At 66.2% G+C, this 43,314-nt stretch carries 44 protein-coding genes and 1 other RNA gene; 17 read left to right on the forward strand and 28 right to left on the reverse strand.

What is annotated here, in order from left to right:
- Positions 1-581, forward strand: a 581-nt coding sequence (locus tag EDC31_RS13125; RefSeq protein WP_243697807.1) for an AAA family ATPase, incomplete at its 5' end; no start/stop codon positions are given.
- 261 nt (positions 582-842) lie between these two features.
- Here EDC31_RS13125 and EDC31_RS13130 read toward each other — a convergent pair.
- The 3 genes from EDC31_RS13130 to EDC31_RS13140 are packed head-to-tail and all read right to left on the reverse strand — an operon-like array spanning position 843 to position 4,192.
- The gene (locus tag EDC31_RS13130; RefSeq protein ID WP_042056631.1) at positions 843-1,877 is read right to left on the reverse strand and encodes a WD40 repeat domain-containing protein; all 1,035 of its coding nucleotides are present in this window, start codon (positions 1,875-1,877) and stop codon (positions 843-845) included.
- The gene (locus tag EDC31_RS13135; protein WP_042056633.1) at positions 1,874-2,860 is read right to left on the reverse strand and encodes a CobW family GTP-binding protein; all 987 of its coding nucleotides are present in this window, start codon (positions 2,858-2,860) and stop codon (positions 1,874-1,876) included. The genes EDC31_RS13130 and EDC31_RS13135 overlap by 4 nt, the downstream gene beginning before the upstream one ends.
- 9 nt (positions 2,861-2,869) lie before the next feature.
- Complete coding sequence (locus EDC31_RS13140; RefSeq protein WP_081797431.1) at positions 2,870-4,192, reverse strand: O-antigen ligase family protein; 1,323 nt, start codon at positions 4,190-4,192, stop codon at positions 2,870-2,872.
- A 112-nt stretch (positions 4,193-4,304) separates the two neighbouring features.
- Here EDC31_RS13140 and EDC31_RS13145 point away from each other — a divergent pair, with 112 nt between their 5' ends.
- Complete coding sequence (locus EDC31_RS13145) at positions 4,305-4,763, forward strand: hypothetical protein (protein WP_239641559.1); 459 nt, start codon at positions 4,305-4,307, stop codon at positions 4,761-4,763.
- Positions 4,764-4,811: 48 nt separating this feature from the next.
- Here the strand turns inward: EDC31_RS13145 and EDC31_RS13150 are convergent, their stop codons facing one another.
- Both EDC31_RS13150 and EDC31_RS13155 read right to left on the reverse strand, forming a co-directional pair.
- Positions 4,812-6,275, reverse strand: a complete 1,464-nt coding sequence (locus tag EDC31_RS13150) for a glucoamylase family protein (protein WP_081797432.1) — start codon at positions 6,273-6,275, stop codon at positions 4,812-4,814.
- Positions 6,276-6,441: 166 nt separating this feature from the next.
- Positions 6,442-7,722 carry an adenosylmethionine--8-amino-7-oxononanoate transaminase gene (locus EDC31_RS13155; RefSeq protein ID WP_042056676.1) on the reverse strand — a complete coding sequence of 427 codons (1,281 nt, stop codon included), beginning with the start codon at positions 7,720-7,722 and terminating at the stop codon, positions 6,442-6,444.
- Between the two features lie 55 nt (positions 7,723-7,777).
- On the opposite strand from EDC31_RS13155, the gene EDC31_RS13160 reads away from it, so the two are divergent.
- From EDC31_RS13160 to bioD, 3 genes are read left to right on the forward strand one after another with little or no spacing between them, the layout of a single operon-like run.
- Positions 7,778-8,959, forward strand: coding sequence for an aminotransferase class I/II-fold pyridoxal phosphate-dependent enzyme (locus tag EDC31_RS13160; protein WP_042056635.1), 1,182 nt, complete (start codon positions 7,778-7,780; stop codon positions 8,957-8,959).
- On the forward strand, positions 8,956-9,591 hold the full coding sequence (locus EDC31_RS13165) for an alpha/beta fold hydrolase (protein ID WP_042056637.1): 636 nt from the start codon (positions 8,956-8,958) through the stop codon (positions 9,589-9,591). Before EDC31_RS13160 ends, EDC31_RS13165 begins: the two co-directional genes overlap by 4 nt.
- Entirely contained in the window at positions 9,588-11,048 is a 1,461-nt protein-coding gene (gene bioD, locus EDC31_RS13170) for a dethiobiotin synthase (protein WP_081797434.1), read from the forward strand. The genes EDC31_RS13165 and bioD overlap by 4 nt, the downstream gene beginning before the upstream one ends.
- A gap of 117 nt (positions 11,049-11,165) precedes the next feature.
- On the opposite strand, the gene EDC31_RS13175 is transcribed toward bioD, so the two are convergent.
- Positions 11,166-12,233 carry a glycosyltransferase family 4 protein gene (locus EDC31_RS13175; protein WP_042056638.1) on the reverse strand — a complete coding sequence of 356 codons (1,068 nt, stop codon included), beginning with the start codon at positions 12,231-12,233 and terminating at the stop codon, positions 11,166-11,168.
- Between the two features lie 6 nt (positions 12,234-12,239).
- Positions 12,240-12,869 carry an NUDIX hydrolase gene (locus tag EDC31_RS13180; RefSeq protein WP_042056639.1) on the reverse strand — a complete coding sequence of 210 codons (630 nt, stop codon included), beginning with the start codon at positions 12,867-12,869 and terminating at the stop codon, positions 12,240-12,242.
- A gap of 154 nt (positions 12,870-13,023) precedes the next feature.
- On the opposite strand from EDC31_RS13180, the gene mtnA reads away from it, so the two are divergent.
- Complete coding sequence (gene mtnA, locus EDC31_RS13185) at positions 13,024-14,148, forward strand: S-methyl-5-thioribose-1-phosphate isomerase (protein ID WP_042056641.1); 1,125 nt, start codon at positions 13,024-13,026, stop codon at positions 14,146-14,148.
- 56 nt (positions 14,149-14,204) lie between these two features.
- Positions 14,205-15,131, forward strand: a complete 927-nt coding sequence (locus tag EDC31_RS13190) for a DUF2272 domain-containing protein (RefSeq protein WP_239641560.1) — start codon at positions 14,205-14,207, stop codon at positions 15,129-15,131.
- Positions 15,132-15,152: 21 nt separating this feature from the next.
- Here the strand turns inward: EDC31_RS13190 and EDC31_RS13195 are convergent, their stop codons facing one another.
- Positions 15,153-15,560 (reverse strand): rhodanese-like domain-containing protein, encoded by a 408-nt coding sequence (locus tag EDC31_RS13195; RefSeq protein WP_081797435.1) that lies wholly within the window; start codon positions 15,558-15,560, stop codon positions 15,153-15,155.
- Positions 15,561-15,708: 148 nt separating this feature from the next.
- Here EDC31_RS13195 and EDC31_RS13200 point away from each other — a divergent pair, with 148 nt between their 5' ends.
- The 4 genes from EDC31_RS13200 to EDC31_RS13215 all read left to right on the forward strand — a co-directional run bounded on the left by EDC31_RS13200 (position 15,709) and on the right by EDC31_RS13215 (position 19,721).
- Positions 15,709-16,701 carry a cysteine synthase A gene (locus tag EDC31_RS13200; RefSeq protein ID WP_239641561.1) on the forward strand — a complete coding sequence of 331 codons (993 nt, stop codon included), beginning with the start codon at positions 15,709-15,711 and terminating at the stop codon, positions 16,699-16,701.
- Between the two features lie 79 nt (positions 16,702-16,780).
- On the forward strand, positions 16,781-17,500 hold the full coding sequence (locus EDC31_RS13205; RefSeq protein WP_042056645.1) for a response regulator: 720 nt from the start codon (positions 16,781-16,783) through the stop codon (positions 17,498-17,500).
- A gap of 10 nt (positions 17,501-17,510) precedes the next feature.
- Entirely contained in the window at positions 17,511-18,992 is a 1,482-nt protein-coding gene (locus EDC31_RS13210) for an ATP-binding protein (RefSeq protein WP_042056647.1), read from the forward strand.
- A 150-nt stretch (positions 18,993-19,142) separates the two neighbouring features.
- A complete protein-coding gene (locus EDC31_RS13215; protein ID WP_132127093.1) occupies positions 19,143-19,721 on the forward strand; it encodes a YqaA family protein in 579 nt (192 codons plus the stop codon).
- Positions 19,722-19,766: 45 nt separating this feature from the next.
- On the opposite strand, the gene EDC31_RS13220 is transcribed toward EDC31_RS13215, so the two are convergent.
- The 5 genes from EDC31_RS13220 to ykgO form a co-directional block, all read right to left on the reverse strand.
- Positions 19,767-20,981: a pyridoxal phosphate-dependent aminotransferase gene (locus tag EDC31_RS13220; RefSeq protein ID WP_042056649.1), complete on the reverse strand. Its 1,215-nt coding sequence runs from the start codon at positions 20,979-20,981 to the stop codon at positions 19,767-19,769.
- 5 nt (positions 20,982-20,986) lie between these two features.
- Positions 20,987-22,189 (reverse strand): pyridoxal phosphate-dependent aminotransferase, encoded by a 1,203-nt coding sequence (locus EDC31_RS13225; protein ID WP_042056651.1) that lies wholly within the window; start codon positions 22,187-22,189, stop codon positions 20,987-20,989.
- A 164-nt stretch (positions 22,190-22,353) separates the two neighbouring features.
- Complete coding sequence (locus EDC31_RS13230) at positions 22,354-22,617, reverse strand: hypothetical protein (protein ID WP_042056652.1); 264 nt, start codon at positions 22,615-22,617, stop codon at positions 22,354-22,356.
- A gap of 57 nt (positions 22,618-22,674) precedes the next feature.
- The gene (locus tag EDC31_RS13235; protein WP_052511677.1) at positions 22,675-23,163 is read right to left on the reverse strand and encodes a tetratricopeptide repeat protein; all 489 of its coding nucleotides are present in this window, start codon (positions 23,161-23,163) and stop codon (positions 22,675-22,677) included.
- Between the two features lie 197 nt (positions 23,164-23,360).
- Complete coding sequence (gene ykgO / locus EDC31_RS13240; RefSeq protein ID WP_042056655.1) at positions 23,361-23,486, reverse strand: type B 50S ribosomal protein L36; 126 nt, start codon at positions 23,484-23,486, stop codon at positions 23,361-23,363.
- 241 nt (positions 23,487-23,727) lie between these two features.
- Between ykgO and EDC31_RS13245 the strand changes: the two genes are divergently transcribed.
- Entirely contained in the window at positions 23,728-24,159 is a 432-nt protein-coding gene (locus EDC31_RS13245) for a hypothetical protein (protein WP_052511679.1), read from the forward strand.
- 49 nt (positions 24,160-24,208) lie between these two features.
- Here the strand turns inward: EDC31_RS13245 and EDC31_RS13250 are convergent, their stop codons facing one another.
- From EDC31_RS13250 to EDC31_RS13270, 5 genes are all read right to left on the reverse strand, one after another.
- Positions 24,209-26,302 (reverse strand): S9 family peptidase, encoded by a 2,094-nt coding sequence (locus tag EDC31_RS13250; protein WP_042056657.1) that lies wholly within the window; start codon positions 26,300-26,302, stop codon positions 24,209-24,211.
- 89 nt (positions 26,303-26,391) lie between these two features.
- A complete protein-coding gene (gene mdoH / locus EDC31_RS13255) occupies positions 26,392-28,536 on the reverse strand; it encodes a glucans biosynthesis glucosyltransferase MdoH (protein WP_408735053.1) in 2,145 nt (714 codons plus the stop codon).
- Positions 28,537-28,541: 5 nt separating this feature from the next.
- Positions 28,542-30,029 carry a glucan biosynthesis protein gene (locus EDC31_RS13260; protein ID WP_042056659.1) on the reverse strand — a complete coding sequence of 496 codons (1,488 nt, stop codon included), beginning with the start codon at positions 30,027-30,029 and terminating at the stop codon, positions 28,542-28,544.
- Between the two features lie 192 nt (positions 30,030-30,221).
- Positions 30,222-31,778, reverse strand: a complete 1,557-nt coding sequence (locus EDC31_RS13265) for a DegQ family serine endoprotease (RefSeq protein ID WP_052511681.1) — start codon at positions 31,776-31,778, stop codon at positions 30,222-30,224.
- Between the two features lie 32 nt (positions 31,779-31,810).
- A complete protein-coding gene (locus EDC31_RS13270) occupies positions 31,811-33,016 on the reverse strand; it encodes an OpgC family protein (protein WP_042056660.1) in 1,206 nt (401 codons plus the stop codon).
- Positions 33,017-33,168: 152 nt separating this feature from the next.
- Here EDC31_RS13270 and EDC31_RS13275 point away from each other — a divergent pair, with 152 nt between their 5' ends.
- Complete coding sequence (locus EDC31_RS13275; protein ID WP_042056661.1) at positions 33,169-34,323, forward strand: Mrp/NBP35 family ATP-binding protein; 1,155 nt, start codon at positions 33,169-33,171, stop codon at positions 34,321-34,323.
- The gene (locus EDC31_RS13280) at positions 34,320-34,514 is read left to right on the forward strand and encodes a hypothetical protein (protein ID WP_042056662.1); all 195 of its coding nucleotides are present in this window, start codon (positions 34,320-34,322) and stop codon (positions 34,512-34,514) included. The genes EDC31_RS13275 and EDC31_RS13280 overlap by 4 nt, the downstream gene beginning before the upstream one ends.
- A 103-nt stretch (positions 34,515-34,617) precedes the next feature.
- On the opposite strand, the gene EDC31_RS17755 is transcribed toward EDC31_RS13280, so the two are convergent.
- Positions 34,618-34,794 carry a hypothetical protein gene (locus tag EDC31_RS17755; protein WP_158310300.1) on the reverse strand — a complete coding sequence of 59 codons (177 nt, stop codon included), beginning with the start codon at positions 34,792-34,794 and terminating at the stop codon, positions 34,618-34,620.
- On the reverse strand, positions 34,791-35,930 hold the full coding sequence (locus tag EDC31_RS13285) for a PepSY-associated TM helix domain-containing protein (protein WP_042056663.1): 1,140 nt from the start codon (positions 35,928-35,930) through the stop codon (positions 34,791-34,793). The genes EDC31_RS17755 and EDC31_RS13285 overlap by 4 nt, the downstream gene beginning before the upstream one ends.
- 145 nt (positions 35,931-36,075) lie before the next feature.
- On the opposite strand from EDC31_RS13285, the gene EDC31_RS13290 reads away from it, so the two are divergent.
- Positions 36,076-38,283 carry a TonB-dependent siderophore receptor gene (locus EDC31_RS13290; RefSeq protein ID WP_158310301.1) on the forward strand — a complete coding sequence of 736 codons (2,208 nt, stop codon included), beginning with the start codon at positions 36,076-36,078 and terminating at the stop codon, positions 38,281-38,283.
- Between the two features lie 78 nt (positions 38,284-38,361).
- On the opposite strand, the gene EDC31_RS13295 is transcribed toward EDC31_RS13290, so the two are convergent.
- The 6 genes from EDC31_RS13295 to EDC31_RS13320 all read right to left on the reverse strand — a co-directional run bounded on the left by EDC31_RS13295 (position 38,362) and on the right by EDC31_RS13320 (position 40,950).
- Positions 38,362-38,787, reverse strand: coding sequence for a flagellar biosynthesis repressor FlbT (locus tag EDC31_RS13295; RefSeq protein WP_042056665.1), 426 nt, complete (start codon positions 38,785-38,787; stop codon positions 38,362-38,364).
- A 67-nt stretch (positions 38,788-38,854) separates the two neighbouring features.
- Complete coding sequence (locus EDC31_RS13300; RefSeq protein ID WP_042056666.1) at positions 38,855-39,670, reverse strand: TIGR00282 family metallophosphoesterase; 816 nt, start codon at positions 39,668-39,670, stop codon at positions 38,855-38,857.
- Between the two features lie 6 nt (positions 39,671-39,676).
- Positions 39,677-40,252 carry a 5-formyltetrahydrofolate cyclo-ligase gene (locus tag EDC31_RS13305; RefSeq protein ID WP_042056667.1) on the reverse strand — a complete coding sequence of 192 codons (576 nt, stop codon included), beginning with the start codon at positions 40,250-40,252 and terminating at the stop codon, positions 39,677-39,679.
- Positions 40,239-40,394, reverse strand: a non-coding RNA gene (gene ssrS, locus EDC31_RS13310) — 6S RNA. The genes EDC31_RS13305 and ssrS overlap by 14 nt, the downstream gene beginning before the upstream one ends.
- A gap of 10 nt (positions 40,395-40,404) precedes the next feature.
- Positions 40,405-40,746, reverse strand: a complete 342-nt coding sequence (locus EDC31_RS13315) for a cell division protein ZapA (RefSeq protein WP_042056668.1) — start codon at positions 40,744-40,746, stop codon at positions 40,405-40,407.
- A gap of 12 nt (positions 40,747-40,758) precedes the next feature.
- The gene (locus EDC31_RS13320; protein WP_042056670.1) at positions 40,759-40,950 is read right to left on the reverse strand and encodes a hypothetical protein; all 192 of its coding nucleotides are present in this window, start codon (positions 40,948-40,950) and stop codon (positions 40,759-40,761) included.
- 100 nt (positions 40,951-41,050) lie between these two features.
- On the opposite strand from EDC31_RS13320, the gene EDC31_RS13325 reads away from it, so the two are divergent.
- Positions 41,051-41,440 (forward strand): hypothetical protein, encoded by a 390-nt coding sequence (locus tag EDC31_RS13325; RefSeq protein WP_052511685.1) that lies wholly within the window; start codon positions 41,051-41,053, stop codon positions 41,438-41,440.
- A gap of 4 nt (positions 41,441-41,444) precedes the next feature.
- On the forward strand, positions 41,445-42,047 hold the full coding sequence (locus EDC31_RS13330; RefSeq protein WP_052511687.1) for a thiamine phosphate synthase: 603 nt from the start codon (positions 41,445-41,447) through the stop codon (positions 42,045-42,047).
- On the opposite strand, the gene EDC31_RS13335 is transcribed toward EDC31_RS13330, so the two are convergent.
- Both EDC31_RS13335 and EDC31_RS13340 read right to left on the reverse strand, forming a co-directional pair.
- Positions 42,010-42,729, reverse strand: a complete 720-nt coding sequence (locus EDC31_RS13335) for a fasciclin domain-containing protein (protein ID WP_158310302.1) — start codon at positions 42,727-42,729, stop codon at positions 42,010-42,012. The genes EDC31_RS13330 and EDC31_RS13335 overlap by 38 nt on opposite strands.
- 35 nt (positions 42,730-42,764) lie before the next feature.
- Positions 42,765-43,193, reverse strand: a complete 429-nt coding sequence (locus EDC31_RS13340; protein ID WP_132127094.1) for a hypothetical protein — start codon at positions 43,191-43,193, stop codon at positions 42,765-42,767.
- Between the last annotated feature and the right edge of the window lie 121 nt (positions 43,194-43,314).

Genomic DNA, 43,314 nt, shown 5'->3' on the forward strand with positions numbered 1-43,314 from the left:
ACGTTCCCGGACCTCAGGCGAAAATCTCTGGCTCATCATGTTCATCATGGCTCCTTCTCACAGATAGGAGCCTCCGGGAAACCCGGGACGCTTCATGCCGCGCGCACGAGACCTTTTGGATCGTTAAGAAGATCAATGATGTCTCGATGCTGGAATCCTTCGATCATAACCCCATCAAGACATCCTATGAGTTGCTCTGGTCTGAAGTGCGCAACGATAACCGTTCCAACCTCACCATCCAGAACACACTGCGCCGCATTCTTGAGAACTATTTCAAAATTCTTGGCAATATGGACAAGGACAAGATTATCGAGAAGTTTGAAGGGCGTGAGAAGGTAATCTGCGCATCACTCTTTTCGTGGGTGAACGACGGTTCACACAGCACACATGACGATCTCTACGTCTCCACTGATGCCACCACGGTGGGCACCTATCTCGACGTATTTAAGCGTATTTTCGAAGAGACCGGGCACAAGCAGCATTATAACATGATGATGGGCACAGAATCTGTGCCGATCGCTTCTGTTTCGCCGATCGAAACTGCATCTCCAATCACGAACAGCGGACAAAATACGGCATGACCATTACACCAAATTATAGCCTATCTGGGTAAAGCGATTGCAGGCAGTCACCACCCAATCTTTTTACAATTGGCTCTTCCCAGAATGCTTAACCAACGATACAAGTCACACCACAAAGTAGAAGACAGCACGTCACATTCTTTTTGCTGTTTCAAAGAGTTAGAAAAGTTTCACTGCGGGTTGATGCAGGTTCGAGTCCCGCAGTTCGCACCAAAAACACATGGCTCGTCACGCCGGACTCAAGCCGCCTGAGCCCCAGCCTCACCCCTGGCTCGAAAGATCCACGGCGCCGATCCAGCCGTCTTCCGTGCCGAAAATCATGAAACCGCCTTGCGGCGTGAAGGCCAGGGCGCTGACCTTGCCGCGCCCCGACATGCAGATGGGCAGGACGCGTTCGGACCCGGTGTCGGCGAGCAGAATCGTTCCGTCATCATAGCCCGCAGCGATCATGTCGTGTCGGGGATGCGCGCAGACGCGGGAGCAGAACACCCCCGGCAGGCGGGCAAGTTCGGTGGGGGGCTTGCCCATCGGGCCGCCCCCGAAGAACGGCCACATCACCACCGCATCCGCGCCGGAGGTGGCCAACCATTTCCCGTTGCGGGTGAACGCCATGGACGCGACCTGACGCGGATAGCCGCTCATCCGCATGTTATGCCCGTCCGAAAGCCGCCAGCCATGCAACTCGTTCTCCTGCATGGCGGTGACGATGGCGTCGCCCGCCGGATGCAGCGCCATGCCGATATGGCTACCCTTCCATTCCAGCATCCGCACGGAATCGACCTTCGCCTGCACGAACCAGAGCGACACGCCGTTATAATGCGAGGCGGCGAAACGCTTGCCCTTCGCGTCGAACGCGATCGCGCTGACGGTGGAGGGATGCTCCAGCGTCTTGAGGGTCGTGGCACCGTGCGCATCGCGCAGTTCGACCTGCTTGCCGGTGGAAAAGGCGAGGGTCGACGGCGTGCTCGCCACATGATCCACCCAGCGCCGGCCCCTGAAAAGCTCCGTGACCGTTCCGTCCGCCTCGGTGCGGAGCAGGCGATTATCCTCCCCGCCGCTGAGAAAGCCCGACGCGCCGGTATCCGCGACCAGACTCAGCACCGCGCCGTGATGCGCGGCGACGACACGCCAGGCTTCGGGCGAGCGGATCGACTCGACCGCCACGAGCCAGATTTCGCCCTCGACCGTTCCCACCGCGAGGACAGTTCCGTCACGCGACGCGGCGGCGGCGGAAACCGCCCCCTCGACGCGGCGCTCCGCTCCTCTGGCGACGAGGAGTTCGTGCATCTCGCTCATTGCGCGCGGCACGCCTCGAATCCGCGCCGAAGCTGCGGACGATTGAGATTGCGCCCGATGAACACGATGCGCGACTGCCGTTTCTCGTCGGGCTTCCACGGGCCGATCGCGCCGCCATCCGCCATCATATGAACGGCCTGAAAGGCGAAGCGCTCGCTCTGCCCCTTGAAATCGAGAATCCCCTTGGTGCGCAGGATATCGGGGCCGAGTTCCTGCAACACCGCGCCGATCCATGACTGAAACAACGCTTCATCCAACGGCGTGTCCAGCGCGAAGGACAGGCTGAGAACGCCCTCCTCATGGCTGTGCGCCGTGTTTTCGAGAAAATCCGGCATGGTTTCGAGCGCGCGCTGAAGATCGAAACCGCCCTGATCCAGAATCGCGTCCAGGCCGACATTGCCCCGCGTGGCGCGGTGAATGCGGACGCCGGCATTGATCGCATGGATGCGCGCCTCGATCCGTTCCAGCTTCGCCTCGTCCACGAGATCGGTCTTGTTGAGCACGATCACATCGGCGAAGGCGATCTGATGGACGGCCTCGGGACTCTCATCGAGCGTTTCAAGCACGTTATAGGCGTCGACGACGGTGACGACGGCGTCCAGCCGCGCCTTCTCCCGCAAGTTTTCATCCACGAAGAAAGTCTGCGCGACGGGCGCCGGATCGGCGAGGCCGGTGGTCTCGACGATGATGCCGTCGAAACGGTTGCGACGGCGCAGGAGGCTGCCCAGGATGCGGATGAGATCGCCACGCACCGTGCAGCAGATGCAGCCGTTATTGGTCTCGAACACCTCCTCATCCGCGTCGATCACCAGATCGCCATCCACGCCCAGCTCGCCGAACTCGTTGACGAGCACGGCGTATTTGCGGCCGTGATCTGCCGAGAGAATGTGATTGAGCAGCGTCGTCTTGCCCGCGCCGAGAAAGCCGGTGAGCACCGTGACGGGCACCTTGGCTGAAGGATCGGAAATGGCGGTTTCGGACATGGAGGCTCCTCAGATCCGTGATGATGCGTCGTGCTGTGCATATAGGTCGGACGGACGTTCCGCGACAGGGGGCGCGGTCTCCGCCAGCCCGACGCCAAGGAGCAGGAAGGCCCAGCCGCCCAGCGGAAGATTCATGAAGTCGCTGCTGGACGCGATCGGCCATTCCTGCATCAGAACCGCGGCGAAGAGCCCGATGCGCCAGGCGTGAATGACGGCGGTCTCGCCGGGACGATGACGCGGCCAGAGCGCCGCCAGCCACGCGATCACCAGCGCGACGAACAGAAGCAGCCCCGGCCATCCGGCGTTGGTCGCCGCCTGAAGATAATGGTTGTGCGCGTGCTGGACGCAGATGGCCGCGCCGCCGCCGTCGGACGCCGCATCCAGCCAGGACAGACCATGGAAATAGGCCGAGCGGGCGCAACCGTGACGGAAGGCGTCATATCCCAGCCCGGTCAGGGGATTGTCATGAAAGATGACGATCGCGCGGGTGAAGACGGCCCCGTAGGCTGAGTGGCCGAAATGCGAGAGCTGCGCCTCCGCCAGCAACACGAGATGGCGGAAGCTGCCGGGCGAGAAGATTCGCGCCAGCATCACCAGCGCCGGAAGAGCGAGGGCGGCCAGCAGGGCGGCGGGCCGCATGGGGCGGAAGAAGAACGCGGACACGCCCAGCCCCAGCAGGAAGAGCGCGAAGGGCATGCGCTGCCCGGCCAGCACCATGATCCCGACGGCTCCGATCGTCATCCCGCCCATGGCGAGCAGCCGCGCCGATCGGCCGGCGATTGCCCCGTCCAGCGCGGCGGCGCCGAGCAGCAGCATGGGCAGCATCAGACGCGACAGCGGCGCGGCGGCGCGCGGGGCGGAGTACGGGCCGGTCAGCGTCCCGTCCGGAAAGCGCGGCACGCCGAAGAGATTATGCCCGGTCACGGCCTGAAGCAGCATCTGCGCGGCGATATAGAAGCCGCAGATACAGATCAGCCAGCGCATCGTCCGCCGCGCCGCCTCGTCGCGCAGGGTCCAGCCTTGCAGCGCCGCCGCGAAGAGCATGAAGCGCATGGCGAGCAGCGCCTGCACCAGCGCCGGGCCGCCGCCGATCCCCAGCGATCCGACCGGCAGCGAGCAGACAGCCTGCCAGAGCCACCAGACGAGCGCCAGGCGGAACCAGAGCGTCCGGCTCCAGCCCCAGTCCGACGACAGCGCGCTCCGGACCAGCAGCAACACGGCGAGGAGATCGATCCCGATCTCCGCCAGCATCCGCCCATGGGTCAGGACGAGCGGCATGGCGAAGGTGACGAAACGACCGATCCGGTCAAGGACAAGGCGGGCGGAAGGCATGGCCTCACCCAATGCGTCACGCCGCAGGCGAACGCAAGCGAGGAAACGACGGCACCCGAAGCGCGTTGCATGGGTGGAGCGGGCCGCCGGCCCTCAACAGAAGGTTTGACTGATGAACGGAATTCTCGCACGCGGCGCCACCCTCGCCGCTCTCGGCATGATCGCCGCAGCGCCCACTTTTACCCCCGCGGTCGCCAAGGACACGATGGGCACGCCGTCAGGCACGATCACGCTGACGGCGCAATCGGCCGATGTCGGCGTCGGCTACAGCTGGGGCGAGGGCGTGCTGCGCTATGACCATCACAGCTACAAGTTCAAGGTCAGCGGCGCGGACATCGCCGCACTGGGCTATTCCAAGGTCGTCTCCCACGGCACGGTCTACAACCTCAAACACCTGCATGATTTCGACGGCACCTACGGCGCGCTCGCCGGCGAGGCCACGCTGGACAAGGGACTGGGCGGCGCCGTGCTCTCCAACACCAACGGCGTGCGCCTGAAGATGGACAGCGCCGCGAAAGGCGCGCGCCTCGCCGCAGGCGCCCAGGGGCTGACCTTCACGCTGGAAAATTGACGCGCCCGCCCGGACAAGGTCACGCCCTGTCCGGGCGGCTCTTCCGCTTCATTCGCCCTGCCCAGACGACCCGCCGTCCTGGTTCTCCGCCGAGATTTCGGGGCGGGTCGCGGCGGTGATCCACCCATCGGTGAATCCCGCCCGGCGCAGTCCTGCCCGAAGATAGGGGCTGTGCTTCATCACCTTCCAGACGAAGCCGCTGCGCCAGTTCTCAATCATCAGCAGGATCGGCCCCTGATCGATCCCCAGCGCCTGATTGTCCGCCCAGATCCCGTTGCCGTCCTGCACGAAGGACGGGTTGAACGCATCCACGAAACCATACCGCGTATAGACCTTGGCGCCGTAGCGGCGACGCATCGCCTCCAGCGCGGGCAGCGCGATTTCCGGCGCGAAGGCGACGGACCCTCCCGCGGCGGTCGGGGCGATGGTGCCGTCATCCAGCACGTAGTCGCCTCCCGCGCCACGCGCGCTGTAGGCGAGGAAATGCCGCTTCCGCCCGTCCACGGTGCGCGTGGCGTCCCCCGGCCCGTCGCACGCGGTCAGCCCCCAGATTTCCGCGCCATAATCGCGCCAGTGATTCGGATTCTCCCTGGCGTAGTCGCGCTGGGCATAGACGGCCTCGCGGCTGTTCTGGAAATAATCGGTGTGATGGGCCCTGTTCCAGTCATCGTGAATGCTGCGGAAATCGACCCAGGATTCACTGTACTGATGGCCGAAAAGCGGGGCGAAGTTCAGCAGCGTATGGCCATGGAAACTCTTCCATTGCCCCTCATAGCTCGCCGTCCATTTCCGCCAGACGGAGGCCGGCAGCGGATGGGTCGGCGAACCGAGCGCCTGGAGATAGACGATCAGCCCCTCATTGTACCCCTTCCAGTCGGCGGGCAGGAACTGGCCGGGCGGCATCCAGCCCATCGCCATCCACGGCCCCCGCGCATGCATCCACGGCCAGTCCACACGACGGTAGAGCCGGTCCGCCAGACGCCGGATCTCACGCTCCCTCGGCGTGTCGGCCGTATAGAACGCCTGGGCGAAGAGCACGCCGCTCATCAGCAGCGCGGTGTCGATGCTGGAGAGTTCCGACCATTCCGCATAACGCAGGCCGGTCTTCGCATCGAGGAAATGATAGAAGAAGCCATGATAGCCGCTCGACCCCATCTTCGCGTCATTCTGCGGGGTGCGGGCGAGCGCGCGAAGGGTCATGAGCGTGCGGTCCGCGGCTTCGTCGCGGGTGATATACCCGCGCTTCACGCCGATGCCGTAGGCCGTCAGGCCGAATCCCACGCTCGCGATGCTGGCCGCGCTTCCGGGCGGGGCTGGAAAACGGTCGGGGATCAGTCCGGTGTGCGGATCGGCCGATTCCCAGAACCAGTCGAAGGTCCGGCGCTCCAGATCACTGGCGAAAGCGGCGTCCGACGGAGACGGCGAGCCGCCCCTGTCGGTCGCGGGGGACGCCGTCACAGGGGCACGGACCGCCGACGCACCCGCATGCGCCTGATGCGCCGGCAGCGACATGGCGAGCGCGGAAACGACGCCCGCGATCCGCGTTCGGAAGAACGACCCACGGCTGGGGGAAAGTCGGCGGAACGAAGGAGGGCGAACATGAATCCCAGTCATGGGGAGGCAGTAAACCAACTCGCCTCCCCCTTTTTGAACCTTAAATTCCTTAAAATGCTGTAAGTTATAGTGCGTTTCTCTCAATGACCCGCCGCAGCGCACCCGTCAGCCGCCCAAGATCCTCCGCGCCGATGGTGAGCGCCGGGGTGAGATACAGCACGTCCCGGAACGGTCGGACCCAGACACCCTCCGCCACCAGAGCCGCCTTCAGCCGGTCGAGATTCGGCGCGGGATCGAGTTGCACCACGCCGATGGCCCCCATCACCCGCACATCCGCGATCCCCGGACGACCCCGGCAGGGTTCCAGCTCCTCGCGCAACTGCGCCTCGATCCGGGCGACCTGCGCCAGGCGCGGCTCGCGTGCGAACAGATCGAGAGAGGCATTCGCGGCGGCGCAGGCCAGCGGATTCGCCATGAAGGTCGGGCCATGCATCAGGGCCTTCGCCGGATCGTCCGACAGGAACGCCTCGAAGACATGACGGCGCGCCACGGTGGCGGCGAGCGCCATGGTCCCGCCGGTCAGCGCCTTGGACAAGGTGACGATGTCCGGCACGATTCCGGCCTGTTCGCAGGCGAACATCGTGCCCGTGCGCCCGAATCCGGTGAAGATCTCGTCGAGAATCAGCAGCAGCCCGTGCCGGTCCGCCAGATCGCGAAGCGTGCGCAGCGTCGCGACATCATGGAACCGCATTCCCCCCGCCCCCTGGACGAGCGGCTCGACGATGATCGCCGCGAGTTCCGGCGCGTGGCGGGCCAGCAGGGCGTCGAGGGCGGCGGCGCGCTCGGGCGTCGTCGGCAGATCGGCCATGACCTGTTGCGGCAACGCGCCGGCGAAGAGAGCGTGCATCCCCTCCTCCGGATCGCAGACGGACATGGCGGCGAGCGTGTCGCCATGATACCCGCCGCGAAAGGCCAGCAGCTTCGTGCGGCCAAGCTCGCCACGATTGAGCCGGTACTGGATCGCCATCTTCATCGCCACCTCGACGGCGACGGACCCCGAATCGGTGAAGAAGACCCGCTCCAGATCGCCCGGCAGCATCGCGGCGAGGCGGCTGGCCAGAGCGAGCGCGGGCTCATGCACCAGCCCGCCGAACATCACATGCGGCATCGCGGCCAATTGCCGTTCGACGGCCGCGCGGATATCGGGATGGTTGTAGCCGTGACAGGCGGTCCACCACGAGGCGACGCCGTCGATCAGCCGCCGCCCATCGGCAAGCTCGATCACGCACCCCTCCGTCCGCACGGCGCGCAGGGGTGAGGCGGCGGTGTTCATCTGGGTGTAGGGCAGCCAGATATGCTCCCGGCCCGCTTCGGCGGCGTCACCCGACTTGATCTCATCCGTCATCGCCATCTCTCTCCGGTTGACCATAGGCCGCGCTTGCGGCAGGGACAGGCTCTCCATGACCCGCTTCGATCCATTTTTCCAGCACGCGCTGAACCGGCTGGAAGCGACGGGGCTGCGCCGCCGCCTTTCCCCCGTCCGCCGCACGCCCGGCGATCCGGCGCGGCTGACGCGCGGCGGGCGCGTGCTGCTCGACCTGTCCTCCAACGACTATCTCGGCCTGTCCGCCCATCCGCTCCTGCGCGAGCGGGCGGCGGAATGGGCCGGGCACTTCGGCGCGGGCGCGCGGGCCTCGCGCCTCGTGACGGGCACGTTCGATCTGCATGAGGCGATCGAGGCGAAGCTGGCGCGCTTCAAGGGCGCGGAAGCGGCACTGATCTTCCCCTCGGGCTGGCAGGCGAACGCCTCCGTGCTGCCCGCGCTCCTCGCCCTCTCGCGCGAGGTCACGGGGCATGACGCGCTCGTCTTCACCGACCGGCTGAACCATGCCAGCATGCATCACGGCTGCGCGGCGGCGGGCGTGCGGCAGATCCGCTACAGGCACAACGATCTCACCCATCTGGCGACGCTGCTGGAGGCGCGGGCGGACACGCCGGGGCTGCGCTTCATCCTCGCCGAAACGGTGTTCTCCATGGACGGCGACCGGGCGGATGTCGCCGGGCTCCGCACGCTGGCCGATCGTCACGAGGCGTTCCTCTATCTGGACGAAGCCCATGCGACCGGCGTGCTCGGGCCGCGCGGGGCCGGGCTGGCCGCCGGATCGGGGGTCGATCTCGCCATGGGCACGTTCAGCAAGGCTCTGGGCGCAATGGGGGCCTATGTCGCGGGCAGCCGCGTGCTGTGCGACTATCTGGTCAACCGCTGCTCCGGCTTCATCTACAGCACCGCCCCGTCCCCGGCCATGTTGGGAGCGATCGACGCGGCACTCGATCAGGTTCCCGGAATGGAGCACGAGCGCGAAACTCTGGCCGGGCATGGCGCGCGTCTGCGGGAGATCCTGCGGTCGGCGGGGCTGGATACCGGCGACAGCTCGACGCAGATCGTGCCGGTGATCCTCGGCGACACGCAAAGGGCGCTCGACGCGGCGCGGCGGCTGGAGGAGCGCGGCATCCTCGCCTTGCCGATCCGTCCGCCCACCGTGCCGCAGGGGACCGCGCGCCTGCGTCTGGCGCTCAACGCGGGGCTGGAGGACGCGCAGATCGAGGCCGTCGCGCAGGCCGTGGTGGAGGCCGCGCGATGAGGCGCGTCTTCGTCCATGGCTGGTCCTACGACGCCGGACTCTGGGACGGCGTGTGCCGGGCGCTGGGCGAGGCCGACTCGTGGCGCATCGATCTGGGCCAGACCGGCGCGCCGGTGCGGGACGCTCTGCCGCAGGAGCCCTATCTCGCCGTGACCCATTCGGCGGGAACGCTCTGGCTGCTGGAGCAGGATTTGCGGCACTGTGCGGGGATCGTCGCGGTCAACGGGTTCGCCCGGTTCACCGCCGGGGCGGATTTCCCGGTGGGCGTGCCGCCCCGCATGGTGCAGCGGATGAGGCGGCGGCTGGAAACGGAGGCCGCAGAGGTGGTCGCGACGTTCCGGCGGGAGATCGGCGGCGCTCCGCCCGCCGCGCCGCTCTCCGGCGCGAGGCTGGATGAGGGGTTGCAGCGGCTGCTCGCTTCTGACGGGCGCGCGGCGGCGCATTCCATGGGCGCGCGGCTGATCTGGCTCGCGGGCACGGAGGACCGGCTGGTCACGCCCGCCATGGCCCGCGCGGGCTTCGGTCCTCTGGCGCGGGAGAATCGCTGCGCGGGCGGCCATCTCCTGCCGCTGGACGCGCCGGAGACCGTCGCGGCGCTGCTGCGCAAGGCGGAAGGACACATCGGACGATGACGCTCTCCAGCATCGCCGGGGCGTTCGACGCCGCCGAGGCGTATGAGTCCGAGGCGCGGGTGCAGGCGCAGAGCGCGGCGCTTCTGGCCGCCCAGATCGCCCGCGCCTTCGCCGACACCCCGCCGCGCCGGATTCTGGAATTCGGCTGCGGCACGGGGATGCTGACGGCGCGGCTGCGCGCCCTGTTTCCCGATGCCGAGATTCTGGCGACGGACATCTCCCCCCGCATGCTGGACCGCGCATCCCGACGGCTGGCGGGGACGAATGTGCGGTTCGCACTGCTGGATGCCGGAAACCCGGAGATGGGCGGGCGCTACGATCTCGTCTGCTCGAATTTCTGCCTGCAATGGATCGCCGCGCGCGCCGACGCCTTGCGGCGCCTTTCGACGCTGCTCGAACCCGGCGGGAGGCTGATGGTGACGACGCTGGCCGAAGGCAGTTTCCGCGAATGGCGGGCGGCCTGCGCCGCCGCCGGGACACGCTGCGTGTTCCACGCCTATCCGTCGGTCCCGGCCTTGCAGCGCGACTGGCCGAGCGGCGGAAGCGGCGGCTGGGAGAGCGTGACGCTGACCGACAGGCCGGGTTCGGCATTTGAGTTCCTGCGCGGGTTGAAGCGGATCGGCGCCGCCCTGCCCGCCGAGGGCGCGCGGCCTGATCCGTCAGGATTGCGACACGCCATGGCGGCCTTCGACCGGCGCGGCGAAGGCGTGAGCTATGAGGTGGCGTTCGGCGCCTTCCGCCGCGCGAATACGCCGCGCGGCGTGTTCGTCACCGGCACGGATACCGGAGTGGGCAAGACCCTCGCCAGCGCCGTGCTGACACGCGCCTGGGGCGCGCACTACTGGAAGCCGCTGCAAAGCGGGCTGGCGGACGAACCCGGCGACACTCCCACCGTCGCGGCGCTGACCGGATGCCCGGCTCCGCTCCCGGCCTATGCATTTTCCGCCTCGCTCTCTCCTCTGGCGGCGGCGGAAGCCGAAGGCGTGACGATCGACCCGTCGCGGCTGGCTTTGCCCGAGGTTGGAGACGCGCCGGTGGTGGTCGAGGGTGCCGGCGGTCTCATGGTGCCGGTGACGGCGGAGATGATGATGATCGACCTCGCCGCGCTCTACGGCATGCCGGTAATCCTGGTCGCGCGGAGCGGGCTCGGGACGATCAACCACACGCTGCTGAGCCTCGAAGCCCTCCGGCGGCGGGGGATTCCCGTGGCGGGGGTGATCCTCAACGGCCCCGCCAATCCCGGCAACCGCGCGGCGATCGAGCGGTTCGGCGCGGTGCGGGTGTTGGCCGAACTGCCCTGGCTGGAGCAAGTGGACGCGGCGGCGGTCGCATCCCTCGCCGAACGGATTCCGCCATATGACGAGGCGGTTCGCGCTGGTTCGGGGTGCGGGGGTTCTTCTTTTTCTGAAGAAGAATGGTTGGCTCGCATCTTCACGTCATCAGGCGATGCCTCATGACGATTTGCTCGCGAAGCAAAAAGACTTTGATCGTTTGGCTGCGGAGTTCTTCTGGGTAACTTCGCTGTCAGGTCGAAAGGTTTTTGGGGTCTTTCTTGAAAAGCCTTTCCAGCGGAGTCATCGCTTGAGGGCCTGAAGGCGCAGGGCGACGAGACGGGCGCGGGCCGGCCCGATATCGAAAATCTGTGCGCGTTCCCGCCCCCGCGCGGCGAGATCCTCGCGCAACTCGTCATTGCCGATGAGCGTGAGCAGCGCGGTTTCCAGCTCCCCCGGAGCGTCCGGCCGGGCGAAAAGCGCGGCGTCGCCCACGACTTCCGGCAATCCGCCCGAGGGTGACGCGATGACGGCGGCTCCACTGGCCATGGCTTCGAGCGCGGTGAGACCGAAAGGCTCCGGCCAGCGGCTGGGGACGACGACAATCGCCGCCTGCGCCATGGCTTCCAGCACCCGGGGATGCGGCTGATAGCCGAGATGGGCGATTCCGGCGATATCGGCCTGGGCCTCGACACGGTCGACGAAGGCGGTGCGCGGCGCGTCGATGCCGAAGCGGTCCGCGCCGATCAGCACCGCCTTCCAGCCCGACACATGGGACGCGATGGTGGTCCAGGCGCGCACGAACGCATCGACCCCCTTGTTGGCGACGACGCGCCCGACGAACAACACCACCGGCGCGCGGCGCGGCGCCGGGGTCGGCAGGGCGCCGAGATCCAGACAGTTCGGCATGACCTCGACCACGGCGGGGTCCAGATCCTCCAGGAAGCGGCGGCGCAGCCAGTCCGAGACGGTGATGACGCGCACCCGCTCCAGAAGGGCCTCGCGCTGACGGGGAGAGCTTGCGCCACGCATCTCCTGCGGATCGTTGTGCAGGATCAGTTGGGTCGGCGCGACGCGGGCCAGCGACGACGCGATGGCGGGCTTGTTGTGCACCTCGATCAGGTCGGGCCTGTACTGGCGGATCACCTTGCGCAAGCCGATCAGATAGCGAAAATTATCCGAGAAGACGCTCCAGAGCGGCGAGATGGGCGGCACGGGGACGAACGTTCCCCCGGGCAGGGGCGTCCCCTCGACCGGCGAGCCGACGACGAGATCGTCCGGGCCGGCCAGACGGTTGACGAGAAGGGAGATGGCCCCGGCGCGATCGGCCGCATAGCCTTCGCGCATGGGAAGAATGATCATGACACGCATGGAGGCTCAGTCGAAATCCGTCGGCAGTTCGGGGTGGGCGTGATGCTCGAACATCCGTGCGATCTGGCCCGGCAGCACGCGCCCGGTCGAGAGATCGGCGGGAATCGCGTCGCGGGCGAACCAGGCGACCTCCGACGTCTCGATACTGGGCCGGGCCGCGCCGCCGGTCAGCCGCGCCACGAAGAACAGTTTCGCACAGGCGAAGAAATCGGGAGCGTGACCCTGCTTCGCGCGGTCCCAGACCGCCGCCAGCTTGACGATCTCCCCTTCATAGCCGCTCTCCTCGCGCAATTCCCTCAGCGCGTTTCCGGCGGGGGTGTCGGTCACGTCGGCCCAGCCGCCGGGCAGCGTCCAGCGATCCGAATCCATGCGCTCACGCACCATCAGGAGGCGTCCCCCGGAATCGAACAGCGCCGTCCGCACGTCGATCTTGGGCGTCGCATAGCCGCTTTCCCGCGCGAACAGCGCCTCGATCCGCCGGGGCGACACATCGCCGTGCAGCGCGACCATGCGGGCGGCGAGATGACGGAGCTGCTCATAACGTTCGCGGTCATAGTCGTTGCTGCAATAGGTCAGCCCGGTCTGGGCGATGGCCTGCGCCTCGCGCGCGAGAAACAGCCATTCGGGATCGGCCATGTCGTCCCGCCTCCGCCACGGGCGGAGAAATCATAGGGCCAGACGGCGAAAAATGAAATCACGCGCTGTTCTCTTGAGTCGCGGCGGCGATTGCCCCAAATGACGCCGTTCGGGCCGCCCTCTTTCCTCCGTCGCGCCAACCGGGAGTTTCGCCATGAAGATCAATGGAACCGCCTATCGGAGCGTCTGGCGCGATCCCGCCGACAGTCGCCTCGTGCATATCTTCGACCAGACGAAACTCCCCTGGTCTCTCGACATTCTCGACCTGCGGGAAATGGAGCAGGTCGCCCACGCCATCCGCACCATGCAGGTGCGCGGCGCTCCCCTGATCGGGGCGGTGGCGGCCTACGGGCTGGCCTTCGCGCTCCAGTCCGACGCCGGCGACGAGGGGCTGGCCCGCGCGGCGGCGTATCTCGTGGAAACGCGCCCGACGGCGATCAATCTGCGCTGGGCGATCGAGCGGATGGCGGCGCGCCTCGCCCCGCTCGCCCCGGCGGCCCGCGTCGCCGCCGCCTATGAGGAGGCGGATGCGATCTGCGACGAGGACGTGCGCGTCAACGCTTCCATCGGCCGCCACGGGCTGGATCTGATCCGCACGCTCTGGGCCGAACGCGCCGAGGGGCAGGAACGGCTGAACATCCTGACCCATTGCAACGCCGGCTGGATCGCCACGGTCGATTGGGGCACCGCGCTTGCCCCCATCTACATGGCGCATGACAGCGGCATTCCCGTCCATGTCTGGGTGGACGAGACGCGCCCGCGCAATCAGGGCGCGCTGCTGACGGCCTGGGAACTCGGCGCGCATGGCGTGCCGCACACGCTGATCGCCGACAATGCGGGCGGCCATCTGATGCAGCATGGCGAGGTCGATCTCGTGATCGTCGGCACCGACCGCGTGACGCGCGGCGGCGACGTCGCAAACAAGATCGGCACCTATCTCAAGGCGCTCGCGGCGCGGGACAACGGCGTGCCGTTCTGGGTCGCCCTGCCCTCCTCAACCATCGACTGGCGCGTGACGGACGGCGTGCGCGACATCCCGATCGAGGAACGCGCCGCCGAGGAAGTGACTCATGTCAGCGGGCTGGACGAGCACGGCCGCCCCGCGCGCGTCCGGGTCACGCCCGCCGGAACGACCGGCGCCAATCCGGCCTTCGATGTGACGCCCGCGCGACTCGTCAGCGGACTGCTCACCGAGCGCGGCCCCTGCGAAGCGAGCGCCGAAGGGCTGCGCGCGCTTTTCCCCGATCTGGACACGACGCTCCTGCACGCCCGCTCTTGACCGCCGCGTGACGTTGGGCCGTGATGGGGCGGATGACTCCAGATGAGGGAAGCGGCATGAGGGGTGAAATGGGAATCGAGGCGTCTGTCCGGGTTTCCGCGCCCCTTCTCGCGGTTCTGGGTGTCGCGACCTTGTCCGGATGCGCGGAGACCCCGCACCCGCCCGCGCAGACCCCCACCACGCAATATGCGAACGGGACGCACGGGCCGGTCGGGTATGACTCGCATGTCCCGGATTTCGCCACGCGGAATTTCGAGCCCTTCAACCGTCAGGACGCCGTGGCGATCGCGCTGCGGGAATGGCGGATGTTCGGCAACCCGGTGGCCGACGACGATCCCGAGGACCGGCCCGACGCGTCCTCGCCCGCCCTCAAGCCGGAACGTATTCCGGGCCTCTGGCAGCGCGTCGGCGAATATTGGTGGATCGGGCAGGATCCCTATGAGACCGAAGTGTCCTGGACCGGCAAGCAGGACGGGAACGGCCAGCGTTTTCCCGCCGAGCATGACGGGCATTACGCGTGGTCGGCGGCGTTCATTTCCTATGTCATGCGAATCGCCGGGGCGAATGACCGTTTTCCCTATTCGCCCAACCACTCGACCTATATCAACGCCGCCGCCTCCGGCCAGGCGACGGGGCTGCGGGCGCAGGACCCGAAGACCTACATCCCGCAACTGGGCGATATCCTCTGCGTCGGACGCGGCCGGAGCCGGAGCATTACTTTTTCGATGCTGCCGACGTCCTACGGTTTCCCGTCCCATTGCGGCATCGTCGTGGCTGTCAACCAGAACGCGCCGCCTTTCGGGCATGAGATCAGCATCGTCGGCGGCAATGTGGACGACGCGGTCGCTCTGACCCATGTGCCGACGGATGCGAAGGGCGCGCTGGCCGACGCGTCCGGCCAGTTCTACGACAGCCGCTATCCCTGGCTGACGGTGCTTCAGGTGCTGTACGACGCGGATCGCGAGCCGGATAGCGGCTGGTAGGCGGCGGCCCGCACCGCCTCTCTATCCTTTCCGCTGCGGGAGCCCTTCCGCCTGCCAGCCGCAGACCGTGCCGCGGCGGCCCGATTCATCCGGCGGTCCTTCGAAGCCGTCGACGATGTTGGTGACGTCTTCATAGCCGAGATAGGCGGCGAGATCGGTCGTCATCTGCGACCGCGCACCGGAGCGACAGAGAAAATAGACCGGCGTCGCCTTGTCCGGAACGGCCTGCATCAGGGCTTCGGCGAAGGCGGGAGCGGCGGCCGGCGACCATGTGAGCGTCACGGGAGCACGCCCGAGGCCGGACAGGTCCGGCAGGCCGATCTGCGCCCATTCCTCCGGCGTGCGCACGTCGATGAGGACGGCCCGCGGTTCGGCCTGCAACGCCTCCCAGGCCTCCCGCGCGGAAATTCGTCCCGTCATGCGTGTCATGCTCTTTTCTCCCGACCGATTTTTGTGGTCGAACGTTATTACCGAAGCTCGTCATCGTATAGGAGCGATCAGCATGACCCACTCTCCCGACGCCCCCCTCCCTGCGATCGCGGAATGGACCTCGCTTCTCGACGAACCCGCGAACGGCATGGTGGAGGCCATCGGCGGCACGCCGCTGATCCGTCTGCGCCGCGCCTCCGAGATCACCGGCTGCGACATCCTCGGCAAGGCGGAGTTCATGAATCCCGGCGGATCGGTGAAGGATCGCGCGGCGCTGGCGATCATCACCGACGCGGAGGAGCGCGGCGTGCTGCGACCCGGCGGCACCCCCGGCGGCACCATCGTGGAAGGCACGGCAGGGAATACCGGCATCGGGCTGACGCTGGTGGCCAATGCGCGGGGCTATCGCACCGTCATCGTGATGCCCGAGACCCAGAGCCGGGAAAAGATCGAGTTCCTGCGCATGATCGGCGCCGACCTGCGCCTCGTGCCCGCGAAACCCTTCCGCGATCCGGGCAATTACGTGCATGTGTCGCGCCGCCTCGCCGAGGAGACGGGCGGCGTCTGGGCGAACCAGTTCGACAACACCGCGAACCGCGAAGGCCATCGCCGTACCACCGCCGCCGAGATCTGGACCCAGACGAACGGCGAAATCGACGCCTTCACCTGCTCCTGCGGCACAGGCGGCACGCTCGCCGGCGTGGCGCTGGGGCTGGCCGAGTTGGCGGGCCGGGCCAACCGTCCCCGCCCGCGCATCGTGCTGGCCGATCCGGAGGGATCGGGACTCTATGGCTGGGTGAAGGAGAACGATCTCTCCGTCACGGGCAGCTCCATCACCGAAGGAATCGGCCAGTCGCGCGTCACCGGCAATCTCGAAGGCGTCCGGTTCGACGACGCCGAGCGTATCCCGGACGCCGAGGCGCTGGAGGAGATCTTCCATCTTCAGGCGCATGAGGGCCTGTCCGTCGGCGGCTCGGCGGGAATCAACATCGCCGCCGCGATCCGCGTGGCGCGCAAGCTCGGGCCGGGCCACCGGATCGTCACGATCCTGTGCGACGGCGGCGCGCGCTATCAGTCCAAGCTCTTCAATCCGGATTTCCTGCGCGCGCGCAACCTGCCCGTCCCGCCCTGGCTGGCATGAATTTGGCCATGCATGACGAGTTGCAACCAAGTGCAACATCCACTGGTCAAGGGTCCTAAAGGGGCCCATTGTTACAATCATGGAGACCATTCCTCATCTTCTGATCGTCGATGACGACAGGGAAATACGCGAGCTTCTCTCGCGCTTTCTCGAAAAGAACCATTTCCGCGTCACCTCGGCCCGGGACGGGCGCGAGGCGCGCCGGGCCTGGACGGCGGGGCATTACCAGCTCGTCGTGCTGGACATGATGCTGCCCGGCGAAAGCGGGCTGGATATCGCGCGGTGGCTGCGCAGCCAGGACAACGTGCCGATCATCATGCTGACCGCGATGAGCGATGAGACGGACCGTATCATCGGGCTCGAATTCGGCGCGGATGATTACGTCGCCAAGCCCTTCAACCCGCGCGAGCTGCTGGCCAGGATTCGGGCCGTGCTGCGCCGGACGGGCGAGGCGACGGAGAAACGGCAGGTGGCCGACATGCGGCTGATCCGTTTCGCGGGCTGGACACTAGAGCCGAACCGCAGGCGGCTGCTCAATCCGGAAGGAGTCGAGGTGCCGCTGACAGGCGGGGAATACGATCTGCTCGTGGCGCTGCTGGACCGGGCCAATCGCGTGCTGACGCGTGACATGCTGCTGGAGTTGCTGCGCGGACGGCAGGCGGGCCCATTCGACCGGGCGATCGACGTGGCCGTCAGCCGTCTGCGGCGCAAGCTGGACGACGACGGACGCAACGCGCAGGTCATCAAGACGGTGCGCGGCGGCGGCTACGTCCTGGCCACCGAGGTCGAGCGGGTCTGATCCATCGCCGATGGCCTGGCGTCTCTACCCCAACTCCCTGCGCGCCCGCACCGGCCTGCTGCTGATCGTCGGGCTGTGCATCGTTCAGGTGGCGGGACTGACGATCCATGCGCTGGACCACCTCGATATCGAACGGCGCATCACCTTGCGCGAGGACGAACATCACGCCTTCGCCATCTATCGCGCGCTCGCCGAACTGCCACCCGCGGCGCGCGCCGGGGCGATACGATCGCTCAACATCCCTTCCGGATTTTCCGTCACCGTGACGGACAAGCCGGACCACACGCTTCTCGGCCACGAAGTGCCTATGCCGGCCGTCCTTCCAAGGCTCTTCCGCGTCGCTCCGTTTGGCTCGTTCGGCGGCTCTACTCCAGGTGCGCGCCCTCCGGGCGGCAGGCCGCCGCCGATGGAAAGGCCGTTCCCCCCGCCGCCCTATCCGCGACGGAACATGGAGCCGTTACCGTCGATCCTGCACAACGCGATGCTGCCCCCGCGCCTCTACCCCGCGCGTCTGATCATCGGGCATAATCCGGCGTCACGGCATTGGGTGTTTTCGATCCTCACACCGGACGAAGCCGACTGGGTGATCGTGAAATACATCGCCCAACGTCCCAACCCGTTCGACTCACCAACCTTTCTCATCGCATTCGCGCTGATGACGCTGTGTGGCGGCGGGCTGATTCTGTGGGGCACCCAGAGGCTGATCGCCCCGTTGGGCACGCTGGTCAGTGCCGCGGACGCACTGGGCAAGGACGTCAACGCACCGCCCCTGCCGGAAGGCGGCCCGACGGAATTGCGCCGCGCCGCCCAGGCCTTCAACACCATGGCGGCGAATGTGCGACGGCTGATCAATGACCGCGTGCTGATGCTGACGGCCATCGGGCATGACCTGCGGACGCCGATCACGCGCCTGAAACTACGCTCCGAGTTCATCGAGGACGACGAGCTGCGCGACAAGTTCCTCGCCGATCTCGACGAGATGGAAGCGATGGTCGCGGCGATGCTGGAATTCGGACGGGACACGGCCAATCGGGAACCGAAGGTCCGGCTCGATCTCTCCGCCCTGCTCTCCACCGTCGCCGACGAGGCGGCGGAAAGCATGCCGCATCTGGCCGAACACATCACGCTGGATACGCCGGACCATCCCGTCCTCGTCGCCGCCCGCAGCCTTCCGCTCAAGCGCGCCCTGATGAATCTCGTCATCAACGCGCTGAAATATGGCGGCAGCGCTCATATCACTCTCCGCACACCGACAGACGACGCCATGACGACCATCGTGATCGAGGATGACGGGCCCGGCCTGCCGGACAAGGAACTCGAACGGATGTTTGAGCCGTTCGTGCGGGCGGAATCCAGCCGCAATCGCGAGACGGGCGGCACAGGCCTGGGACTGGCCATCGCCCGCTCGGTCCTGCGCGGCCATGGCGGCGACATCCGGCTGGCCAATCGTCCGTCCGGCGGCCTGCGCGCGGTCGTCACCCTGCCCACCTGACGGCCCGGGTCTCGTTTTCCAACGTCCCACGCCCCGCGTCAGAGCCCCGAAATTCAAACCGGATCACGATGACGGCGCCCCTCCTCTTGCCGCTCCCGTTCCGATCTGCGATCAGATGAGAGCCTTCCCATCCTGCGGGTGATCTCTGCCGTGTTCCTCTCCTTGTATCGCCGGATGATGGCGCTTGCGGCTGCTCGCCATGCGCGGCTCTGGCTTTTCGCCGTGGCCTTCGCCGAAGCCTCGTTCTTTCCCCTGCCGGTCGATCTGATGCTGGCGCCGATGGTTCTGGCGCGGCGCGACCGGGCCTGGGAACTCGCGGCGCTCTGCACGGCGGGAAGCGTCGCGGGCGCGCTGGCGGGATGGCTGCTGGGGGCATTCCTGCTCGCTCATGTCGCCCTGCCCATCGTACGCTTCTATCATGGCGAGGCGACGCTGACGCTGCTGCAACACCGTTTCGACGAATACGGAGTCGCCATCATCCTGCTGAAGGGTCTGACACCGATTCCCTTCAAGCTCGTGACCCTGGCCGCCGGCGCGGCGCATTTCGCCCTGCTGCCCTTTCTCGCCGCCTGCGTGGTGACGCGGGGCGCGCGCTTCTTCCTGCTGGCCGGACTGCTTCGGCATTTCGGCGCGCCGATTCAGACCTTCATCGAGGAACGGCTGACTCTCGTGCTGCTCGGCGTTTTCACGCTGATCATCCTGGGCGTTCTCGCCGTACGATACATCTGAGGAGCCCCCTCACTCTCGGGCTCCTTCCGCGCCCCGCTGACGGCCTCACCCCGTCGCCGCGCATCCCGCCACGAACTCTCCGATCCGCCGCACCGCCTCGTCGAGATGCGCGTCTGACGCGGCGAAGGAAAGGCGGACATGCGGGCTCAGCCCGAAGGCCGCCCCCGGCACTACGGCCACATGGGCTTCCTCCAGCAACGCCTCGCTGAAATCGAGGTCGGAGCCGATCGGCCGCCCCCCCGCGCTGACCTTGCCGACCAGACCCGCCAGGCCGGGATAGGCGTAGAACGCCCCGTCCGGCATGGCGCAAGCAAGGCCGGGCATGTCACGCAAGGCGGCGACCACACGGTCGCGCCTCGCCTGGTAGACGTCGCGCATCGCCGCGACCCGCTCGAACGGACTCCCCAGCGCCGCCGCCGCGCCCGCCTGCGCCAGCGTGCAGACGCCGGAGGTCGCGTTGCTCTGCACCTCCGTCATGGCGCGGATCAGGGGCAGCGGACCGCCCGCGAAACCGACGCGCCACCCCGTCATGGCATAGGCCTTCGCCATGCCGTTCAGCGTCAGGATACGATCCGCGAGATCGGGCGCAACGGCGGCAAGCGAGACATGGGGCCTGCCGCCGAAGGTCAGATGCTCGTAAATCTCGTCCGCCAGGACCCAAATCCGCGGCGCCTCCCGCAACACCTCTGCCAGCGCCTCAAGATCAGGCCGCTCCATGATCGCGCCGCTGGGGTTGTTGGGGAAATTCAGCACCAGCCATTTCGTGCGCGGCGTGATCGCGGCGCGCAGCACGTCCGGCCTGAGGCGGAAACCGTCCGCCTCTCGGCACGGCGCCTCCACCGGCACACCGCCCATCATCCGCGCGATCAGCGGATAGCTCACCCAATAGGGGGCGGGCACGACCACCTCGTCGCCCGGATCGAGCGTCGCCATGAAGGCGTTGAAGATGATCTGCTTGCCGCCATTGGCGACCAGGATCTGCTCCGGCGCGAAATCCAGCCCGTTCTGCGTGCGGAATTTCGCGATGACGGCGGCTTTCAGCGCGGGCTGACCGCCGACCGGCGGATAGCGCGTGTCGCCACGCTTTCCTGCCTCATAGGCCGCCTCCACCGCCTCGGGCGGCGACGGAAAATCCGGCTCGCCGAGCGCGAGCGAGATCACATCCGCTCCCGCCGCCTTCAGCGCCCGTGCCCGCTGCGCGATGGCGATGGTCGCGGGCTGCGGCAACCCTCTCAGCCGCGCGGCCACGGAGAAATCCATCGCGGTCAGACCAGCGACGCACAGAAACGCTGGATTCGCGCGCAGGCCTCGATCAGGCTTTCCGTATCCGTCGCATAGGAAATGCGGAAATAGCCCGGCATCAGGAAGGCCGCGCCATGCACGGCGGCCACGCCCGTCTCCTCCAGCAATTCCGTGACGAAAACCTCGTCATTCTCGATCACCCTGCCGGACGGCGTCGCCCTGCCGATCAGACCGGCGATGGAAGGAAAGACGTAGAATGCCCCCTCGGGCCGCAGGCAACTCAGCCCGCGGGCCTGATTCATCATGCTCACAACGAGGTCGCGGCGCCCCTGATAGGTCCGCACCATCGTGCCGATCACCTCCTGCGGCCCCGTCACGGCCTCCAGCGCGGCGGCCTGCGCGATCGAACACGGATTCGACGTGCTCTGGCTCTGCAACTTGATCAGCGCATTGACGAGTTCGACCGGCGCCGCCGCCACGCCCACCCGCCAGCCCGTCATGGCATAGGCCTTGGACATGCCGTTCATCGTCACCGTGCGGGCACGCAGCCTCGGCTCCACCTGCACGACGGTCTTTGCGACGAAGCCGTCATAGACCAGCTTGGCGTAGATATCGTCGGTGAACACCCAGACCTGCGGAAATTCGAGCAGCACGTCGCAGAGCGCGCGCAACTCCGCCTCGGCATAGGCCGCGCCGGTCGGGTTGCAGGGCGAGTTGAGCATCAGCCATTTGGTGCGCGGCGTGATCGCGGCGCGCAGCGCGTCGGGCGTCAGCTTGAATCCGTCCGCCTCGCGCGTCGGCACCACGACGGGCGTTCCATCCGCAAGCGCCACGATATCCGGATAGGACACCCAGGCCGGAGCGGGGATGATGACCTCGTCTCCCGCCTCCAGCGTGGCGACCATCGTGTTGTAGATGACATGCTTGCCGCCGGTGGAGACGATGATCTCCTCCGGCCTGTAATCCAGCCCGAAATCGCGGTTCAGCCACTCGGCCACCGCGCGGCGCAGCGCGGGCGTGCCCGCCACGTCGGTATATTTCGTCTCGCCCGCCTCGATGGCGCGGATCGCCGCCGCCTTGATATTGCCGGGCGTATCGAAATCCGGCTCGCCCGCGGAGAGGCTGATGATATCCCGTCCCGCCGCCTTCAGCGCCCGCGCTTTCTGCGAAATGGCGATGGTCTGGCTGGGGGAGATCCGGTTGAGGCGCGCGGCGATGAGTGACATGAGAAAAGGAATCCGAACAGGCGCCCCGTTCGATCGGGGCCAGAGCGGCGCGACAGCGCGCCGTCTCCTTCCTTAATCCGGATCGACGGCGAAAAAAAACACCCGGACCCGATTTTTCGCGTTCATTTTCTTGCTGGACGCAAGAAAACGATACGAGCGCGTCCTCAGGCGGCCGCCCCCTTGCCGCGACGCAGGATCTGCCGCAGCAGCGTCAGAATACCGATCACCGCCAGCGCGTTCTGCACATGCGGACGCAGTTTCTTCGGCCCGAACGTCGCGAGCGCGGTCAGCCCGACCATGCCGGCCTTGCACAGCCCGGGCGTACAGAGCTTCGCCGCATAGGGGCAGCCGCATTTCGACGTGGTCGCCGCCTCGGTGGCTTCCGCAACCGGAGCCGGAATTGATGCCTTCTTCTTGCAGCCGAACATGGAAGTCTCCTTTGCCTTATAACGACGAAGCGCGGCATGCGGTTGCAGCCGCCATGCTCAGGCGGGCTGCCCGTCGCGCAGCAGAACCAGCTTGCGCCTCAGCGCCGCACCGCCTTGCAGATGCGGGTCAAGCGTCAACGCCTGATCAAGCGCCGCGACCGCCGCGCGGTAATCGTGCCGTTGCGCCTCGATATCGGCCAGCATCTGCCACGCGACCACATCCCCGGCGTCACCTTGCACCGCCACGCCGAGATCGGCAATCGCATCCTGGAAATCGCCCGCCGCCGCCCGGATGCGCGCGCGTTCCCGACGCAGGATCGGCTGGTCCGGTTGCAGGACGATGGCATCCGACGCCGCCTGCTCGGCGGCGCGGAAATCATGATGGGAGAGAGCCGATTCGGCCTGCGCCCCCAGAAGCCGCACCATGGCCTGCAAATGACTCTGCCGGAGATTTTCCGCTTGTGCCTCGAGCGAACGCGCCTCCGCCACGCCGGGCGCCTGCTTCAACTCCGCTTCCGCCTTCGCCAGCGGGTCCGGCTTGGGCACGGGCGACGGGGTGGGCTTTGTCGCTGGGGGCTTTGTCGACGGAGGCGCAACCGCGGGAGGCGCGGCCAGAAGTGGCCCAGACAGCGAAAAAGCCATGCAGACCCCCGCGATGCGGGCCGTCAGACATGGCTTTTTCACCGGCCCCCTCATGGGCATGACCCGCCCCTCAGCACTCACGGAGAGGCGGACGCGCCGTCTCAGCCCTGGCGGGCCTTCATGCGGGGGTTCTTCTTGTTGATGACATACACACGGCCATGACGGCGCACGACGCGGCAATCCTTGTCACGGATCTTCGCGGATTTCAGGCTGTTACGGATCTTCATGGTCTTCGCTTCCCGAGGCAGGCTGGATCGGCACACAGAATGACCGACGCCCGCGCGCCGGCCACCCCGACGGGCCTTACGCCCGCAAGAGGCCGTCCGGATACAGGCCCGGCGCGCGCCAGTCAATCTGAAAGTACGATCTCCCACGCCGGCTCCCACGCCGGGCCCGTTACCGAACATCGCGATTTCGTGGCATTCTTGGGAGTAGGCAATCCGCCGCCCAGCCGATAATCTGCGCGGCATGTCTGCCAAGCGCCTCATCCCGCCCCTCCTGCTCGCCAGCCTCGTCATTATCCAGCTCGCCCACGCCCCGGCCGCCCTTGCCCAGTCCGGCGACGATGGTGGAGGGGCGGGCGCGAACGCCCCGGCCAGAGTTCTGAAGCGCGTTCTCGCCGTGCTCCAGGTCGACCCGGCCGCCGCCAGCGACGCCTGCGTCAGCGCCCTGGAGGAACTGCACAAGACTCAGGGCATCGTCACCAACGACGAAAGTGACAGCAGCAATTCCGCCAAGCAGGAACTCGCGGTCGCGCGCGACGTGCTCGAATCCGATTATGACGACACGACCGAGATCTGCGGCGCCGATGCCCGCACGCTTTGCCGCACCAAAGGCAACACCCTGCCCAAGGCCGCGGCCCCATGCCAGGCACTGCTCCCGGCCGCGCCCTCGCCATAACCCCGTCTCCGGGCGAGGACGGAGCAGGTCGTGACGCACCTCCCCGCGATCAGCTCCGGCGGCGCGCCATCGCCCAGACCGCGAAGGCCTGAACCAGCGCGACCTCTTCCAGCCGCTTGAAACGTCCGGGCGAGCCGCCATGTCCGGCTTCCATGTTGATGCGGCACAGGAACGGACCGCCCGACGCCACGGCGCGCAGGCGGGCAATCCATTTCGCGGGCTCCCAATAGGTGACGCGCGGGTCCGACAGGCCGCCCATGGCCAGGATCGGCGGGTAGGGTCTCGCCGCCACGTTGTCATAGGGCGAATAGCTGGCGATCAGGTCGTACGCCGCCGCATCCTCCAGCGGATTGCCCCATTCCGGCCATTCCGGCGGGGTGAGCGGCAGGGTGACGTCGGACATGGTGTTGAGCATATCGACGAACGGCACCTGCGCCACGATCCCGGCGAAGAGGTCCGGCGCCATGTTCGCCACCGCCCCCATGAGCAACCCGCCCGCCGAGCCGCCATGGGCGACGATCCGCCCCGCCGCGCCATATCCGGTCTCGGCCAGATATCCGGCGCTGGCGATGAAATCGGTGAAACTGTTGACCTTCTTTGTCCCCCGCCCGTCCAGGAACCACTTCCATCCCTTCTCGGACCCGCCCCTGATATGGGCGATGGCATAGACCCATCCGCGGTCCACCAGGCTGAACACCGAGGTCGAGAACCCCGCATCCATGGGAATGCCATACGAGCCGTACCCGTAGAGCAGGAGCGGCGCGGCGCCGTCCAGCACCGTGCCGCGCCGCATCAGCACAGTGACCGGCACCGTTTCCCCGTCCGCCGCCGGCGCGAAAAGACGACGCACCTCGTAGGCCTGCGGATCGTGCCCGGACGGAACCTCCCGCACCTTCCGCAAGACCCGCTCGCCGCTGGCCATGTCGTAATCGTACCAATGCGCCGGAGTCGTCGGCGATTCATAGACGTAACGCAGGACGGGCGCGTCATATTCCAGCACGCCGAGCATGGTGAGGTCGTAGGCGGGCTCGTCCATGGCGATGACGGCCGACGCCGCCCGCACGTCCCCCTCCACGCCGCGCGGCACGAAACGGAGCACGATGTTGCCGTCCATCCGCTCCGCCCAGACGAGGAAATCGCGCCCGGCGCTGAGTTCGAGCAGGTAACGCCCCGCCATATGCGGAACGAAGGGCTGCCAGTGCTCCCGCCTCGTCGCGTCCTCCGGCGTCCACATGAGCTGGAAATCCACCGCCCCGCCCGTATTGGTCAGCACGATGAAGCGGTCATTCCAGTGGGCCAGGCTGTATTTCTCCCCACGCACCAGCGGCGCGGCCACGCGGGGAGGCGTATCCGGCGCATGGGCGGGAATCAGCAGCGTCTCGTTCGTGTCATGGTCCCCGCGCTCGATGACGATCCAGCGCCGCGACGTGCTGAGCGTGAGTTGCAGGAAGAACCCGGCATCGGGCTCATCGAACACCAGAACGTCTTCGCCGCCGAGGAGCGGCCGCCGATAGATGCGCGACGGACGGCCATGATCGTCGCGATAGATCCAGAAAAGCCAGCGCGAATCCGGCGAGACGACGAAACTCCCCGTCGTGCTCTCGACCGGCGGCGCGCAAAGCCGTCCCGACGCCAGATCCTTCACCTGAATGCGATAGACTTCCGAGCCCTGCACATCCTCGGCATAGACGTAATACCGATGATCCTCCGTATGCGCCGCGCCGCCCAGAGCGTAATAGGGATGCGCCTTCGCCTCCGCATCCACATCCAGCAGAATCTCCTCCGCGCCGCCCGTACGCGGCTTGCGGGCATGAACCGGATGCTGGGCGCCCTCGAAATAGCGCGCGTAATAGGCCCACGGACCGTCCGGCACCGGCACCGATTCCTCGGCGGGAGGAATGCGGGCGATCATCTCGCGGAGGAGCGTCTCGCGCAGAGGCTCGATCTCCTTCAGAACCGCGTCGGCATAGGCGTTCTCCGCCCGAAGATGAGCGGCGACGTCCTCGCGCAGAACGGACGGGTCACGCAGGACCTGCTGCCAGTTCTCGTCCTTCATCCAGCCATATTCGTCCACCCGGCTCCGGCCGAGCTGCGTGACGGTTTTCGGTTCACGACGGGGAGAAGGAGGCTGGAGCGCGCTCATATCGTCTGCTTTCGACTGAATGGCCTTCCTCTCTGCCCGAGAACGCCAGGGGGCTCAATCGCTCCCGCGCCAAAAAACGCGGCGGGACCTTACCCCTCCGGCAAACTCGCCACGAGATCCACCCCCTCCGCGCTGGTCAGGACCGCCGCCTTCTCCTGTCGGCTCAAAGCGTCGAGCGCCGCATTCAGGGACGGCGCCTCGCGCAGCTTCACCAGCCCGACCAGCAGATTGGCGTCGATCGCCGCCCCCCGTTCCCGCGGCTGCGGCAGCGCCGCCTTGTGGGCCCCCAGCAGAACCGGATCATGCCGCAATGCGTGAAAGGCTTCGTCGACTGACACGTCGGCGGCGTATTCGCGCTGGCTGCATGCCAGATCGTTCCTCTCGGCGATCCGGAGAATGGGGGGCGGGTCCGTCTCCTCGGCGATCGTCAGCAGGCCGATGGACCGCAGCCAGAGACCGACATCGCGGCTCGCCGTCATCGCGGCCAGCGGGATGGCCAGCGCCAGACCGATCAGCACGGGCGTCATCCAGAGGAACAGGGCCTCGGAGACGATCCACGCCGCCGCCGCCATCAACAGCCCGATCGCCGTATAGACCCAGTAGCCGCGCGCGACCTCCCGGAGATCGACGCCCCCGGCATCGCGATTTTGCGCGTTCCAGCCGGAATCCCGTCCGAGCAGGATGGAGATGACGCCGGATGTATGGATCAGCATGGCGATGGGCGCGATCAGACCGCCGATCACCGTTTCCAGCACGATCGACACCGCGAGCCGGATGACGCCGCCCGAGCCGCGCAGCGTCATCCGGTCGAAAAGCGTGGCGATGAAGGCCAGCGCCTTGGGCGCGAGCAGGATCGCCATGGTGCCGAAGAACACATATTTCGCCTGCACCGGGTCGACTTGCGGCCAGCGCGGATAAAGCGATTTGGTCGTGCCGAAATATTCGGGCCGGTAGAAATGCGATTGCAGCGAGATCGCGATGCCGCAGAGCAGGAAGAGCAGCCAGAGCGGCGAGGTGATATAGGAGCCGATGCCCATCAGCATATGCAGCCGGCTGACCCACGCCATCCCGCGTGTCGGCAGCACCTTGTAATGTTGCAGATTGCCCTGGCACCAGCGCCGGTCGCGAATGGCCACGTCGGTCAGCGAGGGCGGGCTCTCCTCATAGGAGCCGAACAGCCCGGGCACCATATGGATCGCCCAGCCGCCCCGCCGCATGAGCGCGGCCTCGACGAAATCGTGACTCAGAATATGGCCGCCGAACGGCTTGCGCCCGGGCAGATGCGGCAATCCGGCCTGCTCGGCGAAGGCGCGGGTGCGGATGACCGCATTATGCCCCCAGTAATTTCCCTCCGACCCGTGCCACCACGCGATGCCGTATGCGATCAGCGGCCCGTAGATGCGCCCGGCGAATTGCTGCATCCGGGCGAAAAGCGTGCTGCCGCCGACGATGACGGGCAGGGTCTGGATCAGCCCGACGCCCGGATTGCGCTCCATGGCGCCGACGATGCGGATGATGAGCGCGCCATCCATGATGCTGTCCGCGTCGAGCGTGAGCATGTTCTCATAGGCGCCGCCGAAACGGCGCACCCACTCGCCCAGATTGCCCGCCTTCCGGTCGATATTTTTCGCGCGCCGCCGATAGAAGACACGCCCCTGCCCCCGCACCGCGTCGCGGAACGCCAGCATGGCGCGCTCTTCCTGCACCCATACGTCCGGGTCGGTCGTATCGGAGAGCATGAAGAAATGAAACGCATCGAGCTGCCCCGTCGCCGCGAGGCTGTCATAGATCGACTTGAGGCCGACGAGCACCCGCTCCGGGTCTTCATTATAAGTCGGCATCAGGATGGCGGTCCTGCTCGACAGGACAGGCAGCGGCCCGTCGCGGGTGATGCCCAGCCCCAGCCCGCCACGCGTCAGGAGAGAGAGAAAACCGGCGAGGCAGGAGGCGAAAGAGAGCGAGATCCACGCGCCGAGGGTGACGAACAACCCCAGCACGACCACGCCAAGAGTCGAGACGCCCATGCTGTTCAGCACGAGATTCATCTCATACGCGCCGAAGATCGTCAGGCCGGCCGCCACGCCGAAGACGAAAAGCCGCCGCAGCCAGAGAAGCGGCGGGCGCGTGGCGAGGGAAGCCGCATGATCATGACGGTCCGGCGCATGGCGCAGATCCTGCACCGGCATCGCCAGCGGCGCTTCCGGCGGCAGAAATGCGAGGTCGGATGAAGCCATGGCGCTCATGGCGTCCAATGGTACATCCAGGTTTCGGAGATTGGTCCCTGATCATTGGCGAGCTGGCATTGCAGTTCGGACAGCTTCGCATCCCCGGGATAGAACTCGAACGTCGTGCGCCATCCCTTGATATAGGGATTGGGCTCGACCACGACATTCTTGATCTTCCCGGCGGAACAATGCGGGATCAGATGAAAATGGGCGTCCTGGGAGACGTTCTCGAACGGTTTGCCGTCGAAATCGATGACGAACATCCGCGCCTCCGCATGGTCCGTCACCCCGCCCACGCGCGTCGACGCCACGCGCGCCAGATCGGTCGGCCAGGGCGTGTCCCAGCCCCAGTACATGCGATAGGTGAAACCATATTCCTTGCCCGCCTCCAGCGGGTGGGCAGGCCGCCAGAACGAGACGATGTTGTCGTTCACCTCGTTGGGCGTCGGAATCTCGACGAGATCGACCGCACCATGCTGCCAGTCTCCGATCGGCTCGATCCAGAGCGACGGGCGCTTCTGGTAGTTCAGCGCCAGATCCTGGTAATCGCGGAAATCGCGCTTGCGCTGCATGAGGCCGAAGCCGCGCGGGCTGACGTCGCTGAAGGCGGAGAATTGCAGATCGACCGGATTGACCAGCGGACGATAGAGCTGCCCGCCCGACCCGGTCCAGAGCTGGAGCGCCTCGCTGTCATGCGCGGCCGGACGCCAGTCATCGACGCGGTAACGGTCATTCTCGTCGAAATAGAACATGCCGGTCAGCGTCGCCACGCCGGGCTGCTCGATCTTCGTGCGGGGGTAGAACGTCGCCTCGACATCGAAGGTGGTCGTGTCGCCGGGGCGGATCAGGAAGCGGAACGCGCCGGTGGTCGAGGGGCTGTCGAGCAGCGCATGGATGGTGACGGCCTGCACGCCCGGCGCCGGCTTCTCCAGCCAGAATTCCCGGAAAATCGCAAATTCCTCGCCTTTCGGATCGCCCGTCCCGTCCGCGAAACCACGCGCGGACAGACCGTAGAACTGTCCCTTCGCCACGGCGCGAAAATAGGAAGCGCCGAGAAACACGGAACACTCCTCCATGACACCCGGCGTATTGATCGGGCATCGCAGCCGCAATCCGGAGAATCCGAGATTATCCGTCACCCGCAGCATCGGATCGGCATAGGAAAACATGTCAGGATCGTAAGGAACGGGGGTGGAGTGGCCGTCCGTCACCTCGTTCATCAAGACCTGCGGCGCGTAGAGGAAACCACGCGGGAAGAATTCGACGTCAAAATACAGATGATCATTCGCCCAGAGCGCGCGCTCCGGCTTGAATGTGATGGCGCGAAACTGGTCGAAAGTCAGATTCTTGATGGCCGAGGGAAGATTTTGCGGCGGCGGCTTATAGGGCGTCCGGGACAGATCCCGGGCGACCTGCCGGACCGTCGTCTCGTCGAAAGGAGTGGGGTTCGGCGGGGAAGGCGCGTCCGCTGCCCGTGCGAGACCGGAGAGGCCGGTCCCCATGAGCGAAAGACCGGCACCTGCTCTGACAAACTCACGACGTTGCAAGGCAATCACTCCATGACGGGGGCAGCCCAGCCGGTCTGGCCCCGTTACGCTGAACGTTCATCGCATCCCCCTTAGAAGAATTCCGGAAGGGAGTAAATTTTCCGCTATCAGCGGCACGGATGCAGCTAAAGGCGGAAGGTGCGTGCCCTAACTCTTGTCGAGCGGGAGAGGCACCCACCGCATCCCGTCGGAATCCTGCACCAGCAGCAGGACGGAATGCCGCTTCGCGTCACGCGCCCGGTCGATCTCACGCGAGAGTGCCTCGGGCGAATCGACCTCGACCTGCTGCACCTCGGTGACGAGATTCCCCGCCTCCAGCCCGCGCTCGGCCGCCGGGCTGTCCGGCGCCACGGCGGTGACGAGCACGCCGCGCTGGGAATCGGTCAGATGGTATTTCTGCCGCGCCGCATCGTCGATCATCCCCAGCGTCAGACCGAGATCCGCCAGCTTGATCGTTTTCTTCGCCGTCTCGTCCTTCCTCGGCGCGGTCGGCGGCAGATCCGGCGCTTCTGGCGACGGTTTGAGCGTCACGTCCAGCGTCAGCGCGCTTCCCTTGCGCCAGATGCCGAACGCCGCCTTGGAGCCCGGCGGAATCGCGGCCACCAGACGCGGCAGGGACTTGCCGTCCACCGCCTCTCCGTTGAGCTTGTTGATGACGTCGCCGGGTTTGATCCCCGCCTCTTCCGCCGGACTTTTCGACTCGATTCCCGCCACCATCGCGCCCTTCAGCGACGGAAGGCCGAGACTCTCGGCGATGTCATGGGTCACGTCCTGCACCCGCACGCCCAGCCAGCCGCGCTGCACATGGCCCAGATTCCGGAGTTGCTCGATCACGCCTCGCGCGTCGTTGGAGGGGATCGAGAAGCCGATGCCGATGGACCCGCCGGACGGGCTGTAGATCGCCGTATTGATGCCGATGACCTCGCCCTTCAGGTTGAAGAGCGGGCCGCCGGAATTGCCGCGGTTGATCGGCGCGTCGGTCTGGATGAAATCGTCATAGGCGTCATGCTCGATGCTCCGCCCGCGCGAGGACACGATTCCCGCCGTCACCGTGCCGGACAGGCCGAACGGATTGCCGATCGCCAGCACCCAGTCGCCGACCCGCGCCGCGTCGGAATTGCCGAAGGCGACCGTCGGCAGCGGATGCGGCGCGTCGACCTTGATGACCGCCAGATCCGTCCGGCTGTCCCGCCCGACGATCCGCGCCTTCAGCACCGTGTCGTCCTGCAAGGTCACGGACACCTGATCGGCGTCCTTCACGACATGATTGTTGGTGACGATGTAGCCGTCAGGCGAAATGATGAAGCCCGATCCCAGGGCCTGCATCTTGCGCGGCGGCGCATCGGGACTCGGCTTGCGGTTCATGAAGTCGTGAAAGAACTTCTCCATCGGCGAACCGGGGGGAAATTCGGGAATCTGCGGCCCGTCGCCCGGCGACCCGTCCGGCCCGTCATCATCGTCGTCATCCCCGTCGCCCGGCTTGAGCGTCGCGGAAATCGAGACGTTCACGACCGCGGGCAGGAGCCGCGCCGCCAGATCGGCGAAACTCTCCGGCACCGGCCGGGACGCGGAGACGACCGGCGGCGCGGCGGCCGGCGTCTCACCCTCCGCGACGGCGGGCGAAGACACCAGGGGCGAAGACAACACGGTCGCGCCGCACAACGTGATCATGGAGAGACGGCGGGGCAGAGAATGTTGGGTCATGGGCGTACGTTAGACCAGTTCACTTCGTGCTGTCACACCCCCCTTTGTTCGTTGTGCGGCTCGGGATGCGGCTCGGCGCGCGCGATTTCGCGGCGGCTCCGACCGGCCATGAACGCCGCCTCGCGCCGGTGCCTTTCAAGCCAGAACGCCACGCCATAGACGCCCAGAAGCCCGACCAGATTCACGAGCACTTGCATCCCCAGCCCGTCCCCGAAGCTGTTCATCGCCAGCCGCGCGAAAAGATCCAACACCGTCCCGAGGCTGAAGACTTCCAGCGAATGACGCCCCAGCAGCGCCAGCGCCTGCCCGCCCCGCATCTCGGAAAACCGCCGTGCACGGGCGGATGATTGCACGAGCAGCAGAATCGCCATCGCCTCCATCCAGCGCGGCCAGACCAGCACCGACTTGTCGGCGCCCGGCACGGGGATGACCGCCAGGGAGGGCAGCCCCCACTCGTGATAGGGAAAGTGCTCGATGACACCGAAGAGCAGCCACGCCCAGCACAGTCCCTTCAGCCAGCGCGGCGTGGGCAGGTCGCCGCCATGCCGCGTGGCGATCCAGCTCGCCAGCATTCCCAGCACGAAAATGAACTGCCATCCCAGCGGATTGAAGTACCACCCGTCCGCATCCAGCCAGTTCGGGATGTTGATGGCGGGATTGAATTGCGGCACGAGCCAGATGGCGAAGCTGACGCCCAGAAGCAGCTTCGGCGATCCCATCCACAGCAGCACCATCAGCGGAATGCCGAGAAGCAGCACGATATAGAGCGGCAGGATATTGAGATTGCTCGGCAATGCCTGGAGCGTCAGCACCTGCCAGAACCAGAAGCTGCCATGCGCGAGTTCCGGCTCCAGGAAATCCACCGGCACGGGATCGTAATGCCGCCATTGCCGGATCGTATAGATCGACACGAACAGCATCAGCATCTGGAAAAGATAGAGCCGCCAGCAGCGTCGCAGAATCCGCTCGCCCACGACGATCCATCCCCCGTCCGGCGGGGGGCGCGGGATTCGCCGCGCATAGGCCAGCCAGGACGCATATCCCGCCAGCATCACGAAAATCTCGGCGGCATCCGCGAAACCGAAATTCCGCAGGGTCAGCCGGTTCAGCCAGTCCTGCGGCACATGGTCGCAGAGCATCATCAGGAGAGCGAGCCCCCGCAGGGCATCGACCCGATGATCCCGCTTTTTGCGCGGCTGTGCCGCTCCGGCATCCGTTTCAGCGATCCGTCGTTCCATCCGCCCCTTCCCGCGTCGCCGGATGTTCATACGCAGTTCGCCGCCCGTGATCCACTCCCTGCCCGAACCCCTCCCTCCTCCGGACCCGGCATGCTATGCTCGGCCAGCGTTCCGGGTTCGGAATCCGGACGATCCAGCAGGAAAGACCAGTCATGACCTCATCCGACACATCGGGGAACGATGCCGAATCCCGCCGGATTCTGGACACCCTTCGCCTGGTGAAGGATGACAGCGGCACGACGAACGTCCTCTCCTTCGCCGCGCTCGACAGCGTGGCGGTGCGTGACGGCCACGCCCATGTCTCGCTCTCCGTCTCGCGCGACGACGCGGGAAAGATCGAGCCCCTGCGCCCCAGGGCGGAAGCCGCCATCGCCCAGCTTCCGGGAATCGACCGCGCGACCATCGTGCTGACGGCCCATCGCGCGCCGGGCGCCCCCATGCCGGCGCCCGGCGGTCATCGTCCGTTCCGCCTCGACCAGCCCGCCAACAATCCCGGCACGCCCGAGACCCGGCCCGACGGCAAGCTCCTGCCGCAGGTGCAGGCCGTCATCGCCGTCGCCTCCGGCAAGGGCGGCGTCGGCAAATCCACCACGGCCGTCAATCTCGCCGCCGGTCTGGCCCGTCTCGGTTTGCGCACCGGCATGCTGGACGCGGATATCTACGGCCCGTCCCTGCCCCGGATGCTCGGACAATCCGCCAAGCCTTTCGTGGAGGACGGCAAGCTCATTCCGGTCGAGGCGTGGGGATTGCACGTCATGTCCATCGGCTTTCTGGTGGATGAAAATCAGGCCATGATCTGGCGCGGCCCGATGGTGATGGGTGCGCTGTCGCAGTTCCTCGGCGACGTGGCGTGGCCGGAGCTGGACGTGCTGGTGATCGACATGCCCCCCGGCACCGGGGACGCCCAGCTCACCCTCGCCCAGAAACTCTCGCTCCGCGGTGCGATCATCGTCTCCACGCCGCAGGACATCGCGCTACTCGACGCGCGGCGGGGTCTGGCCATGTTCGAGAAGATGAACGTCCCCGTTCTCGGCGTCGTCGAGAACATGTCCTATTTCTGCTGCCCGAACTGCAATCATCGCACGGAACTCTTCGGCCATGGCGGCGCACGCCGGCAGGCGGAGGAGTCGGGCGTGCCCTTCCTCGGTGAAATTCCGCTTCTGGCCGATATCCGCGCCAGCGGCGATGCCGGGGCGCCGATCATTCTTTCCGCGCCGGACAGCGAAGCCGCTGGCGCCTATACCGCCCTCGCCCGCGCCGTCGCCGACAGCCTGCGCCTGACGCCTCCCAAGACAAGCGGCTCATGAGGACGGGACACCCCGCCCGCGTCACGGCCTTGCTCGCCATGGTCGGCTGCGTCATCTGGCTGGCGGGCTGCGCGAGCCAGCCGCCGGTCAAGCATCACGGATACGCGGCCGACGGCTATGGCATTATCGACAACTCGCCGCATCTTCCGCCGCCCGATCATCTGATGAAGCCCCAACCAGCCTCACCGTAAACGGCGGCACACGCCGCGGCTTGGCAGCCGGAATACGGCGTCTCATCCGCCCGCTGTCGGGCATGTCGCGCGTTCGCATGGGCTCCGGGTGCTCGCGCGTCCCTCAACGCAATGGCCGGCAGAGACGCCAGGCCATGACCCCACACGGCAGACCCAGGCCGATCACGCCGGCGATATCCGCGACGGGGCCTTCGAGCACCAAAGCGAGAACCAGCCCGGAGAACGTCACGACGGACAGGAAGAGCGGCGCGCGCCATACGGTCATGGAAATACGCATCATGCCGCCTTTCCGCTCCATTCGGCCCGCGACTCCGCCGCCTGCGCGGGCTGACGCTTGCCGGCGAGCAGCAGATAGAGGCCGGAGCCGAGGACGACGATCGTCACCACATCGAGGATCGCCCAGAGCCCCTTGAGCAATACCCCGCCGTAATCGCCGAAATGCAGCGGACGGCAAAGCTCCAGCAGACGAAGATACCACGGCATTTTCGCCACGAACGCCACCTCGCCCTTTGCGGCGTCCACGAGAACCGGCGTCATGAAGCGCGAGCGGAGCTTCGACTTTCCTTGCGTCCAGACGACGTAATGATCCGGACTGCCGTTGATATGGGTGGGAAACGTTACGAAGCGCACCGTCATCGCGGGCAACGCGCCCTCGGTGACGCGGATGGCTCTCGACAGGGAGGCGGCGGGAATGACGGGCGCATCCGGCATGAACGGCTTCAGGACCGGCACGACGTCGCGCATTTCCCACAGACCGAAGAGCGGCGTGGCGAGCGTATTCATCACGCCCGTGAGCACTACGATCAGCACCCAGCAGACCGTGGCGACGCCGAGGAAATTATGGACGTCGAGCCACCGCACGCGGACCGATCTTCGCCAGCGGATCTCGCCGAAGCGCATCCGCCGCATGAAGGGCGCATAAAGCGCCACCCCCGAGACGATGGCAACGGCGAAAACCAGCCCCATCAGGCCGAGGAACAACTCGCCCGGCAATCCGGCCAGCATCTGCACATGCAGTTGCAGGATCGTATCCATCACCGCGTCGCCGGGCGGGGGGCCGTCGCGCAGCAGCTTTCCGGTATGTGCGCTGAAGGTCATTTCGTGCGTCGTGTCGAAAGCGTCATCCGCGCCGGGGGAGAGGCGGAGCGTGATCCTGGCGCGGTCGGGGTCAAACACCGCGAGACGTACCCGTTGCCCCGGCCATGCCTGCCGCGCGCGCGTGACCGTCTCGTCCACATGCGCGGTGACGTCCCGCATAGTGGACGGCCCGGATCTTAGAGGATCGAGATAGTCGTTGATTTCCTCGGAAAAGATGAGGGGGAGGCCCGTCAGGCACAGAAGGAGGAGAAAGAGGGTGCAGACGATGCTGCTCCATTTATGGAGCCAGCGCCAGCGCCGCAAAGCGTGGCTGGTCATGAAGGGCGTCCCCCGTGTCTCGGCGTTGAAGGCCCCATGTTGCTATTGCGAATCACTCTTACTGTCAATTAAGAACATGCCGCTGCTGCCCCAGCGCCCGACCGCTCCGGACATTGCCGCCCCGGGCAATTATGAGAGAGAATTCATGCGTTCCTGGACTTTCCCGCCATTCCGCCGCCTCGCCCTGGCGAGCGGCATCACCTGCGCTGCATTCTCATTGCACTCCCCGGTGGCCGCCGCCTCCGTGACCTCCGACATCGAAAAGACACGCACCGCCAGGGAGAAGGCGCAATCAGGAACCCAAGCGAACCGCAAGCCGCCACTCTCCGCCGAAGAGATCGCCGTGATCGGCCGTCGTCAGATCGTGGCCAGAGACGCCAGCACCGGAACGAAGACCGACACGCCCCTGATCGAAACGACGCAAACCGTATCAGTCGTCACCCGCGCGTTCATGGACGAGCGGATGGTCCAGACGATCAACGAGGCCCTGCGCTACACGCCCGGCGTCAACGCCGATACGTATGGCGCGGATTCCCGCTTCGACTGGCTGCGCATCCGCGGGTTCGACGCGACGACATACGGCATGTATCTCGACGGCATGCGCTTCACGCCGGGAACCACCGGACCGGTGCAGGAACAATACGGGCTTGAGCGCGTGGAGGTGCTCAACGGTCCGGCTTCCGTGCTTTACGGCCAGGCCGCGCCCGGCGGATTGGTGAACATGGTCAGCAAGACCCCCAAATCCACTCCGCATCAGGAGATTCAGTTCATGGCCGGATCGTTCGACCGCTATCAGGGCCAGTTCGATCTCACCGGCCCGGTTCCGGGAACCGGCGGAGCGGTGGACGGCCGGATCATCGGCCTCGCACGCGATTCGGACACGCAGGTCCGCGAGGTGAAGGACAACCGGATCTACGTGGCCCCGTCCTTTACCTGGCATATTTCCAGAAACGACGATTTCACCTTCCTGTCCTCCTACCTGCACACTCATACGGCAGGGTTGCAGTTCGTCCCCGCCAATGGCAGCGTACTTTACAATCCTTACGGAAAAATACCGACCGATCTGTTTACCGGCTCGCCGGATCTGAACCGATGGGACGTCAACCAGGCGACAGTCGGGTTTCTTTACGAACACCGTTTCAACAGCAACTGGCGCTTTCAGCAGAACTTCCGTTACATGCACCTGACTCTGGGCTGGCGTCAGGCCTACGGCACTGGCCTCTTGCCTGATTATATCCACCTCACCCGGCTCGCCTATGCGCAAGACGCCTCCGGCAACATCTATACCTCCGACAGCCGGATCGTCGGTCATATCCATCGCGGACCGGTGGAGCAGACGGTTCTTCTCGGTTTCGATTACCAGCGTGGCGATTCGTGGGAGAGCGCGGGATACGCCGCGGGCACGCTCCTCAACGTGTTTCATCCGGTCTATACGCCGCAGAGCAAAGTCCCCATGTTCCAGCACATCACGCAGACGATGGAGCAGAAAGGACTGTACTGGCAGGACCAGATGAAGCTTTTCCGCCGCGTGATCGTGACTCTGGGCGGACGGTACGACTGGACCGACACGCTGACCCACGCGATCATCCACTCGACGGCAGCCCATACCGGACAGAATAATGACGTGTTCACCTATCGGGGCGGGTTGGGATATCTCTTCCCCTTCGGCCTGATGACCTATGCCTCCTATTCACGCTCGTTCCAGCCGACGTCGGGAACGAATCTCTACGGTCAGCCCTTCAAGCCGACCTACGGCAAACAGGTGGAAATCGGCGTCAAATATCAGCCGACATCCTTTCGCAGCTTCATGACCGCGTCCCTCTTCGACCTGAAGCAGACCAATGTGAGCCAGGCGGACCCGGCCAACCCGCTCAATACGATCCAGACCGGTCAGATCCGCGTGAGAGGCTTTGAGACCTCCGTCAATGTCAGCCTCGCGGACGGCGTCGATGTCGTCTTCGCCTATACCTATCTGGACCCGGTGATCACGCATTCGACGATCGGACAGGTGGGCAAACGCCCGACACTGATTCCGCGCAACACGCTCTCCCTCTGGGGAGACTACCAGATGCCGACCACCTCTCTTCGCGCTCTACAGGGAATCGGCGTGGGCATGGGATTGCGCTATATCGGCAATATCGAAGCAAACAACTATGACACATTCGCAACCCCCTCCGTCACATTGTTCGATGCCGCGCTCCATTATGATTTCAACCTGAAATCGAAGTGGAGAATAGGAGTGAACATCAATAATATATTCAACAAGACCTATGTCGCCAGTTGCACCGGCAGCACGTCCTGCTATTACGGCCAGAAGCGTCAGGTTCTTGGAACGATCAGAACGACATTCTGACGGACGTCACATCTGCGGGAGACGCGAAATCCCGAGATTCGATCCGGGCCGAGCTTCCCTGCGACTGGACTGGCGGCCTCACCTCCCGTCTCTTTTTTCCGGGCCGTCCGGCCCCTCGGCCAGAACGGTATCTTCATGCCGGATGATCCGGCGCGCGAGCTTCAGGGACTCGTGGCCTCGCCGGGCTTTCGCGGCCGCCAGCGCCAGTGCCAGCAGGTTGCGCGCATGATTCGAGGTCGTTTCGGCAGCGAACGCCTCGATGAAATAGGCCGCCGATTCGAGGGCGCGCCCGCGCTCCTCCGGCGAGCCGATATAGGCCGTCTGCAAGGCGAAATAGATGCGGCGCGCCGGAGTCGTCGCCTCATGCGGTCCCATGATCTGCCGCCCGTAGAGAAACTCGACCTTGTTGGCGAATCGGATGCGCGCCTCGCTTGTGAACTGGATCGCCGCCCCGTTCACGATCAACCTGTCTCCCGCCCCGAAGCGGAGTTCCAACCCGGCCATGCCTGCCCCCTTTGCGTTTTCGCACGGGCGACGATAGCGGGCTTGCCCTAACGAACCGTTAACATCATCAGAATTCGGGCCAGGCCGCGTGCAGACATCCGCCATGCCGGATCGGCGCCACACGAATCGCGCGCCCCGTCGCATCGTCCGTCTGCACCAGCACGCCGCAAACCGTCGCCTCCCCTTCCGCCGGTTGCGGCCGTTCGCCAGGCATCTTGCGAAGGAAACGGGCGATGGACGCCTCCTTCCCCATCCCGATCACGCTGTCATAATCACCGCACATCCCGGCATCGGTCTGACAGGCGGTGCCGTTGCGCAGAATGCGGCAATCCGCTGTCGGCACATGGGTGTGCGTGCCGACCACCAGCGAGACATGCCCGTCCATCACATGGCCGAACGCCATCTTCTCGCTCGACGCCTCGCCGTGGAAATCGACGATGATCGCCTGCACCGTCAGGCCGAGCTTGTGCCGCGTCAGCACCTCCGAGACGGTGCGGAACGGATCGTCCAGCGGGTCCATGAACAACCGGCCCATCACGTTCACCACGAGCACGCGCCGCCCGTCCGCCAGCGTCACCAGCACGCTGCCCTTCCCCGGCGTGCCCCGCGGATAATTGATCGGACGGATGATCTGCGGCGTGCGCTCGATATGGCCGATCATGTCCCGCCGGTCCCACGCATGATTGCCGAGCGTGATGACATCCACCCCGGCGCGCAGCAGCTCATCCGCGATTCCCGGCGAAAGCCCATAGCCGTGCGAGGCGTTTTCCGCGTTGACGACGACGAAATCCAGAGCCAGCGTCCTGCGCCACTCCGGCAGGACCGCACACACCGCGTCCCGTCCGGCACGGCCAACGATATCTCCGAGAAAAAGCAGTCTCACGCCCGGTCAATCCTCCTTGTCACACCGCAAGATCATTTCCCGCTCCGTGACGACGCCGTCCAGTTTCCAGTCATGCTCGCCGACCGGAACTTCCGGAACTTCCTGCCAGGAAAAGGCATAGCCTATCGCGGGACAGCGAACGGATGACAAGGTGCGGTCATAATATCCGCCGCCGTAACCGAGGCGGTTCAAGTGCCGATCGAATGCCAAAAGCGGCACCAGCACAAGGTCGGGCACGCCGATTTCTCCTTCGGGATGGAGCGTCCCGAACCGCCCTTCCAGCATCCGGACATCCGGGCTCCAGTGCCGGAACAGGAGCGGTGCTGCACGCGGCGTGGTTTCGGGCAGAAGAACGGAATGCCCCCGCTCATGCAGATCCCGCCACAGCGCGCGCAAATCCGCCTCGCCGGGCAAGGGCCAGACACCGCCGATGCGCTTCGCCGGAAACGACTCCAGCGCGCGGGCGATCATCCCCGCCAGACGCGCCTCGTCTTCCGCCGCCGGAGGAGACTCCCGCCGTCTCTTCCGCATCCCGGCGCGCAGCCGCCGCTTCTCGTCGTCGAGGGAATGTGGGACCACCATGGCCGTTGGTCTTTCAGCCCTCCCGGACCTGCAAGTGCAGGTGGGCACCGGGTAACGTGACCACGGCCACGACAGAGCCAGCTCCCGAGGAAGTGCTTATCGGCCCAGGGGTTGAGTTGCCTGACGCACCGGGCAGTCCCACACTGCCTATCTTAGAAAGCCTCGAGCGCGGCTGCAATGCTTTCCGCACGTTCCGCCAGATCCAGCAACTGTGTTCTCTCGCCGTCGCGTTCGCGCACGATCTGTTCGGCGGCGGCGATCTTTTCCGTCGCGGAGCTGGGCAGCCTCGCTTCCGCCAGATCGTGAATCTCGTCGGCCATCAGCAGCGCCGCCAGCACCAGCATCCGCGCTTCCCCGCTGGGCGCGCCCAGCGCCCGCACCCGGTCGATGCGCCGCTCGACCTGCGCGGCCATGGCCATGAGATGACGTTCCTCGCCATCCTGACACCCGACCGTATAGCTGTATCCGTTCAGACGGATCGAAACCTGCGCCATCTTCCGCCTCCTTCAGCCGATCTCGAGCGCCGCGCGGATGCGGGCGCGCAACGCGTCGATATTGGCGGCGACCGTCTGGAGATCGGTCTCGGGCGACGGAACCGCGCGGCGGTCCAACGCCCAGGCGATTCGGTTCATCGCCTGTTCGAGCCGGGCCACCGCTCCGGCATCGGCTTCGCACGGCTCCTGATGCTCTCCGTCCAATCGAACGCTCCTCCGTGCTAATGGTCCCGGTCATGCAGGAAGCCCGGAACGAAACGTGACGTCAAGCAGGAACACCCCTCCGCCTCTCCCGGATCGTCTCGTGGCCATTGCCGGCCGCGCGGCACGTGACGCCGTGCTCGCGCTCGACTCCGCTCTTCCATTCGGACTCATTTCCGCCCCCGGCGCGGGAGCCGCGCTCGGTGGACCGTGGTGGCGCGGGCTGATGGCCCGGCTCGACCTGCCGCATGTGCTCGATTGCGGGGCCAACGCGGCGCTCGCCGCCTGGGCGATGCGGCAGGGGCAGGCTTATGTCGTGTTCGAAGGTCCGCCGGCACAGCGGGTCAGCCTGCTCGTTCTGGCGGAAACCTGCGGCTCGATTCTCCTGCTGCGGCGTCCGGACGCCTTCCTGCTGACGGATGAGCCCACCCCCTATCGGAGACGGCAGCTCGCGGACTATCTTGCCGCACCTCAGCCTTCCACGCCGAATTGAAATCATGTCCGATCCCGAGCTTTATTTCGTCCTGCCGCCCTCGTTCGATCCCGTTCGTCACATGAGCGTTCTGCGCGAGGCGCTGGAACTCGGCCGGCCGACGGCGCTTCGTCTCGCCGTGACGGAGGAGGCCGCCGCCCGCACGCAGGCGACCGCCCTCCAGCACGTGTTGCGCGCGCAGGACATCGCGCTGATTCTGACCAACCTCCCCGCTCTCGCCCGACAACTCGATTGCGACGGCGTGCAGCTCGACGCGACCTCGCCCCTGCTTGCCACTGCCCGGAAGGCTCTGGGCGAGGACCGTCAGCTCGGGATCGCCTGTCCGCCCACGCGGGACGCCGCCATGAGTGCGGGCGAGGCCGGCGCGGATTATATCGCCCTCCCGCCGGAAGGCGCGGATGTGGTGCGCTGGTGGGGCGAGATGATGGAACTTCCGACGGTCGCGGACCCGCTCTCCACCTCTGCCGAGGCGCGCGCCATGGCGGGTGCCGGGGTGGATTTCCTGACGCTCCGCATCGATTGTACCGCTCCGGATCAGATGCGCGCGCAAATCCGGGACTGGGCGGATCTCAGGCCGGGCCGTCCGGCGTCAGCACGCCCTGCGTGAAATAGAGCACGCCGTTCGACTGCGGCGCACCCGCCAGCCAGAGACGATTCGTCCGGCCGGAGGGGCCGACGAGCACGAACTGCTTCCCCGGCGCGTCCCACCGGACGGTGAGCGGCACGCCGTCCACCGTCTTCAGGCTGAGGGAGGAGCTGTGCGACCGCGCCATCTTCCGGGTTAGCGCCGCATTGTCCCAGCGACCCGGCACGATCGTATAGGCGAGAATCCGCCGAAGCTGGGCCTGCCCGACCGTGCCGCGCAGACCGTCCGACGCCTGATGCGACAATTTTTCGAGCGGCTGGTTGGGAATGGCGAAGACCGTATAGGGCCCGGCGCGTCGCAGCAGGCGCATCAACCCCGCCTGCTCCAGCGCATGGGCGTAGTCCGCCAGTTCGAGTGACGCGGCGATGTTCTCGCTCAGCGGGCGATCCGAATAGGAGGGAGTCGGCGGCTCTTCATAGGCGACGGGGGAAGAGACGATCCCCGCATTCGCCGCGGCGTTCAATTCCGCCTGGTCGGCCCGCCCGGCCATTGAGGGCATGATGACCGCCGCCGATGCCCCCCGCACGAAAAGCGGGTCCTGCCGCGCGGAACTCTCGCACCCCGCCAGCGCGAGCGCGACAGCCAGCGCACCCGCCACACCGCTGAAAAATCCCCCAGCGCGTCCACCACGTCGCATCATCATCCTTCCCCGCCGCAGGGACGGGAATCCGCCAGGACTCAGCAGCCATCCCCGCGCATCGTCCATCCGATAACACGGCTGTTCACGAGTTCAAACGTCGTCTGGCAGGTGGTGCTGTAGTAGCTCGCCGGGAAACCTCCGCCCCAGCCTCCCCAGCCGCCGCCCCAACCGCCGCCCCAGCCTCCCCAGCCGCCGCCCCAACCGCCCCAGCCGCCCCACGGGCCGCCGCCCCAGCCCCAGCCCCATCCGCCCATGCCAGGAGAATAGGAGGTCTCGTTCTGGATATAGGCGAGGAAATTGTGGCCGCTGGCCACATAGGCACGGCTCGGCACACCGAACTTGCGGATGACATCGACATCCGTCCGGCCGACCATCGAGTCGAGCACCTGCTTTTGCTGAAGCGTCGGCACGTCGCAGGCGGTCAACGCCAGAACGCTCAGGAGAGGAAGAAATCGCGCTCCGGTCATAATGACTTATATCTCCCAGAAGATCGGGTTCTTCCGCACTTTTCGTGATGGGTATCTTGTACTGAGGTTCCGGAACTGGGAAATCCAGAAAGTCGTTCACTTTCATGGATATTCCCCAGTG

The sequence above is a fragment of the Acidomonas methanolica genome (assembly GCF_004346035.1).
GTDB lineage: Bacteria > Pseudomonadota > Alphaproteobacteria > Acetobacterales > Acetobacteraceae > Acidomonas > Acidomonas methanolica.

Excerpts from the sequence above, each read along its gene's own strand:
- EDC31_RS13305 (WP_042056667.1), bottom strand. The coding sequence starts at position 40,252 with ATGGTGGTCCCACATTCCCTCGACGACGAGAAGCGGCGGCTGCGCGCC.
- EDC31_RS13160 (WP_042056635.1), top strand. The coding sequence starts at position 7,778 with ATGACCCGCTTCGATCCATTTTTCCAGCACGCGCTGAACCGGCTGGAA.
- EDC31_RS13290 (WP_158310301.1), top strand. The coding sequence starts at position 36,076 with ATGCGTTCCTGGACTTTCCCGCCATTCCGCCGCCTCGCCCTGGCGAGC.
- EDC31_RS13245 (WP_052511679.1), top strand. The coding sequence starts at position 23,728 with ATGTCTGCCAAGCGCCTCATCCCGCCCCTCCTGCTCGCCAGCCTCGTC.
- EDC31_RS13210 (WP_042056647.1), top strand. The coding sequence starts at position 17,511 with ATGGCCTGGCGTCTCTACCCCAACTCCCTGCGCGCCCGCACCGGCCTG.
- EDC31_RS13225 (WP_042056651.1), bottom strand. The coding sequence starts at position 22,189 with ATGTCACTCATCGCCGCGCGCCTCAACCGGATCTCCCCCAGCCAGACC.
- EDC31_RS13340 (WP_132127094.1), bottom strand. The coding sequence starts at position 43,193 with ATGACCGGAGCGCGATTTCTTCCTCTCCTGAGCGTTCTGGCGTTGACC.
- EDC31_RS13285 (WP_042056663.1), bottom strand. The coding sequence starts at position 35,930 with ATGACCAGCCACGCTTTGCGGCGCTGGCGCTGGCTCCATAAATGGAGC.
- EDC31_RS13260 (WP_042056659.1), bottom strand. The coding sequence starts at position 30,029 with ATGGGGACCGGCCTCTCCGGTCTCGCACGGGCAGCGGACGCGCCTTCC.
- EDC31_RS17755 (WP_158310300.1), bottom strand. The coding sequence starts at position 34,794 with ATGATGCGTATTTCCATGACCGTATGGCGCGCGCCGCTCTTCCTGTCC.
- EDC31_RS13250 (WP_042056657.1), bottom strand. The coding sequence starts at position 26,302 with ATGAGCGCGCTCCAGCCTCCTTCTCCCCGTCGTGAACCGAAAACCGTC.
- EDC31_RS13280 (WP_042056662.1), top strand. The coding sequence starts at position 34,320 with ATGAGGACGGGACACCCCGCCCGCGTCACGGCCTTGCTCGCCATGGTC.
- EDC31_RS13230 (WP_042056652.1), bottom strand. The coding sequence starts at position 22,617 with ATGTTCGGCTGCAAGAAGAAGGCATCAATTCCGGCTCCGGTTGCGGAA.
- ykgO (WP_042056655.1), bottom strand. The coding sequence starts at position 23,486 with ATGAAGATCCGTAACAGCCTGAAATCCGCGAAGATCCGTGACAAGGAT.
- EDC31_RS13270 (WP_042056660.1), bottom strand. The coding sequence starts at position 33,016 with ATGGAACGACGGATCGCTGAAACGGATGCCGGAGCGGCACAGCCGCGC.
- EDC31_RS13190 (WP_239641560.1), top strand. The coding sequence starts at position 14,205 with ATGAGGGGTGAAATGGGAATCGAGGCGTCTGTCCGGGTTTCCGCGCCC.
- EDC31_RS13130 (WP_042056631.1), bottom strand. The coding sequence starts at position 1,877 with ATGAGCGAGATGCACGAACTCCTCGTCGCCAGAGGAGCGGAGCGCCGC.
- EDC31_RS13175 (WP_042056638.1), bottom strand. The coding sequence starts at position 12,233 with ATGCGTGTCATGATCATTCTTCCCATGCGCGAAGGCTATGCGGCCGAT.
- EDC31_RS13195 (WP_081797435.1), bottom strand. The coding sequence starts at position 15,560 with ATGACACGCATGACGGGACGAATTTCCGCGCGGGAGGCCTGGGAGGCG.
- EDC31_RS13150 (WP_081797432.1), bottom strand. The coding sequence starts at position 6,275 with ATGTCGCTGCCGGCGCATCAGGCGCATGCGGGTGCGTCGGCGGTCCGT.
- EDC31_RS13265 (WP_052511681.1), bottom strand. The coding sequence starts at position 31,778 with ATGACCCAACATTCTCTGCCCCGCCGTCTCTCCATGATCACGTTGTGC.
- bioD (WP_081797434.1), top strand. The coding sequence starts at position 9,588 with ATGACGCTCTCCAGCATCGCCGGGGCGTTCGACGCCGCCGAGGCGTAT.
- EDC31_RS13140 (WP_081797431.1), bottom strand. The coding sequence starts at position 4,192 with ATGCCTTCCGCCCGCCTTGTCCTTGACCGGATCGGTCGTTTCGTCACC.
- mdoH (WP_408735053.1), bottom strand. The coding sequence starts at position 28,536 with ATGGCTTCATCCGACCTCGCATTTCTGCCGCCGGAAGCGCCGCTGGCG.
- mtnA (WP_042056641.1), top strand. The coding sequence starts at position 13,024 with ATGAAGATCAATGGAACCGCCTATCGGAGCGTCTGGCGCGATCCCGCC.
- EDC31_RS13315 (WP_042056668.1), bottom strand. The coding sequence starts at position 40,746 with ATGGCGCAGGTTTCGATCCGTCTGAACGGATACAGCTATACGGTCGGG.
- EDC31_RS13335 (WP_158310302.1), bottom strand. The coding sequence starts at position 42,729 with ATGATGATGCGACGTGGTGGACGCGCTGGGGGATTTTTCAGCGGTGTG.
- EDC31_RS13145 (WP_239641559.1), top strand. The coding sequence starts at position 4,305 with ATGAACGGAATTCTCGCACGCGGCGCCACCCTCGCCGCTCTCGGCATG.
- EDC31_RS13295 (WP_042056665.1), bottom strand. The coding sequence starts at position 38,787 with ATGGCCGGGTTGGAACTCCGCTTCGGGGCGGGAGACAGGTTGATCGTG.
- EDC31_RS13180 (WP_042056639.1), bottom strand. The coding sequence starts at position 12,869 with ATGGCCGATCCCGAATGGCTGTTTCTCGCGCGCGAGGCGCAGGCCATC.
- EDC31_RS13275 (WP_042056661.1), top strand. The coding sequence starts at position 33,169 with ATGACCTCATCCGACACATCGGGGAACGATGCCGAATCCCGCCGGATT.
- EDC31_RS13330 (WP_052511687.1), top strand. The coding sequence starts at position 41,445 with ATGTCCGATCCCGAGCTTTATTTCGTCCTGCCGCCCTCGTTCGATCCC.
- EDC31_RS13135 (WP_042056633.1), bottom strand. The coding sequence starts at position 2,860 with ATGTCCGAAACCGCCATTTCCGATCCTTCAGCCAAGGTGCCCGTCACG.
- EDC31_RS13220 (WP_042056649.1), bottom strand. The coding sequence starts at position 20,981 with ATGGATTTCTCCGTGGCCGCGCGGCTGAGAGGGTTGCCGCAGCCCGCG.
- EDC31_RS13165 (WP_042056637.1), top strand. The coding sequence starts at position 8,956 with ATGAGGCGCGTCTTCGTCCATGGCTGGTCCTACGACGCCGGACTCTGG.
- EDC31_RS13155 (WP_042056676.1), bottom strand. The coding sequence starts at position 7,722 with ATGACGGATGAGATCAAGTCGGGTGACGCCGCCGAAGCGGGCCGGGAG.
- EDC31_RS13200 (WP_239641561.1), top strand. The coding sequence starts at position 15,709 with ATGGTGGAGGCCATCGGCGGCACGCCGCTGATCCGTCTGCGCCGCGCC.
- EDC31_RS13205 (WP_042056645.1), top strand. The coding sequence starts at position 16,781 with ATGGAGACCATTCCTCATCTTCTGATCGTCGATGACGACAGGGAAATA.